This window comes from candidate division WOR-3 bacterium, assembly GCA_039802005.1.
Classification (GTDB): Bacteria; Hydrothermota; Tepidihabitantia; order SM23-42; family JAOAFX01; genus JAOAFX01.
The window spans coordinates 1-57671 of record JBDRVV010000003.1 but is presented as its reverse complement, the minus strand read 5'-3'; the positions used below and the strand labels follow the sequence as shown (position 1 = coordinate 57671).

Sequence of the window (57671 nt, the reverse complement as noted above, 5' to 3'; positions counted from 1 at the left end):
TGCTGTTTCAAGGATTTTTCTACCTTCTGGGCTCAATCCTCTACCAATGTCATCAATACCTCCCAGGGAAGCAGCAACCGAACGAAATTTTAAAAGACCATTCTGAAATAAAAATTTTTCCATATCAAGATAAGTAAATTCAGGAATATTTGCACCCCACATTGAAGAACTTACAGAAGTGATGATAATGGGTTTTAAATTTAAGGTCTGGATTGCAGAAAGAACCGCGAGATTCAAGGCGGGAAAAGAGCCACTGAAAGAAACAGCGACAACTTCTCCATCATTCAAGTGGCATTTTTTGAATAACTCAATAATTACTGCGGAAATGTTGGGATTCGTTGTGGTTAGTTTAGCATTTAGATCACCGGGTTCGCTTGTAATTGGTGAATGCTCTAATCCAATCAATCCGGTTTGATTTGGGTCATTGATTGGATCTATTATCAAACCTTTTTTTAATTTTTCTTGTTTTATTTTTTCAAACAAAGCCTTTGTTAAACGGGCGCTCTCTATTTTTTCCTGGTAATATGGAGCATAATGTTTCGTTTTATAATAAAGTGTTAAGAATATGAATATTAAAGAAATAATTGTGACAGAGATAAGGATATAATTTGGTAATTTACCGCTCCTCAATTTTATGGCAATATTGCACCTCCAGTCAGGATTATCAATATCAGTCTTACAATCACCGCTGCAATTATCATTGTGCTGATTGTTTCTATAATGCCCTGTCTCTGCATCCAGTATGCGATCAGACCCGGAACAACAAATCCAATAGTTGTTATATCAAGTTTCAGCGTCTCAAGTGAAATTGAAGGGTATACTCTTGTCAGGTATCCAAGCAGATAACCGATGATAATGGATACTATTAGTAGTCTTCTGCCATAAAGTAAAATAAAACGGGATAAAAGATATAACAGAAGATAAGTTATTAATGCTATAACTACGGTGCTTATGACCATATCGGGTTTATGTAGATTCAGGGCGATATAGCCGGGAACAACAATACCGCCCGCAGCAAGGCCGATTGTCTCGGTTAGCAGGAGATTTAGCATCATCCCTAAGCCGACAGCGATGACAATCATTTCTGCTCCGCAATTCCGCGGGAGGGCGTGGATGGCAACACGGAATGCCGCGGATTACTTTTTTGAACAAAGTGCGCAATCAATCTTTCACCATATCCAACGATATTCCCAATCGCAAGTATCACTCCGTTATCATTGATAATTTCGCTTACTTTCTCATAAACCGATTCAACATCTCTATTGCCTAGGTCAATTAACTTTTCTCTGTCCATACCATTTTTTATTGCCGAGCGATATAAAATACGGGTCTCACCACCGGTTAAAAAATAATAGTCAGCCTTAATCTTTGTGCTGATAAGTATACCCAATTGGACCGAACGGTCAATACGGTCTGCCCGGCAATTGGCAAGAATATAAAAATTTTTTTCGGGTTTATTAATTCTTTCATATATAAAATAAGTAGAGTCCGGGTCATTTGCAGCAAGGGCATTATAAAGCAAAATATTTTTGCCCCCGATATTTAGTTCATATTTTTTTAATACACCAGAATCCGGGATATAATTATACATTTCAGCAAGGGCTTTTTCTTTTTTAATTCCTAAGTGGCTACACACATTTAAAACCAACGCTATATTTTCGCGATGTTCAAAATAAGGAAAAGGATGCAAGTCTTCATCTGTAACCTCATTCTCGTTACTAAGATAAATCTCAAGTCCGCGTTTTTTAGCCAGTTTCTCTAATAAGGGAAATAAAACTTTTTCACCGGTGAACACCTTTGCTTTTTGTGGTACTGCATTTATAAAATTTTTTGCAATGTCCTCTAAGGTGGGACCCATTACTTCAAGATGGTCAGCCCGCACATTTGTGATCACCACGATCTGAGGGGATATTATCTTACTTTCTTCAACCCATTGCAGGTCAGGTCTTAAAGACATATTTTCAAAAACAATGGCATCTACTTTTTCCTGGACTGCTTTTCTCGTTATGGATAGTTGTTCGTGTATATTGGCTCTACCCGGTCTTATTACTGGTTTTTCAACTTTGTTGTCAATCACAATCCTCGGTTTTGTCCCTGTTGTTTTGGCAAGGGTCTTATAACCTCCTGCCTTTAATGCCGCACCGAGCAGTCTTGTTACTGTGGATTTTCCTCTTGTCCCGTTGACGACAATGCGCAAAGGAATGGCATTTATGTTCCGGGTATGATTTACCCATTCAATTCTGCCGATTACAATAAATAGAATCAAAAGGGAAAATAAAAGAAATATACCGTAATCGAAAACCACACTTAAGTTTAGTCAGAAAAATGACAATGTCAATATTTATTATAGCGAGTAATAGGAAAGTATACTTACTATCCCGGCAAGGGCTGCGGTTTCGCTGCGCAGCCGATTGATACTGAAAGGAATAAACTTTACTTTATTGTTCAAAAATGTTTCTATTTCTTCAGGGGAAAAACCTCCTTCTGGACCGATCACTAAAAGAATATTCTGTACGCCGGGCATAACTTTATCTTTTCCATCTCGGTCGCCGACAACAACGAGGTCATAATTTGAAAATTCTTTTTGTATGTCTTTGACAAAGATTATCTCTGGTAGATAATATTGCTGGGATTGTAACATTGCTGATAGGGCAATCTTTTTGAAATGCTCGATTCTGGGCGGAGTTAAACTTCTAATCACAGAAAATTTTGATATAAAAAATATGAATTTGTTAACACCAAGTTCAGTTCCTTTTTCAATGATAAAATCAGTCCTGCCACTTTTTAATGGAACAATTCCGAGGTCAATATTTATTTTATTGCGTCTCGGTACTGTTCCTTCCTCCATAACTTTTATTACCATCGCATTGTGGAGTATTTGTTCAATAATTGCTTTATAACTTTTTCCTTTTCCATTTGTAAAATAAATTATTTCACCCGTTTTTTTCCTCAGAACATTTTTTATATGATGGAACTCAGGACCGGTAAACAGAATCTGGTTATTTTGAATCTGCTCGTCTCTTATAAAAAAAAGATTATGGGGTACATCATTCATAAGGTTAAATACGTTTTTTAATCAACGGTTCCCCTTCATATTTTTTAAGTTCATCAATAATTTTATTAAGATGGCGGTCTGAAGATTGTAGGGGTTTCAACCCTATTTCAACATAAAGGTCACCATAACCGCCATTTATCTTGGGCATTCCCTTACCTTTTAATTTTATTATTTCAGGTGCTCCACAGCCGCGGGGAATTTTCACAACATCTCGTGTGCCATTTAATCCTGGGATTTCAATTGTCCCGCCATTAATAAGGGTAGAATATGGAACAGATATTTTAATTAAAAGATCATCTCCATGCCGTTCAAAATATTCATGGGGTTTTTCTTCAAATTCTACAATTATATTTCCCTTGCCACCAGGTCCATAATGACCCTCTCCACGTAAGACTATGTATTGTCCGTTGCTCACACCGCGCGGAACTTTTATTTCTACGGTTCTTGAAATTTTTATCTTTCCGCTACCACCACACTTTGCACAAGGTGTCTTTACTATCTCGCCACTTCCCTGGCACCTATGGCAGGTTGAGACATTTGTGAATGTACCGAAAAAACTTCTTGTCTGAGTTCTTATCTGCCCCCTACCACCACACTGGGGGCAGGCAGTAAAATCAAATCCACCCTTTCCTGAACAGGCAGAACAATATTCATAACGATTTACCTTGAACTGTTTTTTGGCTGAATTTGCTATCTCTTCGAGTGAAACCTTTAATACAACCCTTATATCTCCACCCCGCTGTCGTGCTGTACTGGTTCTGGTTGTTGTGCCAAAAAAGTCTTCGAATATTGAACCACCAAATAGATTACCAAGAATATCCTGCAAATCATCAAAATGGGTAAAATCATCCCATGTAAATCCACCACCACGGAATGTTTGTGACACCCCATCGTGACCATAATTATCGTATAACTGTCTTTTTTGTGGATCCATTAAGACTTCATAGGCTTCTGATATCTCTTTGAATCGTTCTTCGGCTTCCTTTTTGTTATTGGGATTCATATCCGGATGCCATTTCTTTGCGAGTTCCCGATATGCCTTTTTTATCTCTTCAGGGCTTGCGTTTCTTGATACCCCGAGGATTTCGTAATAATCCTTTTTCATAATTTAATTAGAATAAATTCTGCCTGCTACCCAGGTGCCCTGATATCCTAATATTCTCTATTTGTTACCCTCGTCGTCAACTACCCGATAGTCCGCACCACCAGGTTGCCCTTCTTCAGGCTTGGGACCCTGTGGCGGGGGTTCAGAAGGACCGGTTTGTTGAGCTTTACTCGCTGCTTCACGATAAACCGCCTCTGAAAGTTTATAAACAGCCTGCTGTAAATCATCAATTGCCTGGTTGATAGCGTTAATATCAGTACCATCCTTTTTCTGTTTCAAAACTTCAAGTTTTTTGCCAATTTCACTCCGCTCTTCAAATGAAATCTTCTCACCGTAATCTTTAAGTGTTTTTTCCACACTGTATATGACTGAATCTGCTTTATTCCTTGCTTCAATCAATTCCCGTTGACGACGGTCCTCAGCCGCATGTTCTTCCGCTTCCTTCATCATTCTATCAATTTCCTCTTTTGACAGACCACTGGATGCGGTGATTCTTATTTTTTGCTCCTTGCCTGTTCCCAGATCCTTTGCCGAGACATGGAGAATGCCATCAGCATCAATATCAAAGGTCACCTCAATCTGCGGAATACCCCTTGGGGCTGGAGGGATGCCGTAAAGATCAAATTTGCCAAGGGTTCGGTTCTGACTTGCCATAGGCCTTTCGCCCTGTAAAACATGGACAGTCACGGCGGTCTGATTGTCTTCAGCAGTTGTAAATATCTGGGATTTTTTTGTAGGTATTGTGGTATTGCGTGGTATTATCGGTGTCATAACACCACCAAGGGTTTCAATACCAAGGGTGAGTGGTGTAACATCAAGTAATAGAATATCTTTTTTCTCACCAGAAAGAACCGCACCTTGAATTGCTGCACCTATTGCAACGACTTCATCAGGGTTGATACCTTTATGGGGTTCTTTACCAAAGAAATCTTTGACAATCTGCTGTATTCTCGGCATTCTTGTCTGGCCACCAACGAGTACGACTTCATTGATATCCTGAATAGTTAAGTTGGCATCAAGGAGTGCCTGTTTTATTGGGGGTATTGAACGCTGGAGCAAGTCTTCTACAAGACTTTCTAACTTTGCACGGGTAAGTTTCATTTCTAAGTGGAGTGGCGTGCGGTCTTTGTCAGAAGCGATGAATGGAAGACTGATGGTTGTTTCCATTACTGTTGATAGTTCACATTTTGCCTTTTCTGCTGCTTCTTTTAAGCGCTGTAATGCAGTAACATCTTTTCTCAAATCAATACCATGTTCGCGCATAAATTCATCAGCGATGTAGTGCATAATTCTTTCGTCAATATCATCCCCACCAAGATGGGTGTCACCATTTGTAGAAAGGACTTCAAATACACCTTCACCAATCTCAAGAATGGAAATATCAAATGTTCCACCACCGAAATCGTATACTGCAATTTTTTCGTGTTTCTTTTTGTCGAGTCCGTAAGCCAACGAAGAGGCAGTGGGTTCGTTGATTATCCTTAGAACTTCAAGCCCCGCAATGCTACCAGCATCCTTTGTTGCCTGTCGCTGCGAATCATTGAAATATGCAGGAACAGTTATTACTGCCTTTGTTACTTTTTCTCCAAGGTATGACTCCGCAGCCTGTTTTAGATATTGCAGTATCATAGCCGAAATCTCGGGTGGTGAATATTGCTTACCCATTACTTCAACCCAGGCATCACCATTGGAATGTTCCACAACTTTGTAGGGAACGCGTGCTATCTCCTGTGGAACCTCGGAATAACGACGGCCCATAAATCTCTTTATTGAATATACCGTATTCTGTGGATTGGTAATTGCCTGTCTTTTTGCGAGTGGTCCTACGAGTCTTTCACCAGTCTTAGTAAATGCAACAACTGATGGTGTAGTCCTACCACCCTCAGGGTTGGGAATCACTACTGGTTGCCCACCCTCTAAAACTGCAACACAAGAATTAGTTGTTCCTAAATCAATCCCGATTATCTTGGACATTTTCTTGACCTCCTTTTTCATCAGGTTTAGAAACCAGGACCTTTGCCGGTTTTATCACCCGGTCTCCAACTTTATAACCCTTGCTAATTTCTTCTATAATTGTATTCTCTGGATGGTCGTTTGTGGCAATCACACCGACCGCTTCATGCAGCGTCGGGTCAAATTGTTCGCCCAATCCAGAGTATTCAATCAAACCCATTGATTTTAAAATTTCTCTTAATTGCCTCTCAATAATTTCAACGCCTTTAAAGAAACTTTCAAAATTTGGATTCAATTCTGCCCCCGCAAGTGCGCGATCAAAATTATCAAGCACCGGTAGAATCTTGGAAAGAAAATCAATTTTAGCATACTTTTTAAATTCCGCAAACTCATTCTCCATTCGCTTACGATAATTATCCCAATCAGCAAGAGCACGCAGGTAGTTGTCACGAAGTTCCTTCACTTCAGCCTCTTTTTTTTCCAGTTCCTCTTTCATTAAACTGACAGGTCCTTTTTTCACCATTTTAAAAATTCTCCTTTTTCCAAAATTTAGACAGCCCCTATTAAAAGAGGTTTAGCAACAGGTACATTATTTTCCGACAAGCAGTCTTTCTGATAAAATCTCTGGTAGTCCGGCTTCTAATATTTTTTGCCCCGCGAGTGGTATATTATATTCTATTCTGACAAATTCAATACTATTTTTATTTCCATCATATATTACATAGCTCGCACGCGGGTCAAGGTCGCGGGGTTGTCCTACACTTCCTACATTAATTATATACCTCCGCTTTTTTATAATCGGGAATGGATTTTCGTGGAGAAAATCCGTGTATCCATTATCATCCTGAAAAACTGCGCTCGGAATATGCGAATGTCCAATAAAACATATCTGTTCAGTAAAGAAATTGAATTGCTTTTCAAATTCATCAAGATTGAAAAGATAGTGCCATTCCTCTGGATTTTCCGGGGTAGAATGCACCAGAAGTAAATTATCAATTTTTTGTGTAAGAGGTAGTTCCCGCAATTTCTTATAGTATTCTGGTTTGATATGTTCTTTAGTCCATTTTACTGCGGTAGCCGCTACTTTATTAAAATTTGATGTATCTGTTTTATCGGTAGTTGCCCAGTCATGATTACCTGCAATTATCACATCAGATTCTTTAAAGCATATATCTGCACATTCATTAGGATTTGCACCATAGCCGACAACATCGCCAAGGCAAAATATATTTTTTATTCTTCTCTTTTTTATGTCTTTGATGACTGCCTGAACGGCTTCCAAGTTTGAATGTATATCACTTATTATTGCTGCTTTCATTTTTATTTTTCTTTACTTTTTTCGCAATGGCATCAAGAATGCCATTTACAAATTTATTTGATTCGTCGGTGCCAAACTTTTTGGCGAGTTCAATCGCTTCATTTATTGATACTTCAAAAGGAATATCATCAAAAAAAAGAAATTCACAGATTCCCATTCTCAATATTAATTTATCAATCGTTCCAATCCTTTCAAATTCCCAGTTCTGCAAAGTACCTCTTATATAATCATCTATTTTACTATTATTCTCTATGGTAAGCATAGCCAGTGCTGTAGCAAATTTTTTGTCCTCATTATGATATTTTTTTTTACCAAAAATTTCATTTATAACCTTTTGTGTTTCATCCCTTCCACTTTCGTGTGCATAAAGAATTTTTAGTGCGAGTTCACGCGCTAACCTGCGGCTCATTATTCCACTTCAGCATAAAGATTTACGAGTTCAAGGCCTGTTAACGCTGCATCCCATCCTTTATTACCCATCTTTGTTCCAGCCCGCTCAATTGCCTGGTCGGTTGAGTCAGCAGTAATTATGCCATACACTACCGGGGGCCCTGATTCAAGATTCAACTGGGCTATTCCTTTGGTCACTTCACTTGCGATATAGTCAAAATGCGGTGTATCGCCTCGTATCACTGCACCAAGGCATATTATGCAATCAATCTTTTTGTTACGCAATCTCTTTACCAATCCAGGGATTTCAAAACTTCCCGGAACCCAGTAGATACTGATATCCTTTTCATTTACATTATGTCTCAACAGGCAGTCAATTGCACCATCAAGAAGTTTGCGCGAGATGAACTCATTAAACCGGGATACGACAATGGCGAATTTTTTACCAGTGCCTATGAGATTTCCTCTAATTTCTTTCATATACTGCCTCCTTTAAGATTGGGAGCATTTATTACAGCATCAGGTATTAAATGCCCAAGCTTTCTTCTTTTTGTTCTCAAATAATTTATATTGCATTTATTTGGTGCAAATATTGGAATCTGTTCTACTACTTTTAGTCCATAGCCTTCAAGCCCTATTATCTTTTTGGGGTTATTGGTTAATAGTTTGACTGTGGAGAGACCGAGGTCGGCAAGTATCTGGGCACCGATACCATAATCCCTTAAATCCGGTGGAAAACCGAGCTTGATATTTGCTTCCACTGTATCCAATCCCTTATCCTGTAAATGATATGCCTTTAATTTATTTACCAGACCAATACCCCTTCCTTCCTGCCTCATATAAAGAAATACCCCCAATTTATTTTGTGCAATCATCTTGAGTGCCTTATCAAGCTGATCTCCACAATCACATCTTAACGAATGGAATACATCACCGGTTAGACACTGTGAATGAACCCTGACAAGGACTTCTTTTTTCCCATACACATTACCCATCACAAGGGCAATATGGTGTTCAAAGTTTATTTTATCTTCATATAACAAAAGTCTGAAATCTCCGTACTTGGTCGGAAATTTTGTCTCAAGTATCTTTTCTATAAGTTTTTCTCTTCTCCGGCGATATTCAATCAGGTCTTTTATTGTGATGATTGCAAGATTAAACCTTTTCGCAATTTTTTTCAGTTTGGGTAATTTTGCCATTCTCCCATCGCTATCCATTATTTCACATAAAACACCGCCCGGATAAAGCCCGGCAAGTTTGGATAGATCTATGCTCGCTTCGGTATGTCCTGCGCGCCTTAATACCCCACCTTCCATTGCCCTTAACGGAAATATATGACCAGGGCGGGCAAGGTCTTCAGGTTTTGTATCTTTGTTAATGAGTGCCTTTATTGTTTTTGCACGATCAAAGGCAGATATTCCGGTTGTGGTTCCTATTTTATAATCAACGCTCACGGCAAAAGGAGTTTGAAATTTTGCGGTATTATTATTTACCATTATTGGGATATCAAGCTGCTCAAGGCGTTCGGCAGGAAGCGCAACACAAATGAGCCCACGCCCATACTGGGCCATAAAATTCACGAGTTTGGGGGTAATTTTTTCTGCGGCAGCAATAAAATCGCCTTCATTTTCACGATTTTCATCATCAACAACGATTACAGGTTTACCTTTTTTTATCTCTCTTATTGCTTTTTCAATCGTATCAAGCATACAAATATTTTATTGAAAATTCTGTAAAAGTCAACAAAAATGTTTATTAGGGGATTATACTCTAATTTGAGCGAGGGAAGAGACATTAGCATTTAAATGTAGTTGTTGAGTTAGCTTAACATTTACAGAGTAGACTCTACGACTATATTTCAAACATTTGTAGTGGTCGAGCTTGCTCGACTTTAAGACCCTACGCAATTTGAAGGTTGTGGCTACCAGAAATTTTTATGGGCACGATATTCCTGTTCCGATGCTTCCGGGTGAGCGCAAGGCTAAAGCCTTGCCCTGCATTTAGTTGTAAACCCAATATAGAAGGGATAAGAGAATTTTTAGTATTTTTAATACCCAGCCGAGGGTTTACCGGTCTTACTTTCTAAGAGTTTGAGGAAGGATTTTTATAATTTTGGATTTTCCTTATACTTCAGGAATGTTATCAATCTGTTTTAGAATGGTCTTCTGACAGATTGATTTTAGGGTGTCAAAGACTCCAATCCCCCTTATGGCGACGGCCTCAAAATAGGTATAACCATCCCTGTTGATATAAATCTGTAGGTCTCCGATGGGCATTATATTGGGCAGGTCCCTTTTATTATACTGGATTACCATTGGTATATCCTTTAAATCCAGACCATAGGACTGTAAGTTATCTTTAAGGTTATTAAAACTCTCTATATTCTCTTCCAATCTTTCCTCTTGAGAATCAACGACAAAAACGAGCCCATCAACACCCCTTAATACGAGTTTCCTTGAGACATTATAATAAACCTGCCCCGGCACCGTAAATAAATGAAATCTTAGTTTCCATCCCTTTACACTCCCCATGTCAAGGGGTAATAAGTCAAAGAACAGGGTCTGGTCAAGTTCTGTTGCCAAACTCATCATCCTTCCTTTTCTTTCCTGGGGGAATGCTGCATATATTGAGCGCAGATTCGTTGTCTTACCGCATAGTCCGGTGCCATAATAGACAATCTTCAGGTTCAACTCTTTTAAGTTATAATTTAGGTTTGCCATAATCCTATCTCAATAATATTCAACCTGTTATCTATTGTATATAAATCAATGCCATCAGTCAATAGTGGAGAGGGATTACCTTCACCAAAAGGCAACAACGGCTCAAGGAGTTTTATTTTAGATTTATCAATGATTGCCTCCGGTTCCATCTTTTTTTTGTTTTCTATTGTGGGCTCCGGTAGCATTTTTGTAGCATAATCAACAAATTTATCAAGAAATTTTTCAAACATTGAAAAACCTGCTGCCCTTCTGTGACCGCCAAAGTCAATAAAAAGTTCCTTTGATCTATTCAGAAATTCAAAAAGATTGATATCGTAAGAGCGCAATTCTGCATAACATTTCCCTTCTTTTATTATCATTGCTACTGCAGTCTTATGGAAATTGTCGCGCAATTTTGAAACCACTGCACCAAGGTTATTTATCTTTGTTTTTTGCTTTTCATTTATTGCTTCATAAGGAATTACCGATATAACAATATTCGGATAGACCTTTGCAACATTTAAAGCAATCTGGAATAGATATTCAATGTTTTCTTTTCTCGCATTTTCTATTGATTTCAACTTTTCAACGACTTTTAAAAAATCAGGTGAAATAAAAAAATCAATGCCCAGTTGCGAATCTTCCAATGCCGCAGATTGTAATAGTGGAATTATCTCATTAAAAATGTATGGAATATTAATTGAGTTATCAGTTAAAAAATGTCTTGCCCAGGGTTTATCTATTTCCCTGAATGCCTTTAGACCTTCATAACAAATAATGCGGTTTTCATCAAGCGGCATAACCCTGTCTGCAAGTGTTCCAATCATTGCTATGGCAGTGAATTCTTTTTTCAGTTTGAAAAAATCCCGGTCATTGATCCCGAATGCAGTTTTATAAATCATCTGACATAATTTAAGTGTTACACCAACACCGGCGAGTTCACGGAATGGATATTTAGAATCTTTTCGTTTTGGATCTACCGCAGGAACAAGAAATTCATTAAAGTCAGTTTCGTGGTGGTCGCATATAACCAGTCTTAATCCCAGTTCACGGGCAACCTCAAAATTTTTTGGATTGCTTATGCCAAAATCAACAGTGACAAGGATTTTCACACCCTTTTCAATATACTCTTTTAATACCTCAGGGTTTAAAACATATCCATCCTTTTCACGATTGATTGGATATATAAATATATAAGGACTTCCTTTGCGCCGTATGTCTAAAAGTGTTTGGTAAAGGAGCGTTGCGGAAGTATATCCATCCGGGTCATCATGGGTGTAGATGAGAATGTTCTCATTATTTTTAATCCCTTCTATTAATATTTCAACTGCCTTTTGTATATCAGGTAATTCTAAGGGATTCTTTAAATGGTCTATTTCAGGATACAAAAATTTTTTTGCTTCATTATAATCAGGAAATCTTTTGCTGATTATACAGGCAAGTTCATAGGGAATGTTGAATGCATTTGCATATCTCTGAATCAGAATATCATCCATTGTCTTCATTAAACTTGCCTTTGATAAAATTTATTATCTCGTTGCGCTCTTCGGGCAATAATAGAAATATCCCACGGAAGTTATTTAAGAATGTTTTATGGGTAAAGGGACTCAAAAGAATTCCGTTTTTTCCAATATAATATTTTTTGAATTCCTTGAGTTTTCTTTTATTGGTGGAGAATATTGTCTTTACGATTACTTCTTCATCAGTGATTTCGTAAGTTGTCGGAAAATAATAAGAATTTAAAGAAGCAATGAGAAAGATTAAACCGAGCAATGCCCAGTACAGGTTATAAAAAATAGCGATGAGGGAGAGAAAAATAATTATAAATGCCGTGCTCAGGATTGTCTTTGTGATATTTTTCTTTGCCGGATGTACTTGCCATTTCATTATTAATTAAAAATGGGCCCGGTAGGACTTGAACCCACGACCCGCTGATTATGAGTCAGCTGCTCTAACCACCTGAGCTACGGGCCCCTTGTTAGTCTAATTTTTCATATAACTGAAATATATTATATATAAAATTCAGGAAGTGTCAATATATCGCATTGTTGAGTTCTTTCCACTTTTGTTTAAAGGATTTTTAGTGCTTAAACGACCGATTGAAATCTAATGGCTAAGCTTACCGGGCTTTTAGATATCTGCAGACCAAGGTCTGCTACTACAATTCTTACGAACGATGACAAAAGGCATTTCGTAAACGTGAAATGAATCATGGTTTTTGAAATTGGGTAAAGAGGTGAGCCTAAATATTGGTAATTAGGGTTTGGTGTTTAAAAAATGTGGCCCCATTAGAATTCCCTGCTGTATCTTTAGCCCGTAGGAGGGAGTACGGGTTTTTTAATAGGATACAGCGGTTCTAACAGAGCCAATATATTATACTCAAAATTTAAAAAAAGTCAAACATTGACAAAACTAAACTTTTGACTATAATAGTAAGTCTAAAGGGCGAATAGCTCAGATGGTGAGAGCGTCTGCCTTACAAGCAGAAGGTCACCCGTTCAAATCGGGTTTCGCCCAGATTAATATTTTTATCAAGGTTAGGGGATTTTTATAATAAAATTGAAAGAAAGGAGGTATGCTTATGACAATAAAACCACTCCATGACCATATCCTTGTGGAAAGGATTGAAGAGGAAGTAAAAAAGGGTGGGATAATAATCCCTGATACGGCTAAGGAAAAGCCCCAGCAGGGCAAGGTGATTGAAGTTGGTGATGGCCGTAGGGATGAAAAAGGAAATCGTATTCCTATGGATGTTAAGAAGGGTGATATCATACTCTTCGGTAAGTATGCGGGCTCTGAGGTGAAGATTGAGGATAAGGAATATTTGATAATTCGTGAAGATGATGTATTAGGTATTATTCAGAAGTAAAGAAAGGAGCGTGAAATATGGCAGGAAAAATTATTAAATTTGATGAAGAGGCAAGAAGGTCTATTTTAAGAGGCGTGCAAATATTAGCCAATGCGGTCAAGGTCACTTTGGGTCCCAAAGGTCGCAATGTTATCCTGGAGAAAAAATTTGGTGCCCCAACGATTACTAAAGATGGTGTGACGGTTGCAAAAGAGATTGACCTTGAAGATAAATTTGAGAATGTTGGTGCCCAGATGGTGAAAGAGGTTGCTTCCAAAACTTCTGATGTTGCAGGAGACGGGACTACGACCGCAACAATACTTGCGGAAATGATTTATCGTGAAGGTTTGAAGACCGTGACTGCGGGTGCCAATGCTATGGAAATTAAAAAGGGTATTGATAAGGCAGTTGAGACCGTGGTTGAATCATTAAAGAAACTTTCAACGCCAATAAAAGGAACAACCGAGATATATCAGGTTGCAACGATTTCTGCTAATAATGACGAGGTGATCGGGAAAAAGATTGCAGAGGCGATGGATAAGGTCGGTAAGGACGGGGTGATAACGGTGGAGGAAGCAAAGGGCCTTGAGACCACCGTGGATATTGTTGAAGGTATGCAGTTTGACCGCGGATATTTATCTCCTTATTTTATAACCAATCCAGAACGTATGGAATGCATATTGGAAGATACATATATATTATTATATGAAAAGAAGATCAGCGCAATGAAAGACCTTCTTCCAATTCTTGAGAAGGTTGCTCAGAAAGGAAGACCGATACTTATTGTTGCCGAAGAGGTTGAGGGTGAAGCACTCGCAACACTCGTTGTAAATAAGATTCGTGGGACTCTGCAGTGCTGTGCCGTTAAAGCACCTGGATATGGTGATAGGAGAAGGGCGATGCTTGAGGATATTGCAATACTGACAGGTGGAAAATTGATTTCTGAGGATATAGGCATAAAACTTGAAAATGTGCAGATCTCTGATTTAGGACAGGCAAAACGTGTTGTCATTGATAAAGAAAATACTACAATTGTTGAAGGTGCTGGTAAAAAATCTGATATCCAGGCACGCATCAATCAGATCAGAAATGAAATTCAGGAGACCAAGAGCGATTATGACCGTGAGAAACTTCAGGAACGACTGGCAAAACTATCGGGTGGTGTTGCAGTACTGAATGTGGGTGCCGCGACCGAAGTTGAAATGAAAGAAAAGAAGGCAAGGGTTGAGGATGCGCTACATGCTACTAAGGCAGCAGCCGAAGAAGGTATCGTCCCGGGTGGTGGTGTTGCTTTAATTCGTTGTATCCCGGAACTTGAGAAATTGAAATTGCCGGGTGATCAGCAGATTGGTGTTGAGATTGTAAAAAGGGCACTTGAGGAACCAGCAAGACAACTTGCCGAGAATGCGGGTAAAGAAGGTTCGGTTATCGTTGAACAGATAAAGAAGGAAAAAGGAAATATCGGGTTTAATTTGCTCAACGAGAAATTTGAGGATCTGGTTGAGGCAGGAATCATTGATCCTACCAAGGTCGTCAGAACTGCATTACAAAATGCGGCAAGCATTGCATCGCTACTCGTCACTACTGAAGCAGTTGTTGTTGAAAAACCTGAGGAAGAGAAGACTCCACCTGCACCGCCCGGCGGATACGGTGAGTATTAAAGAATAGGTTAAGGGTTGGGGTTGGGATGCTGGAAATCGATAAAATGACCAGCATCTAAACCCTAACCCAAAGAGAATCCATAATTATGCCCACCTACGAATACGAATGTAATAACTGCAAATACCTGTTTGAAATATTCCAGGGTATTAATGAACCAAAGATTGAAAAATGTCCAAAATGTGGGGGGTGTGTGAGAAGGTTGATATCCGGTGGTGCAGGTTTGATTTTCAAGGGGAGTGGTTTTTATATAACTGATTATAAAAAGACGAGCCTGCCCAAAGAAGAGAAAAAATCTGAATTGAAAAAACCCGAAGAAAAGCCGGCAATAACCCACAAAAAAGATAAATAAAGATCTGAATATGTTTAGTATCGGAAAGTTTCTTATAATATTAGGCATTATTTTTATTGTTATGGGTTTTTTATTTTTAATTTCTCAAAAGGTTTCCATTTTCAGATTGCCTGGAGATATTGTCATAAAAAAAGACAATTTTATTTTCTATTTTCCGATTGTATCAAGCATTGTTTTATCAATAGTTTTAACCATAATTCTCAACCTGATTTTTCGGAAATAGAATTTTAGAAATTAATGCATTTCTCTCTTGACTTTTTTTAGAAAATAATTATAATAAAAGTCTATGTTTATGAATATAATTTATAGAAAGGGCTTTGAATATAATTTATTGTTAGGAGGCATCGGTGGTTGATCCAATTGCTGATATGTTTTCTATTATCAGGAATGGCTGTCGTGCCAATAAGACAGAAGTTATTGTGCCGTATTCAAAATTGCATGTGGAGCTCTTGCGGATATTGCTTGAAGAAGGGTTTATAAATAACTTTACGGTTGATTCGGAACGGAAACCGCGCAAGATAACGGTAATGTTGAAGTATTCAAAAGAAGGTGAATCTGTGATCCGTGACATCCAGAGGGTATCCCGTTGCTCACGACGGGTATATGTTTCAAAAGATGAGATTCCCACGGTTTTAAACGGATTGGGTATTGCGATTTTGACCACTTCAAAGGGCGTGATGACTGACCGTGAGGCGAGACGCAAAAAAATCGGTGGTGAAGTCATAGGCTATGTTTATTAATTAAAAAGGAGTGATTATGGCTAAACTCAGAACCAAACCAATTGTAATTCCTGATAAGGTACAGATAGAAGTAAATGGGCAGGAAGTAAAGGTAAAGGGACCGCTTGGTGAACTGAAGATGATTGCCTCAGCTCATGTTCAACTTGAATTGAAGGACAAATCAATAAGGGTTATAGCGAAAGATGAATCAAAATTTACCCAGGGTATACAGGGAACAACGCGGACCCTAATTCTTAATATGATAAAAGGTGTGACTGAGGGTTATTCAAAGACGCTTATTATTCAAGGAACGGGATATCGTGCTCAACCAACGAGCGGAGGCATCCAGCTATTTTTGGGTTTTACAAAACCTGTAACTGTTCAACTTCCACCAGAGATAAAGTTTGAGATGCAAACGGTTAAGAGTGCAGACAAAGGAGAACTAACCCATATTACATTGAAGAGTATTGATAAACAATTACTTGGTGATTTTGCCGCAAAGATAAAAAGAATCCGCCCACCAGATCCCTATAAACATAAAGGGATAAGATACGCAGATGAAGTATTGCGCAAGAAGGTGGGCAAACGAGCAGTTGGTCAGACTGCATAGCAGGTGAAAAGGTATGAAATTAACAAGCAGGTTAAGAAGGCATAAGAGAATAAGAAAAAAGATCGTAGGTTCTCAAAACAGGCCGAGGCTTTGCGTTTTCAGGAGCAATAGGCATATATACGCCCAGATAATTGATGATACAAGGGGTATTGTTTTATGTGGGGTGTCATCTGAAGTTGGAGAATTTAAGGGCAAGAAAAAAACAGAGATTGCCCTTGAAATAGGTAAAAAGATAGGTGAGATTGCAAAGTCAAAGGGGATAGAGCTCGTCTGTTTTGACCGTGGAGGTTACAAATATCACGGTCGGGTCAGGGCACTTGCTGAAGGCGCAAGGCAGGCTGGATTAAAGTTTTAGGGGGAATATTAAATGCAGGAAAATAATGTTGAACTAATTGAAAGGCTCGTTGAATTAAAGAGAGTATCAAAGGTGATAAAGGGTGGTAAGCGGTTGAAACTTTATGCCTGTGTTGTTGTGGGGGATGGCGCAGGGAAGGTTGGTATCGGACATGCTAAATCAGCAGAAGTGGCACCGGCAATAAAGAAAGCAACAGAGATAGCAAAGAAGAATATGGTTAAAATTGATGTTGTTGAAGGAACAATTCTGCACCCGGTTTCGGGTAAATTTTCGGCAAGTAAGGTGATATTAAAACCAGCCCTACCGGGTAGTGGTATTATCGCTTCAAATGCGGTAAGGGCTGTTTGTCAGGCCGCAGGGATAAGGGATATTCTTTCCAAGGCAATTGGTTCAAGGAATTCGACTAATCTTGCAATGGCAACAATAAAGGCACTCAAATCCATTAGATCGCTTCAGACGGTTGCTGAATTAAGAAATAAACCAGTTGATTATTTTTTAAGGAAGAGATATGAAAAAGATAAAAGTGATATTGAAAAAGAGTCCAATTGATAAGGTAAAAAAACATAAACTGACCCTCAAAGCACTTGGATTGAGAAGAATTGGACAATCAAGAATTTTGCCCGACAACAAGGCTGTGAGGGGGATGATTGAGAAAATTTCATATATGGTTGAAGTAGAGGAGAATGTCCAATGAAACTCAGTGAAATCAGGCCCAAAATTGGGACTACCCACAAAAAGAAACGAAGAGGATGCGGTCCTGGTTCAGGCCATGGAAAGACTTCTTGCAGGGGGCATAAAGGTCATAAAGCGCGTTCAGGGTATCGGGTGAAGATGGGATTTGAAGGCGGCCAGATGCCGTTGACGAGAAGAATCCCCAAGCGTGGTTTTAAAAATTATACAAAGAAGGAATTTGAAATTATAAATCTATACCAATTAGCCAAATTTGCACCCAATACTGAAATTACACCAGAATTTTTGAAAAGTAAGGGTCTAATAAAAGGTGATTTGAAATTAAAAATCCTGAGTCAGGGGAATGTTGATAAACCTTTATTTGTGAAGGCACACGCAATTTCTAAGAAGGCAGAAGAAAAGATTATTTCCGCTGGTGGTAAGGTGGAGTTGGTTCTATGATTTCCACATTTCAGAATATTTTCAAGGTTCCCGATTTAAAGAAAAAACTTCTTTTCACCCTTGTAGCAGTAATCATATACAGGCTTGGTGCACATATACCACTTCCGGGTATAAATGCACAGGCGCTCGGTTTATTGATGCAACAATTAAAACAACAGGGTTCATTATTTGGAATGTATGATATCTTTGTGGGTGGTGCTTTGTCAAGGGCTGCAATACTTTTTTTGGGCGTTATGCCTTATATTTCAGCATCCATTATATTCCAGTTGCTCGGTTCGGTATTTCCGCAGATTGAAAAAATGCAAAGGGATCAGGCAGGCCGAAGAAAGATAACCCAATATACGAGATACCTGACAGTAGGACTTGCAGCATTTCAGGCATTCGGCATCGCCGCTTATCTCGAGATGCAGAAATTCAACACTGCTACCGGTGTGGTGCCAATTGTTTATGAACCGGGCTGGGTCTTTCGGCTTTCTTCGGTATTGACCCTGACCTGTGGTGCAATATTCGCAATGTGGATTGGCGAACAAATCACAGAAAAGGGGATAGGTAATGGAATTTCATTTTTGATATTTATTGGTTGTCTTGAAGAATATCCAATTTACTTTTTAAGAACCGCTCAGCTCGTGGCAACCCAGGGACTTTCTATCTTTAATCTTCTTATTGTTATTGTAATAATGATTTTGATAGTTGCCGCAGTGATTGTTATGACCCAGGCAACGAGGCGCATTCCGGTGCAATATCCAAAAAGGGTTATTGGAAGAAGGATGTACGGTGGGCAATCAACATTTTTACCATTGCGGGTGAACACTGCCGGTGTTATTCCTATCATTTTTGCCCAGTCGCTTGTAGTATTTCCAAGTACAGTGGCAGCGTATGTTCCGAATTTAAAATATTTAGCCGAAATGTTCAGACCGGGTCATTGGGCATATGATATTATATTTTTTATCTTGATCGTATTTTTTACTTATTTTTATACATCAATAGTATTCAATCCGACAGAACTCGCTGAGAATATGAAACGGTATGGCGGTTTTATTCCGGGTATAAGGCCCGGGCAGAAGACCGCTGATTATGTGGATGGGGTTCTGTCACGGGTTACATTGCCGGGGGCTCTATTCCTTGGTTTCATTGCCCTTGTTCCTTGGTATTTGATAAACTATCTCAAGGTCCCTTTTTATTTTGGCGGAACAACGCTGCTGATTATTGTTGGTGTGGCCCTTGATACGGTCCAGCAGATTGAATCCCAACTGCTGATGTATCATTATGAAGGTTTTATGAAAAAGGGAAGGATAAAGGGACGTCGTTGATGATATTTCTCTTTGGACCTCCAGGGGTTGGTAAAGGAACCCAGGCAGACCTTCTTGTTGAAAGATACAACTTTAAAAAATTCTCCATGGGTGATGTTTTGAGAGAAGAGGTTGCAATTGGTAGTCCCATAGGAAAGAAGGTTGAAGAGTATATGAAGAATGGAGTTCTTGCCCCTGATGATATCGTTTTTGAGATCGTAGAAGATTTTGTGATTGAAAATCTAAACGATAGAATATTATTTGATGGATTTCCAAGAAATCTAAATCAGGCAATTGAGTTAGAGAAACTGCTTGCCCGCCATAACAGAAAAATCGCACTTGCGATTGAACTCCAGGTATCAAAAGAAGAACTGATAAAGAGAATTCTTGGTCGTCTATATTGTCCTAAATGTGGTGCTGTTTATAACGAAGTTACAAATCCACCGAAGATTCCCGGGACTTGCAATGAATGTGGTACCCATCTTGAAAAAAGAAAAGACGATAATCTTGAAGTCATCAATAACCGACTTAAGGTCTATGAAGATTTAACCCGTCCACTCAGTGACTACTACAAATCTCTTGGTGTCCTTGTATCTATTGATGCGTCAGGGACCAAAGAGGATGTTTACAAAAGAATATCTCAGGTTCTTGATGGCTATATTAAATGAAGAAGGGATAAGAAATGTTATTCTTGCGGGAGAGATCATCAACAAAATCTTTAGGAGAATTGAAAAGATGGATTTAAGGGGTATGAAGACGAAAGAATTAGATGATTTGATACACAATTTAATAATTGAACATAATGGATATCCTGCCTTTTTAAATTATCGTGGATTTCCCAGGAGTTCCTGTATATCTTTGAATGATGAGGTTGTCCATGGCATCCCTGATGATAGGGTGATTAAAGATGGTGACCTGGTGAAGATTGATATTGGGGTAGTTTACGGTGGATATATCGCGGATGCGGCAAGGACATATGTATCAGGAACGGTTTCAGAAGATGTTTTAAAATTTGTTAAATTGACCAAAGAGGCATTGAAAAAAGGTATTGAAAAGGCAAAACCGGGTAATCATGTCTCAGATATATCACAGGCGATACAGGAACTTGTTGAAGATAATGGATACAGCGTGGTGAGGGAACTTACTGGACATGGTGTTGGCAAGACGCTACATGAAGAGCCGATGATACCGAATTTTGTTTCCAGTGGACCGGATCCGGAACTTATTCCGGGTATGGCACTGGCGATTGAGCCGATGACAAATATGGGCAGATATGAAGTAAAGACTTTAACTAATGGCTGGACTGTGTCAACAAGGGATGGTTCGTTATCGTGCCATTTTGAGGATACAATAATAATCTTAAAAAAAGGTAGTTTAAATGCAACGAGGGTAGTGGAGAACTGAGATGGCAAGAAAGGATTTGATACAGACCGAGGGAACGATAATTGAGACATTACCGAATGCAATGTTTCGTGTTGAACTTGATAACGGACATAAAGTTCTGGCGCATGTTTCTGGAAAGATGAGAATGAGCTACATAAAGATTCTTCCAGGGGATAGGGTTTTGCTTGAATTGTCACCCTATGACCTATCAAGGGGTAGGATTGTCTGGCGCTATAAATAAAAAAATATTGACTTTTTTAAAAAATTTGATAAACTATCTGTTTAAGGAGTAAAATTGAAAGTGAAATCATCAATAAAGAAGAGATGCATAAAGTGTCGGGTCATTAAAAGAAAGGGTGTGGTCAGGATTATCTGTAAGGATCCCCGGCACAAACAAAGACAGGGTTAATATTTTAGATAAGGAGGTTTATGCCGAGAATTGCTGGTGTTGATTTGCCTTTGAACAAAAAAGTGGAGTATGGTTTGACGGCGATTTATGGGATTGGTATCCCAACCGCCCAGCAGATTGTTCTGCAATGTGGTATTGATCGTTCAAAAAAGATAAAGGATCTTACTGAAGAAGAAGTTACAAAGATCAGAAAGATGATTGAATCTGAATATAAGGTTGAAGGTGCGCTGAGAGCAGATATTGCAGCAAATATAAAGAGGTTGATTGATATTGGTTGCTATCGTGGAACGAGACATAAGATTGGACTTCCAGTTAGAGGACAGAGGACACGGACGAATGCCCGAACGCGTAAAGGTAAGAGAAAGACTGTTGCAGTTAGTAAAGGTGTAGGAGAGAAGAAATGAAAAAGAAACCAGTTAGGAAAAAGAAGACGCAAAAGGCAGAGTTAACTGGTATTGCTAATATCTTTGCCAGTTTCAATAATACAATTGTTACGATTTGTGATAATCAAGGTAATACTTTATGCTGGTCGAGTGCCGGAAGGGTTGGTTTTAAAGGAACTAAAAAGGGTACTGCCTACGCCGCACAGCAATGTGCTACTGCAGTCGCAAAGGATGCACTGGCAATGGGCATAAAAAAGATTGAAGTACGAATCAAAGGTCCGGGACCGGGTCGTGAGGCAGCGGTGAGAACTTTACAGACAGTTGGTCTGACGATAACGGCAATCAAGGATGTGACACCGTTACCTCATAATGGCTGCCGTCCACCAAGAAGAAGGAGGGTATAAGTGGCAAGATATATTGGGGCGAAATGCAAGATTTGCAGACGTGAAGGTGAAAAGTTGTTTTTGAGAGGAAGCAGATGTTATACTGATAAATGTTCATTTACCAGAAGAGGGTATCCACCTGGACAACATGGAAAGGCAGGAAGAAGGAAATTGACATCTTATGCTACACAATTAAGGGAAAAACAAAAAGTAAAGTCTATTTATGGGATACTGGAGGCACAATTCAGAAGATTTTTCCAGGAGGCGGTAAGGATGCCTGGTGCTACCGGTGAAAATCTTCTGATACTTCTTGAAAGAAGGCTTGACAATGTTATATATCAACTTGGTTTTGCTTCATCAAGAACTCAGGCAAGACAACTTGTTAAACATGGTCATATTTTGATTGATGGTAAAAAAGTTGATATTCCAAGTTATCTTGTAAAACCAAATCAGGTGATTTCCCTGAGTGAACAAATGCGAAAAAATCCATTTGTTAAAAGGGCATTGGAAGAAAGGGATCCTGAGAAAATAACGGGCTGGCTAAAACTTAACAAGGAAAATATGACCGGTACGATCCTCAGATTACCAAAAAGAGAAGATATCACAATACCTTTACAGGAAAATCTAATAGTTGAGTTATATTCTAAATAAGGAGTAATATGGTATTGAAACCAATTGTAATGCCCAAAGGCATTGAAATTGATAAAGAGACAGTATCCGAAGTGTTTACGAGGTTTACAATTTCACCTCTGGAGAGGGGGTATGGTGTAACGCTGGGGAATGCAATGCGTCGTGTGCTTTTGTCTTCAATACAGGGTGCCGCTATTACAAATATCAGGATATCAAATGTTACCCAAGAATTTTCAACCATCCCCGGTGTATATGAAGATGTTGTTGAAATAATCTTGAATCTAAAGAAAATACGGGTAAAATTGTTCGGTAGCGAGCCCGCAACACTTGTTTTAAAGGTAAAAGGAAAGAAAGATTATTTTGCTGAGGATATTGAAAAAAATCCACTTGTTCTGATCGTCAATCCAAAACAGAAAATATTGTCTGTGACCGATGCAAAGGTAAATTTTACAATGGAAATGACAGTTGAGTCAGGCAGAGGATTTGTCCCCGCAGAGTTATTGAAAAAGGCAGATATGCCTGTTGGTACAATTTATATTGATGCGATATTCTCGCCAGTTTTGTCGGTAGATTTTGATGTGCGCAACACAAGGGTTGGTACCAAAACTGACTATGACCATCTCGTTCTTGAGGTAAAGACCGATGGCACAAAGACACCTATTGAATGTGTGGCTGAGGCAGCAAGCATTCTGAGGCATCATTTTAAATTTTTTGTTGATATAGCTGAAACCCAACCTTCTATGCTACTTGATGATGTAACCCAGAAGATGATTGATGAGATAAGGAATACGATTAACAAGAAGGGACTTCAGTTATATATTGAGCCCCTTTTAACATCCCGTGAACAGCTTGATGCAGAACATAGAAGGATCAGGGAAATTTTGAAAAGGAGTATCGACGAACTTGAAATTTCAGTCAGGACATCAAATTGTCTTAAGAATAAGAATATAAAAACGATTGGGGACCTTGTGCGTAAGAGTGGCAAAGAGCTGCTTACCTATGATAATTTCGGTAGAAAATCTCTCAAAGAATTGGAAAAGATACTTCACAATATGGGTTTACACCTTGAGATGGATGTTGATAGGTATTTGAAAGAAGATGTATAGTAAATAAGATATGGAGTTGAGATGAGACACGGGAAGAAGGTAAAAAAATTGGGTAGGAAAAAGGCACATCGTTTGGCACTTTTGAAGAATTTATGTCGTGCCCTTTTTATTTTTGAAAAAATTAAAACCACATTGCCTAAAGCCAAGGAAGCAAGGCGGCTCGCAGAACACCTGATTGAGTATGCTAAAAAGAATACGGTTGCTGCAAAGAGATTTATTTATCGGTTTATTCCTGACCATAAACTTGTAAAAATTGTCTGTGAGGAGATTGCACCAAAGTTTTCCAACCGTCAGGGTGGATATACACGGATTTACCGACTCGGTCCGCGACTGGGTGATGGTGCAGAAATGGCAATATTAGAATTGACTGAGAAGAGCGAGCCAGAGAAAATTGACCAGCGTAGAAAATTGATTGAACACCGCTGGTTGCCCGAAAAAGAGAAGAAGGTAGAAAAACCCAAAAAAGAAAAACCGAAGAAGGAAGAAAAGAAGGAAAAGGAATTGCCCAAAAAAGAAGCAAAGCCAAAAGTCGAAAAAAAGACCAAGAAAGAGAAAAAGCAGATTGCAAAGAAGGAAAAGAAAGAGAAGAAACAGAAAAAGGGCAAGAAGAAAAAATAGATACACTTAACGATTTGTTTGAAATTTTCGTCCATTTTTAATGGACAACCGCAAATATGATTACCCTCGGCATAGAAAGCTCCTGTGATGAAACTTCAATAGGAATCATAAAAGACAATAAGGTTCTTGCAAACATTGTATCTTCCCAGATTGCACACACAAAATATGGGGGTGTTGTTCCTGAACTTGCAGCACGAAATCATATTAGAGTGCTATTGCCATTGATCAGAATTGCGTTTGAAACTGCTGGCATTGGATTGAACCAGATTGATTTAGTCGCAGCAACCCGTGGTCCAGGATTACTGGGCTCACTATTAACCGGACTTTCTTTTGCAAAGTCTTTATCAATTGGTTTGAAAAAACCCTTTATTGGTGTAAATCACCTTGAAGGACATATCTATGGATTATTTTTCAATCAAAAGGTGCCCAAATATCCTTATCTTGTACTACTCGTTTCTGGAGGTCATACCGAACTTATCTTTGTTGAAAAGGAATTCAGTTATAAAACACTGGGTAGAACACTTGATGACGCCTGTGGAGAGGCGTTTGATAAAGTTGCAAAAATGATAGATTTACCATACCCGGGCGGTCCTTATATTGAAAAGACAGCAAAGAATGGCAATCCATTAAAAATCAAATTTCCTGTACCAAGACCAAAGGGTTTTAATTTTAGTTATGCAGGTTTAAAGACTGCAGTTTTGTATTATGTCCGTGATAACAAGAGATATAAGAAAGATGATGTATCTGCTTCTTTTCAGGAAGCAGCCATAGAGCACTTGGTACAGGTGTCAAAACGGGCAATAGAGTATACAAAAGTCAAATATTTTGGAATCGTTGGAGGTGTTTCAGTTAATAAAAGACTCCGAGAAAAATTTCTAAACCTTGCGAAATTAATGGGTTTTGGATTGTATATCCCGGATACACAATTTTGCACAGACAACGGGGCAATGATTGCACTGGCAGGGCAGAATAGATATAAAAAATTTGGACCTTCTGATATTGGAATTGATGCAATTGCCCGCGAGCCTCTGGAGCAGATTTCAATATAACTAATTTAATACTACTTAACGGAAACAAAAAGCAACAATTATATAATTTCTAAAGCTATTAAACATATCAACATTTTTCTTGACTTTATCAAGAGATTTTGTATAATTAACGCAGTATGAAAGAGCTATATGATGTAATAATAATAGGTGGGGGACCTGTAGGCTCTTACACAGCGCGAAGGCTCTGTAGAAAGGGTTTCAAAGTATGTGTTTTTGACCAGAAGCAGAAGATTGGGGAGGGCGTGATCTGTACCGGTGTCATAAGTACAAACTCCTTTGAAAGATATGATCTTCCTACCGAGTCTATTTTAACCGAAATAAAATCTTTCACTTTTATTTCACCTGAGAATCAGAGACTTGAATATATTGCACCAAAACCATTCGCCTATGTTGTTGATAGAGAATTATTTGACTACCGACTTTTTGAAATTGCGAAGATGGATGGTGTAGAATTTAACCTTGGTGTGAATGTGAGTGCAATAGAAGAAGACATTAAATATTATAAAATAAGTGCCAATGGTATAAGGCGTTTTGGCAAATTTATCGTTATTGCCACCGGGGTAAATTATCAACTCCAGAAAAAAATCGGTCTTGGTACACCACCTCAATTTCTTTATGGTTCACAGATAGAATTGCCCAAAAAAGTGGAGCCTCATAATATTGAGATATACATTAGCCAAAAATATGTTCCTGATTCATTTGCCTGGGTGGTGCCAATCAGTGAAAAAGAAGCACGGATAGGAATGATTCTTGAAAAAAATGGTAAGATCTTTCTGAGAAGGTTTTTAAAAAACAGAATGAACTTTGGAGATAAAATATTAAACCAGAATGGAATATTTTTAAAACCGATTGCACATGGTCCAGTTAAAAATAGTGTCTCGGGAAGAATCCTCGCGGTTGGTGAGGCTGCGGGTCAGGTTAAAACGACGACCGGTGGTGGTATTTTTACAGGACTTCTGTGTGCAGAGATTGCGGTTGATTATCTCTTTAAGGCTTTAAAATATAATAAATCATTATATGAATATGACATAACCTGGCGCTCTGCATTATCATCAGAACTTGACATCGGTAAAAAAGTTCGCAAAGTTGCCACGAAAATAAGTGACCGAACGATTGAACAGTTGTTCACCTTTGTTAAACGGAATCGTTTTTGGGTTGATTTATTGATTCCTAAGATAAATTTTGATTTCCATTCTGATCTATTTTATTTTTGCTTAAAGAGTTTCTCCCATTTGCTAAAAATCACTTGACATTAAGATATTTTTAAATATAATGATATATTATGAGGAAACTCTCAAGAGATAAGGACTTTATCCTGAGAATACAGGAAATAAGTCAGCAGAATATAGCTGATTGTTATCAGTGTGGACGGTGCACGGCAGGTTGCCCATTTGCTGAGTTTATGGATGAACCACCCAATCGTATAATAAGATATATTCAACTCGGGTATAAAGAAGATGTTCTGAAGGCACATAGTCCATGGTTCTGTGCTGCCTGTCTGGTGTGTGAATCACGATGCCCACGGGGTGTTGATATACCAAGAATAATGGAAGCGGTACGGACAATACACCTGCGCGCCAAGGAACAGTTGATTGATATTGATAAGATTGATAAAGAGTTACTTAAAGATGCCCATCCCCTTGTATTGATGAGTGCATTATATAAATATTCATACTGATCATGCAGGTATCGTATTATCCTGGTTGCGATTTGTATACAAAGGCAAAGGTTCTTAATGATTCTATCAAGGCAGCATTCAATGCCGTAGGTATTGAATTGAAAGAACTGGCAAATTGGTACTGCTGTGGGACTACATTTACCCTTGCCCGGGACAACAAAATGTCTTTGATTGCTCCCTTGCGGATTCTCAGCAGGGCTCAGAAAGAAGATGGATATTTGCTTGTTCCTTGTTCAATTTGCTACAATACCTTAAAAAGGGCAAACTACATTTTCAAAAATGACCCGGACACCCTGAAAATTATAAACGAGCATCTTGGTGAAAATTACAATGGTGGAGAGAAAATAATCCACCCATTTGAATTTATCAAAGAGCATAAAGATGAGTTCAAAAAAGGTGTGAAAAAGAGTCTTGAAAATTTAAAATTGGGTTCTTATTATGGATGTTATCTGCTGAGGCCTAAAAACGAAGTTGAATTTGACGATCCTGAGTCACCAACGATTATGGAAGAATTTGTTCAATTAATGGGTGCACAGCCTGTTACTTTTCCGCTGAAGGTTGAATGCTGCGGTTCATACCTCATAGTTAATTCGCCTGAAGCAGCCCTTGAAGCTTCTTATAAAATTTTGAAGAATGCAAGGGAAAGAGGGGCAGAGGCAATTGTTACTTCTTGCCCTGTCTGCCATTATAATCTTGATAATTTCCAATCTAAGATTGCAGGTATGCATTCTGACCATCAGTTTATCCCGGTATTCTATTTTAGCCAGATAATGGCTATGGCATTTGGATTGCCAGTTGAAGTATGGGGTCTTGAATATAATAAAGTTAACCCCACAAATTTATTAAAGGAACATAAAATATTATGAGAAACTACGAGGCAATGTTCATATTTCATCCTGGACTAAAGGATGAACAATTAGAAAAAGAAGCCGGTACTGTTGAAGATATTATAAAAACAAGCGGTGCTGGCAGTGTTAGATATCAATTACTGGGAAAAAAGGTTCTTGCTTATCCAGTTGAAAAGCAGAAAGAGGGTTATTATGTGAATTACGAATTTTCTATTTCTCCTGATAAGATTGAAAGCATCAAGGATAAGTTGAAACATCGTTCTAATGTGTTGAGGTTTATGATAATTTCCAGGGAGAAGAGGAAATGAATCAACTAAGGCTGGGCTATCTTAATTCAGTTCATCTCATCGGTCGTCTTGTTGCTGATCCTGAACTGCGTTATACCCAGAAAGGAGCACCGGTTTGTTCATTTAGAATTGCTACTACACGTAGATTTAAAAATCGGGAATCCGGTGAGACCCATGAAGAGACACTTTTTGTAACAATTGTTGCCTGGAGAAGACAGGCTGAATTGGTTAATGATTTTCTTAAAAAAGGAAGTGCAGTTCTCATTGAAGGTAGATTAAGGTCGCGGCAGTGGGAGACAGACAGCAAAGAGAAGAGATCGGTCATTGAAGTAGTTGCACACAGGATACAATTCCTTGATATGCCTGAATCTAATGCTGAAACCGGTGGCAATGCCCCGATTGAGGCAGAGGAAGAAATAAAGGAAGAAGATAATATAGACACCCCATTTTAATCAAAAAGGAGAGAAACAGTGGCAAAAAAATGTCGGTTGTGTGAGACCAATGTAAAGGTAATAGATTATAAAGATATTGCGCTTTTAAAAGGCTATATAAACGAACGCGGCAAGATACTTGCAGCGAGATTGACTGGTTTATGCGCCAAACATCAAAGAAAACTTGCCCAGGCAATCAAACGTGCCCGTGAGATTGCCCTTTTGCCATATGAAATAAAATAGTTATGAAAGTAATACTTACTAAGGATGTTGCAAAATTAGGTAAAAAGAATGAAGTTGTTGAAGTCAAGGATGGGTACGCAAGAAATTATCTCATTCCTAATAAACTTGCGATACCGGCTACTGCAGGCAATATAAGGGGTCTTGAAAAGTCGAAACGACATTTTTCTCAAGGTATAGAAAAGGTGAGAAAAATGAGTGAGCAGATTGCGGAAAAAATAAACAATTTAAGTATAAAGACGACTATCAAAACGGGTATAGATGGTAAATCATTCGGTTCCATTGGTCCCAAAGATATTGTAGAATTATTGAAGGCAGAGAAGATTGAAATAGATAAAAAACAGATTGAACTTGATGAACCAATAAAACATCCCGGTATTTATGATATTACAATTCGTTTACCACAACAGGTAACCGCCGTATTTAAACTGGTTGTCGTGGAGGAGGAGAAATCTTAGAGGTATTTGTCAGCGGCGTTGTTGAAGACCAGCAGTTTCACAATTATGTAGTTTTATTGAAAGAAAGATATGGTGAAAGGACATTACCGATATGGATAGGTGATAATGAGGCAATGGCGATTGCAATGTGTCTGGAGGGTATAAAACCGGTAAGACCCCTTACCCACGATCTAATAAAAATATTACTGGATGCACTTGAAAGCAAGATTATAAAAATAGTTATCAATGATTTAAAAAACGAGACCTATTATGCACGAATTTATCTTGAAGTTGATGGTAAAATGATTTCTGTTGATGCCCGTCCTTCTGATTCTATTGCCCTTGCCCTTCGTTCCAATGCTGCAATCTTTGTTGAAGATAATATAATGGAAAGAAATGGAATAGTATTCAAGGGTGATAGTGTTGAAGAAGAACTTAAAAACAAATTGCGTGGAACCAAACCCGAAGAATTTGGTAAATACGAAATAAAGTAAGTTACACAATCCTATTCATAAAAAACAATGGAAAAATGTATAAAGGTTCTGCGTAAAAACTGGGAGGAATTTGCTAAAAAAGACCCATTATGGTCTATCCTTCCTTTTCCTGAGAAAAAGGATAACCGCTGGCAAATAGATGAACTGTATCAAACAGGCCGCGATGAGATAGATGCGGTTATAAAATATATGGAAGGTCTCCAATTAAATTTAGAATATCACCGTGCACTTGATTTTGGTTGCGGGGTTGGACGTCTGACACAGGCATTGTGTAAATATTTTGAAGAATGTATAGGTATTGATGTTTCATTTGGTATGTTACGTATCGCCCGTGATCATAATCAATATAAAGAAAAATGTTCATATATACTAAATTGCAGTTCAGATTTAAAGATCTTTAAGAATGATGTTTTTGATTTTATCTACTCCAATATCGTTTTTCAGCATTTACCACCTGAATTAACACTAAGTTATATCAAGGAATTTCTGAGAATTATTAAAAAAAACGGAGTTATTATCTTCCAAATCACTACCGATATCATTGGATTTAAAAACAGGGTAAGAAGGTTTGTAAATTTTATTATACCTGCACCAGTAAGGTTTTTATATAAAAAATTAAGATATAAGACCTGGGGAATAAAAGATATGTACTGGATAAAAGAGAGTGTATTAAATGATTTTATTAAAGCAAATGGAGGGGTGATAATAGATTGTGTTGATGATTATTCCTCAATGCCCCGTTATAAAGGCAAAAGATATTGTATTACCAAGTAGAAAATAATAAAAATATTGACTATTAAAATAATTTGAATATAATGGATTGTGATTATTGATCCGATTGATTTAAAGATTTTACGCCATCTTGAATCCCAGGGTTATGTGCCGATTGATGAGATAGTCAGCAAATTCCACATCAAACAGGATGAAATTTTCTTGCGCATTCAGAATTTTGAAGAACATGGGTTGATAAGAGGGTACGGAATAAAATTATTCATTCCCGGGATTGCTGGTGGTAAATGGTACCGTGGCTGTGCGTTTGTTGATGCTGACTTTGAGCCAGAGATAGCAAAGACGTATCCGCTTACCGAAGAAATGATTGTTAATACAACAATTCCGCATGGCATACTTCCTTCATATTCATATTTTTTCTACGCAAGGGATTTGAAACACTGCTACCGGTTATTGAATAAAACCCTCGGTGTAAAGTATGTAGAAATCTATAAGATTGCCGAATATAACATATCTGTGCCTTATGAATTGACCAAAGAGGAATGGCAATTGATTTATCAAGTATTGCGTTCAAAGATAAATTTTGCAAGAATTTATGAAATAACGGAAAATCCTGCAAATGATGCGGATGTTCAACTGGCAAGATTAATGCAAAACCGCAAAAATCGGCATGGTGTATTTTCAATTTTTCCCAACATAAACTGGGGTCTGATAAAGAATTTTGCCCATATCCACCTGGCAATTACAACGCGTATGCGACCCAACGAATTAAAGAAATTCTTAAAACAATATGTTATTCCGGCAGATATTTTTAGTAAATTCAAAAAGAAATATCTCCAGTTAGAGTTTGATTTGTGGGGTTTCTCCGATATGATTAAAATATTGGAGCAGATAAAAAGAGAAAGGCGAATTACAATTCATGGTATTTCTATCGCAAATCATAATGAGATCTGTGATGATTGGATCAAGAGTTTTTTAAAAGAAAAGGCACTTTGAACTATGAAGAAATATATTTTTATCATTATCTTCTTTTTAATTGTATTTAATATTGGATGTCGGAAGGAAAAGAAAGAAATTGAAGAAAAGGTTGAACCGGTCTTGACTGAAGTTAAAAAGACCCTTAAAAAAAACGAAGTCTTACAGCGTGCGCTTGTTGATCTTCTCAAAGATCAGAAACTTGCCGATGATATTATAAAACTTTTAAAAAAATGTGATTTTTCATTCCGCCGATGCTTACCCGGTGATTCGTTGATTGTTTTGAAAGAAAATAATGTACTCAAGAAATTTACATATTTTCAAAATCCGATGAATGTTTACTATGTAATAAACAATGGTAAGTTTATGTGTTTGGCGATGAAGTTCCCCTATATAACGCGTGTAAAACAATCCTTGAAGGGTTGTATAAATTCTACACTTTATGAATCAATGCTAAAAAGGGGGGAGACGCCAATGCTTGTTTATAAATTCGCTGATATCTTTGCCTGGGAAATTGATTTTACGACCGAGACCCAGAATGGTGATTCATTTATGATTGTATTTGACAAGGTATTTTGTGATTCTCAATTTGTAGATTATTCAAACATTACTTTTGTTAAATATAAGGGGAAGGTTGGTGAATTCTACGGTATTTACTATAATGACCCCACTGGTTATGATGATTATTACAACTTAAAAGGCGAATCCTTGCGTAAAGCATTGCTCAAATCCCCTTTAAAATATAGTTGTATTAGTTCATATTTTTCAAAAAGTAGATATCATCCAATCTTAAAAGTCTGGCGTCCACACCACGGGCTTGATTATTCAGCACCGATTGGGACCCCGGTTTCTTCAATCGGGGATGGTTATGTAAGTTTTAAAGGATGGAAGGGTGGTTATGGTAATCTTGTGGAGATAAAACACAAGAATAATTTCAAATCACGGTACGGGCATCTATCACGATTTGCAAAGGGAATCTTTCAGGGGAAACATGTAAAAATGGGTGAACTCATTGGTTATGTTGGTTCAACCGGTCTTTCTACAGGACCACATTTACATTTTGAACTGCATAAAGACGGTGTACCGATAAATCCTTTGACTGTTAAACTACCGAGGGCTCCTTCGGTTAAAAAAGAATATCTAAAGGATTTTGAACGCCTGCGCGATTCTTTACTCGCAGTGGTCATTGATACTGCTGCCGTAAACACAAAATAGGAATGATTGGTTAAATGTTTTTTAACCAGTTACCAATTACCATTTGTAGTTTTATTAAAGGAGGTTAAATGCCAATACATTTAAGGGCAAAAAAAGGTGATTACGCAGAGACGGTATTAGTCGTTGGAGACCCGGGAAGGGCAGAGGTTATCAGCCAGAAATTGAGCGATGCTCGGTTGGTGAACAAAAATCGGGGTCTGCTTGGTTATACAGGATTTTATAAAGGCAAAAGGATTTCGGTCCAGACAACAGGGATGGGTTGTCCCTCTGCCGCAATTGTGGTGGAAGAATTGATACAACTGGATACAAAAAGAATTATTCGTATTGGAACCTGTGGTGGTATTGCCAAACACATAAACTCACTTGATATGATATGTGCATTGACTTCTGCACCTTATGATGGAACAACGAATTCATACCTCAATGGAGAGCCCGTTGCCCCTTATGCAACATTTAAGATATTAAAGACAGCGGATGATATTGCGGGAAAAATGGGATTGAATCTATATTTTGGTGGTATTGCAAGTGTTGATGTATTTTATAGCCCGGACCCGGATTATGTTCCCAAACTCCAGGGGAAAGGAATCCTTGCTGTGGAAATGGAGACGAGTTTGATTTATTACCTCTGTAATAGAAGTAATCTTGAGACTGCATCATTCCTGCTTGTTTCCGATGTGGTGGGAAGGGGTGAGGAGTTTACAAAGTTTGTGACCGATGAAGAACTCAAACAGGGTATGGAAAAGTTAATCAATCTTGTGCTTGAAGTTTGTTGTGTGATTGACTAATTTAAACAGGAGGTAGAAATGGAAAAATGGCGTTGTGCAGTTTGTGGATATATTTACAATCCAGAAATTGGTGACCCGGAAAGCGGGATTGCCCCGGGTGTCTTTTTTGAAGAATTGCCGGATTCCTGGGGATGCCCGGAGTGCGGCGCGGAAAAGGAATTGTTTGAACCCTGCGGTGAGGAAGGAGATGATTTCGGTATTTATTAAAGGTATTATAAATGAAGCGTAGCATAGATTTATTATTGTTGATTATCTGGATTGTTGTGATATTCTTTCTTACCGGTTATCCCAGTCTTGAGGCGCCGAAAATAAAAGAAGTTCCTATAGATAAATTCTATCACTTTTTGCTATTTTTTATATATGGATTATTTGGATTGAGAGTTCTTGATGCAGGAGTCTATTTTTTATCAGGATTGATTCTTGTAATAACTGCGGAGGTCCAGCAGATTTTCGTCCCGGGAAGGGATTTTGAGGTACTCGATATGGTAGCAGGGGTAATCGGTCTATTATGTTTTTATTTAATCAAGAGAAGGAATAAATGACAAAATACCAGAAGCCCAAAGGAACAAGGGACATTTATGGACAGGAGTTGGAACGGATTGAACTTATAAATCAGCAGGCGCGAAAATTTTTTAAACTCAATGGTTTCTTAGAGATAAAGACGCCGACTTTTGAATCAATTGAACTCTTTGTGCGTTCCATTGGTGAACATACCGATATTGTAGAAAAGGAAATGTATACCTTTGAGCACGACGAAAAGTTGTATGTGCTCAGACCTGAAGGAACTGCTTCGGTCTTGCGCGCAGTTCTGGAAAATAAAATAAATCCACCCTGCAGATTTCTTTATATCGGTCAGATGTTTCGTAAGGAAAAGCCCCAGAAGGGCAGATATCGTGAATTTCTTCAGATTGGTATTGAATTGATTGGTGAATCGGCACCGTTCTATGATGCGGAATGTATAAATCTGGCAAAGAGATTTTTAAATTCAATTGGTGCGACAAATTTTTTGATTGAGTTGAATTCTATTGGTTGCCCAAATTGCAGACAGGAATATAAAAAGATTCTCAGTGATTTTTTAAAATCAAAGAAAGATTCCCTTTGTGCTGATTGCCAGCGACGGTTTGAAAAGAATTTTTTGCGGATATTTGATTGCAAAAATAACAACTGTCAGAACATTTATAATGAGGCACCCAAGATTACGGATAATTTGTGCAGTGATTGTCAGATTCATTATTTAAAGACAAAGGAATTTCTTGAGAAATTAAATATTGAATTTACTGAGAATAAAAAACTTGTGCGTGGCCTTGATTATTATACAAGGACTGTTTTTGAATTAAAATTACAAGGATTGGGCGCCCAGGATACCATTGTCGCCGGTGGGAGATATGATTTATTGATGAAGGAACTTGGTGGTAATGATACACCCTGTATCGGCTGGGCAATGGGGGTGGAGAGGATGTTGCTTGCATTACCAGAAAATCTACCCGAAATAAAAAAGAATAAGAGATTTTTTGTTGCGATAATGGGTGAAAATTTACTTTATGAAGGTATTAAATTGAGGGATATAATTATAAATAAAGACGGACTTTGCCTCGTAGGCAATCCCCTTGATAAGATTAAGGCGCAATTAAAGGAGGCAAATCATTATCAGGCAGATTATGTAATTATTTATGGTGAAGATGAGGCAAAGAAAGGTGTATATACAGTAAAGAATATGTCAACTGGAGAACAAAAAGAGGTTAGCAAAGTTGATTTAGAAAATTATCTCAATGCTATTATGTAGGAGAAAGTTTATTGAAAGATTCTAATAAAAAGGGGCACCGGTGGTGCCCCTTTTTCATTTATTCCATTAGATTAATGAATCGTCACAACCTTGCTGAATTGTTTTGAATTGTCAGTTTTCAGTTCTACAAAATAGACACCATTTGGTAGATTGAGTCTGTGATTGATCTGGTGTTCGCCAGGATTCAATCTTTGATTCAGAACCTGTTCAACCATTCTGCCAGTCAGGTCATAGACCTGAATCGTCACTAATTTCTGGGTATTGAGTGTGAATTTTACATTTAGTAATCTATTTATGACAGTATTGCAGATGAAGTTTTCTTTAATTGCGGTTTTGCTTGTCCTTTCTTCAATGCCGATTGTTCCAATGCCACCGGTAATGGCATAGGCAAATCCCATAGGTGCATTTGGCACATTCTGACCTGCAACAGTCAGTCTCCAGACCCCGGTAACCGGGTTATTAACCCTGAAACATTCTTCAACATTCCGGTTATCCCAGGTCGTGGGATTGGCAGATGATTGCCCGCTTGTATACTGATTTCCGCGATAGTATGTTCCGTTTGGTGCGGTGAGGGTAACATTCAAATCGTTTACAAGTGTCGGATTGGCATTCGCTGCTGCAGCAGTATCGGTCCAGGCAACGGCAACCCTTAATGGTATCGCTGAATTAGTTACAATAAATGAATCGGTTTTTGACTGGCCGGTTCCAACACCAATCGTATCATCTTTTATTATCAGTTTTCTTGTATCACCGGTTAAGAAAAGGACACTGTCCACATCAATCCTGCCCCAGCCGATATCAAAACTCGGAATTACATAAGAACCGACATTAGGGTCACAGGAAACCATTGCCATCGCCCGTAAAAGCGCCGCACTCTGGTATTTTATTGAATCTGCAGGATTCGCAGCACCTGATGGATAATAACCAGCGAGTAAATAATGTCGGATAAGACCAACTGAGCCATTCGTTGCTGGTGTTGCCATGCTTGTACCGGACATTGACCAGTATGCATTTGTTGTACCACCCTGGGCAGAATAAATAACATCTCCCGGTGCTACGAGGTTGGGTTTTATTCGGTTGTCCTGGGTTGGACCGCGGCTGGAGAATGAGGCAATCTGATTAGCTGCAGTACCATTCTGTGTTGCACCAACCGTTATCACATTCTTGGCAATACCTGGATTACGAATTCTTGTTGCATAATATTCGTTGCCCGCAGCGTACAGATTTAAAAAATTAGGATAGGCATAGATATACGCATCAGTTGAGGCATCCTGGGTGAGATAAGTCCCACTGGAGTTAGCCCAGCCCCAGGAACCTGAGTGCTGGAGGATGTTATAGGTAAGTCCGCGTCCAAGATAAATCGTATCATACATTGGGGTTAGATTAGTGGAGACAACGAGTCCACCTGATGAACTGCCGATATCACAGAAATAGATCTTCGCCTCTTTTGCCATACCATCATAGGCGCTTGTTCCTAATAATGTATCATTTCCTGCGACTGTTCCGTTGACATGTGTGCCGTGCCAGTAGCCACCTCCTCCAACATCACCGAATGCTGCACCTGAATAGACCTTGTAGCCAACTACCTTCCGATGGTTGGGAAATACTCCAGGTGCTGTGATAGGATATGCGGAATCATAAAATTGCTGGTGTGATGTGTGTATACCTGTATCAGATGAACTGAGGACAACACCTGCTCCCCTTATGCCAGCATACCAGACCCTTCTTGCCGCCGGGTCAGACGGAACCGTGCTTTGCCATCCAGTTTGTGTCACCCACTGACAATTATTATTGGCAAGGGTCGGTTCAGACCATATTTGGATCCACTGGACACCAGTGATCTTAGCAATCTTATCAATTCTTTCAAGATCTACGACGGCATCAATCGTCTTGCATAGTTTATGGTCAATGACTTCTACGACATCAAAGCCGAGGGATTGGATTATGCTGGCGATAGAATTGGTATTTTCATCAGGGAATAATTGTATCGTCACGCGTGCGGTTCCTCTCCCTTCCATTACCTCCTTCTGGAGTTTATATGCAGGCTGGAATATGCCGGTCCAGCGGACAAAAGGCTTTAAGTTCGCAAGGGCAATCTGTTCTTCAGTTGCGTAAGAGATTAGCGCATAATTTGGAATATAGCCAACGACATTAATCCCGAGTTCTTTTATCTGGTCAAGATAGTGAGAATATACCGGACCATCAACCTGTATGAGATAGTATCCAGGACCGCGGTAAGAATCAATCTTTAGATTTGCGGGTAATTCAGGCTCACCAGTCCGTGTATCAAAGACAATGCCGTTGGAGAAAGAGATAAGCGTGGGATTCTCATCGGGTAGAGGGAGGTATGGTTCTACTGGAGAGGGGGTATGGATATCAACCGCATAAGCCATAACGGCTATTATTGTAAGAGTCAAAAACCTCATTGAACCTCCTTTCAAGAGTTTGACTCTCTTATTTTTCTATTATATTCGTTTCTATCACCAAGTCAAGACTTAAGTCACCTGAATCCTCATTGCAGAGTAAACTCTACCACTGCAATCTTTATTGCGACCAAGGACCGCTACATCTTTTAGAGCAGAACAACGGTAAGGGCAGGTTAATTCGCAATGGCTTTTGTTATTGACTTTCACCCTCTTATGCATATAATTTAGGCCTATGGAGAAACTAAAGAGAGAGATTTATTCTTGGGTAATTGTGATACTCGTTGTTTTAATTCTCAGGGCAGTATTTGTTGAGGCGTATGTTATACCCACAGGTTCAATGGAGAAGACCCTTCTTATCGGCGATGCACTACTTGTTAATCGTTTTATCTACGGAGTAAAATTTCCATATACTCAATTTCAGATCATACCGGGTAGAATGCCGAACAGGGGAGAGATAATAGTTTTTAAATACCCGTTTGAGAATCGTGATTTTGTAAAAAGATGTGTGGCAGTAGAAGGGGATACAGTAAAAATTGTCAATAAAGTTCTTTATGTAAATGGCAAACCCGTTGATGAGCCATACAAAATACATCGTGATCCACGTATCCTACCGGGCTACACCAATGATGGTCCAAATTATCAAAAAAACTGGGAGAGTGCAAAGTTTGCTGATCTTTATGGAATTTATATAAGGGATAATTTTGGTCCGGTCGTTGTGCCTAAGGATTGTGTTTTTGCAATGGGAGATAATCGGGATATCTCAATGGATTCCAGATTCTGGGGACCATTACACAAAAAATACTTGAAGGGCAAGCCATTATTCATTTATTTTTCTTTTAATCCGGGTCGTGAGGCATCAAGCCTTTTAGATATATTACAATTCTGGAGATGGAAGGAAGTAAGGTGTAATCGCATAGGTAGAATAATTTAAGAATCCAGAATTTTCCACAGGATTTTATGCCACATAATATAAAAGAACTTTCGCTTGAAGAACTTGAAAATTTATTTAAGGATATGGGTCTTGAATCATATCGTGGACGTCAGATCTTTCAATGGATATGGCAGAAGGGAGTCAATGATTTCGATATGATGTCAAATCTTTCACTCGCTCTGAGAAAAACATTATCGGAAAAATTTATTATTGAAGATATAAAATTGATTAAAAATTTAAAGGCAACGGATGGTGCAGAAAAATTTTTATGGGAATTGAGTGACAAAAATTTGATTGAATCAGTCTTTATTCCTGAATTACCGAGGAGGACTGTCTGCATATCAACCCAGGTAGGTTGCCCCTTAGGATGCTTATTCTGTGCAACCGGAATTATGGGTTTCAAAAGAAATTTGAAAGGGTTTGAAATCGCCAATCAGGTTCAACTCGTCCAGAAATCAGTAATCGATAAATTGACCAATATCGTTTTTATGGGCATGGGTGAGCCGCTTTTGAATTTAGAAAATGTCTTTATTGCGCTTGAATTCATCACATCATCAATAGGGCTTGGTATGAGTCAGCGTCATATCACAATCTCAACTGCCGGAATAATTGAAGGGATAGAGAAACTTTTGAACTCAAAGTGGAAGGTTAAACTTGCAATTTCCTTAAATTTTGCCGACCAAGCAATGCGTGAAAGATATATGCCCGTGGCAAAAAAAAATCCTTTAAAAGAAATTTTGAAACTGGCAAGATTATATTCTGAAAAAAAGGAGCTCGTTACATTTGAATATGTATTGATTAAAAATTTGAATGACTCTCAAAAAGATGCCCAGCAGCTTTTGAAACTATTAAAAGGAATCCCTTCGAAGATAAATTTAATTCCTTATAATCCCTATCCAGAATTGCCTTATGAATCTTCTCCTCCTGACACAGTTGCAAAATTCCAGGAGATATTATTTAATTCTGACCATCCTGTGACCCTGCGCAAGTCAAAGGGAAAAGATATTCTTGCTGGTTGTGGTCAACTGGCAGGAAATCTTAAAAATTCCTAAAGGCCTTTCTTTATTGTATAAACTCCCCCTTTCTAATTCATCCTTTAATTCCGCTTTTTTAATACATGCCTTAATCCCCTTTCTAATGCAACACTTAATTTCCCCTTTCTAATTCATCCTTTAGCTCTCCTTTTCTAATTTATCCTTTAACTCCCCCTTTTCTAATTCATTCTTTAACTTCCCCTTTCCTAATTCATTCATTAACTCCCCCTTTCTTAAATCCTCTGTTAATTCCCCCTTTCCTAAAGGGGGAAACAGGGGGATTAGAATTACAAGAAAAGAAATAAGTTGATTAACCGGTCTTTAAGCCAATAGACGATGCCGTATAACGAAACGGGCAGCGAAACTATACAACGATAACCGATCTTTAATAATTCTCCGCAAGAAGTTCGTAGTACGATTGTGGATGTTTGCACGCCGGGCATTCTTTAGGTGCCTCAATCCCTTCGTGGATATATCCACAATTTCGGCAATGCCATTTTACGACTGTCGGCTTTTTAAAGACTGTACCGTTTTTCACATTCTCAATCAGTTTTCTGTACCGTGATTCATGGAATTGTTCAACCTCAGCGATCTCTCTGAATGATGTGGCAATCTCAGGGAATCCCTCTTCATCAGCAATCTTCGCAAAGTCAGAATACAATTTTGACCATTCAAATCTTTCGCCATCTGCCGCAGATTGGAGATTTGTCAAAGTATCCTTTATCATACCCGCAGGATACGCCGCGGTGATTTCAAGTTCTCCACCCTCAAGATACTTGAAAAAGACCTTGGCATGTTCTTTTTCGTTATCCGCGGTCTCAAGAAATATTGCAGAAATCTGTTCATATCCTTCTTTTTTTGCCACTGATGCAAAATATGTATAACGATTTCTTGCCTGACTTTCACCTGCGAAAGAAATCAACAAATTTTTTTCAGTCTTTGTCCCTTTTAATGACTTTCCCATATATTCTCCTTTCGCCTTACATTGCCTTCAATTGCCTTAATTTGCCTTTATTTTAATGTTGATTTTATCAACTCTGCTACCTGTGCCGGTGTCTCGCCAACTTTCACCCCCGCTGATTCAAATGCCTTTACCTTTTCTGCAGCAGTGCCAGCAGTCCCGGAAATTATTGCACCGGCATGCCCCATTCTTTTATCCGGTGGTGCGGTTTTGCCTGCGATAAAACCAAAGACCGGCTTTTTGAAATATTTTTTGATATATTCTGCTGCATCCTGTTCATCCCTGCCGCCAATCTCACCTACAATAACAACAGCTTCGGTCTCAGGATCATTTGCAAATAATTCAAGACAATCAATGAATTTTGTTCCGATTATCGGGTCGCCACCAATACCAATACAGGTTGATTGTCCAAGTCCGATTTTTGTAATATGGTCGACGATTTCGTAAGTCAGGGTGCCACTGCGCGAAACCACGCCGATCCTCCCCTTCTTAAATATATGCCCGGGTAAAATACCCACTTTTGCCTCGCCTGCGGACACGAGCCCTGGTGAATTCGGTCCGATGAGTCTACATTTTTTATCTTTCAAATACGCCATAATCTTTACCATTTCAATTGTAGGAATTCCTTCGGAGATACAGACAACCAATTCTATACCCGCATCAATTGCCTCATACATTGCAGCCGGGGCAAACTTCGCCGGCACAAATATCACCGATGTATTCGCACCGGTCTTTTTTACTGCCTCAGCAACTGAATTGAATACCGGTACACCTTCAACTACTGTTCCACCTTTACCCGGTGTTACACCAGCAACGACATTCGTTCCGTAATTTAGCATCTGGCGTGTATGGAAACTCCCATCACGACCGGTGATACCCTGCACTACAAGTCTTGTATTTTTATTTATTAAAATGCTCATTTAGACTCCTTTCTATTTTAATAGTTCAATTGCCTTTTTCGCACCTTCATCCATTGTCTTGGCAAATATCAATCCTGCCTCTTTGAGAATCTCCATTGCCTTGTCTTCGTTTGTTCCGGTGAGCCTTGCAACGATTGGTTGTTTAATATTCAAAGATTTTTTTGCCTCAAGGATTCCTAATGCAACATCATCGCATCTTGTGATACCACCGAAAATGTTGAAGAATATCACCTTCACATTTTTGTCGCGCAAAAGGATCTCCAGTGCATTTTTTACTTTTTCCGGGGAGGATGAACCGCCTATATCAAGAAAGTTTGCCGGTTCACCACCAAAGTGTTTGACCAAATCCATTGTTGCCATTGCCAATCCTGCACCATTTACAACACAACCTATGTTGCCATTGAGTTTGACATATGATAAATCCCTTTCCCTTGCAAGCAATTCGTTTTCGTCTTCACTTTCCCTGTCCCTTATCGCCTCAATCTCGGGGTGGCGATATAGTCCATTATCATCAAAATTTATCTTGGCATCAAGTGCTATTAAATTTCCTTTATTATCAACGACGAGTGGATTTATTTCAGCCAGTGATGCATCATTTTCAACGAAAAGTCTATAGAGTTTATCGGCGATTGCAGCACAATCAAAGGCGGTCTTGGAACTGCCATATAAAAATAAGCCGATCTCCCTTGCCTTGTGTTCAAGCAAACCGAGCAAAGGGTCAGCATAAACCTTATATATTGCCTCGGGTTTCTGTCGGGCAACCTCTTCAATCTCCACACCGCCTTCTTTACATGCCATCAAGACGGTCTTTTTTTCATTGCGGTCAATGATAATACCGAGGTAGGCTTCTGAGGCAATTCCTATTGCTTCTGAAACCAGAACCTTCTTTACTGGTATGCCTTTTATCTCCATACCAAGTATCTGGGTACCATAGGTCTTAACCTCTTCCTCGGTCTTTGCAACCTTTATCCCACCTGCCTTACCTCTGCCACCGACCATTACCTGCGCCTTTATAACACAGGGGAGCCCTATTTCTTTTGAGGCCTGGATTACCTCGTTTATATTGAAACAGACCTTTTCTTTTGGCACGGGAATGCCGTATTTTTTGAAAAATTCCTTTGCTTGATATTCATGGATTTTCAAATTACCTCCTTAAGTTCGCTATTTATTATACTGATTTTAGAATAGAAGTCAAGGAGACCCTTCTCGTTTATTGCTAATGGTTTATTCTACGGTTTTCTTTAGATATGTTGCATCAATTTCAATTTGCTCAAGTTTATATGCATTTTTACTAAATTCACAGCATAATTTAACGAGCACTTCAAAAGGAATGATATCAAATCCCAAGATGTTAACCTTAGGTTGATATATATAACAATTGATTATATATCCACTGTCTATTTTTATAACCTCAGGGTTTTTAACCTGTGCAAAATTTAGCTGGCTTGATTTTATAATTTTCTGGAAGGAATTTGAATTAATATCGTCGATTAAACTCCCATATTCATATAGCCATTCAGCAATGACTTTGGTGGCGGTAAGTGCTTCTTCAGAAGAAGATGGTAAAAAAGCAATTTCAGAAAGAATCATTTTTATATCTTCTCCGGACAGTGGGATTCTGAATTTTTTCATTGAAGGGGTCACAACCCATTTTGTTGGTATGAGCGGGTCTTCAACGAGTTGGCTATAATCATATACACGCAGATACTTAAGATTTTGAAAACAATAAGGTAAATTTATTAAATTAACAACTGGATTATCATATTTGTCTTTGAAGAGGTTTTTTATCGTATCCTCAACTATTTCATCACTTTTTTCCATTTTCTCCTGTCCTGTTGCAAAACTAAAAATAAATAAAAATGTTAAAATAATATCAAATCTTCCCATACTATTTTTTCTGGACATCAATCATTTTTAAGATCCTATCAAGTAGTTATCGGTTTAAAGTTGGTTGTCCTTTCAATCCAGGGTATAGCATCAATGGATTTAAAAATTTCTAATGCTTTTTCCTGATGTTTTTTTGCCTTGTCAGTGTTTGATAGTAGAAGTTCTAATTGGGCAATTCTGTAATTAGTTATTCCTATATTCAGCGGTGATTCTATTTTTTCCATCAGGGACAGTGCATTATAAAGATGGTTTTCAGCATTTGGGTAATCCTTGTTGAGGATACAACAATTTGCTTCCATTATTTCTATTTCGGCATCAATTTTAGGAGATTTTGCATTTTGGGCTTTTTTCTTCAGCATATCCTTGATTTGACATAGCTTTATTGGATCACCGATTACAAAATACCACTGCGAAAGGTCTATTATTGTTCCTATTCCTGTCGTGCCAGTTTCAATAACATTCTCAATTTTTTTGAAATGAGCACTCGCTTTATCAATTTCATTTAAATAAATCAGACATCTGCCAATCAAACTATGCAGATTGACATTAAAAAGATTTATTGATTCTGCCATTTTTAATGCGGTTTCAAGGGTTTCCATTGCTTTTGAACAATCGCCGTATTCCATTTGCACTGATGACAGACATATCCGTGATAGAATTTCATCATAAGGATTGCCGGTATCAATTGCAATTTTTAGACCGTGTTGGGCAAAATCAAAGGCATTTTTACGATTACCAATCTCTACATTAACATTTGCAAGGTTCAATGAATTTAGACATTCGTCATGACGGCTGCCGGTTTCCTGGGATATTTTTAATGCCTGTTCATAAGATTTACGGGCATTTTTATAATCCCCGAGTTCTTCGTAGAGGTTTCCGATATTATTCAGGGCACGGCCTTCACTTAATTTGTTTTTCATCTCCTGATGGAACTTTAATGCTGTTTCATACTTTTCAAGTGCTTCATTATATCTTAAATCATCCAGCATAATATTCCCAATATTGAACATAGCACGGACTGCACTAACTCTATCTCCAATATCTTCTGCAATTTTGCAGGCTTCCTGATATGCTTTTAAGGCCTCTTCATTGTTGTTATGAAGACGATGGGCATTCCCTAAAGACACAAGGGCATAAACTTGAGATGCATAGTCTTTTTCTTCGCGTGCAAGTGTAATACTTTCATTCAGGGCTTCAATTGCCGATGAATAATTTCCTAAATACATAATATGCTCACCCATTTCTTTTTTTAGTTTGATTAGCGATTTCCTGTCGTCCATATCCTTTGCATATTTCTCCGCTTTCTCAAGGAGTTCCTGCGCCTGAGGATGTTTTCCTGTTCTATAAAGAATATTGCTCATTTTAATTATCGTATCAATAAATACCCTTTTAGTATCATCATCAGAAGGTTCTCCGAGCAATTCAAGTGCCCAAAAATAATATCGGAGCGCATTGCTATTGGCGTATTTATTACTGGCGATTTGTGCAGCTTTAAGGCAATATTTTATCCCGCGTTCTATATCACGGGAAATGTAAAAGTGGAAGGCGAGATCTTCAGAGATTTCGTCTATTTTGTCCCGACTGAGTTTCTCCATTGCCATACCAACCGCGTGGTGTAGCATCTGGGAACGAGGTCCGTCACTAAAATTTTGATATATGGCATTTCTTGTTACAGCTTCGTTAAATGTATATTTGTTTCGCACATAACGGACAACTCCGAGTCGGCTTATATCATTAATCAAACCAAGGATATGCCCTTCATTGTATCCGGTTATTTCTTTAATAATGCTTATATCAAAGCTACCGATTACGCAGGCGAGTTCAAGTACTTCATTTGCTTCACGGTTCAACCCACTGCATTTTTGAAGTATGATTTCGGTCAGGGTTTTAGGTACAATTCCTTTTTCTGGCTTTTCAAATATCCATTTCTCACCTTCAGTGAATAGGTTGCGAGAACGCAAAAGTTCACGAATTATCTCTTCAATATAGAAAGGTACACCACCGCTTTCAGTCTGTATGTAAATGACCAAATCTTGAGGTGGCTCATCACCCAATACTGCTTTGAGCATTTCTCTAACATCTTTATCGCCGAAAGTTTTTAATTCCATTTCTTGAATCTGAAATTCACGATTTAGATAAGAATAAAATGCCTGTAAACTCTCATTTTTCTCTTCTAATCTACGAATAAATATAAAAGTGATGGGACGAGATTTGAGACTGCGCATAAGATATTTGAAAACCTCAATTGATTCTGTATCAATCCATTGCATATTATCAACAATAAAGATTTTGTCTCTTTCACCAAATTCAAGGATTCGTTTCACTGATTCATAAAGTCTATATTTATCAGTCAAGGCGACTGTTCCTTCGGGTAACTGGTCTTTATCTGAAGCATATTCAGGCAGAAGTTTAAAGATTTCAACCTTATAAGCGGGAGGTATTGATTCAAAAATTGTCATTCCATATCGTTCAATTCTATATCTGATTAGTTCCCGAATAGGGTAGTATGCAATATTCTCAATCAACGGAATACAGTCCGCCCATGAAATTTCTTTTCCTTGAATGGTGGATAAAACCTCACGGGTCAATCTTGTTTTACCGATACCGAGGGGTCCGGAAACAACTATTATTTTTAATTCCCCCTTATCAAAAATTGTTCTCTGTATGAGGTCTTTTTCTTCAAACCTGTCTATAAACGTCCTTACTGGTAACTCGGCACGACGCCCACCCTGCACGCTCACGCGATTCCGCCCACTCCTTTTGGCGTCGTAAAGCGCACTATCCGCAAACTTTATAATTGTTTCTAAGTTATCTGCATCATCGGGAAATCCGGCAATGCCTGCGCTGACGGTTAATTTCAGTCCTGCAAAGTTTTGTTCAGATAATTGTTTGACGAGCCGCTGGTAAACCTTTTCACTATCGTGCTTACTGGTGCGGGGCATAATACAAATAAACTCATCCCCACCGTAGCGTATGACAAAGTCGGTTCCCCGCATCGCTTTTTTTATAAAATTTGCAAACTCTTTGATTACGGAATCACCTTGCAGGTGCCCATGGATATCGTTTATTTCTTTAAAATGGTCTATATCAACAATCACAACAGAAAAGGGTGATTGGTTAGCAATCCAATCTTTGACGCGGGGTTCTAATTGTTCGCGTAAAAAGCGACGGTTGAGAACACCGGTCAGATCATCCAGATAATGACTAGATTCTTGCATTTCGTATTATGGTAATAAAAAATCACCATTTGTCAATAGCCTTTTTCCAGTAACTTACTGCATTTCTCAGACCAAATCTTTGCATCACATTTGATAAAAATCTCTTTTGCCTTTTGTAAATATTTATCTGCCTTTTCTATTTCACTTTTTATCTTGTTTTTGTTAAAAATTTTCAACATCTCACCATAATAGTAGTATGCCATTGCCATATCAAAAATTCTATTTTGCTTTTCAAATAATGAAATTGCAATCTTATATTTTCCATCGGCATTTTTTAAATTGCCAAGTAATGTCTCTACCCGTGCCTGCATAAGAACTGCCTGTGCCTTAGTCTTCTCTAAATGGAGTTCTTCGGCAAGACTTAATGATTTTTCCACATAATTTAATGCCTCTGACAATTTAGTCTTTCTGACACCAGTTTTATTTTCTAAAATATTACATTCTGCAATCAGAATCTCACTGAAAATTAAATATATGATTGGGAATAATCGCTGTAGCCCCTTTTTTTGGGCAATTTCCTCGCTTTTACTAAGATATTCCCTTGCTTTATTTAATAGGGTAGATTTAAGATCAAGATTATTTTTGACATCAAGCAAGAGATTTTCCAAAGCAAATCTTGTCTTTAATTCATCATATTGTAAATAAGCGAGATTTATATATAGTTTACCGATATCATATAGACTGATTACCTGACCAGCTATATCATTTACTTCTTCGCGAATTTTTAATGATTTTATAAAGTATTCAAGCGCTTTTTGGTAATCACCCATATTTCCATAAATTACACCAATATTACATAAACTTGTTGCCTGCCCGTCTTTGTCACCTATTTCAATACGGATTTTCAGGGATTCCATGTAATATTCAAGTGCTTTTTTATAATCACCAATAAGGGAGAACAGATAGCCAATGTTGTTCAAACTCGTTCCCTTGCCATCCATATCGTTTATTTCTTCCTGTATCTTAAAGGACTTTTTATAATATTCAAGCGCCTTTGCATATTCACCGAGGTCATCATAAACCGCGCCGATATTGTTAAGGCTTGTTGCCTGTCCTGCCAAATGGCACATTTCATCACGAATATTTAAAGATTTCACAAGAAAATCAAGTGCCTTATCGTATTCACCGAAGTATTCATAAATATTACCGATATTATTCAAACTTAATGCCTGTCCATCTCTGTCGTCTATCTTTTCTTGAATCTCTAAAGATTTATTATAATATTCAAGTGCCTTATTGTATTCGCCAAAGTGTTCATACGCATATCCCATATTATTGAGACTCTCAGCCTCACCCCTTTTATCATTGATTGTTTTATAAATTGAAAGTGCTTTTGACGCTGAATCAAGCATATCTTCGTACCTACTGAGATTGGCATAGATATCAGAAATTGCTATCAGACAGTCAGCCTCCGATTTTTTATCCATTATATTTCTGGAAAGTTCAATCCCTTTGCCAATCTCATCAAGTGCACTTTTAGTTTCACCAATCAGATTTAGTATCTCACTTTTTTCTTTAATACAATAAATTTTTTTTACAGTGTTATTTATCATTTCCGCACATTCTTCAGCTCGCTCGTATAATTCAATTGCTTGCTTATTGAGATATAATCTTTTCGCTTTTTCCGCAGACTTTATTGAATATGTAAGTGTCTTTTCCCAGTTTTCCGCAAGATAAAATTGTTGGGAAAGCAAATCGCAGAAGTCATTGATTCTTTCCGCAAATAATTTTTCAATACATTCTGCCACACTATTGTGCAGTTCTTTCCGTTTTTTCCTTAATATGTTGTTATAAATAACCTCCTGGAGAAGCGGATGACGAAATATATATGAAATCTCATCTTCTGTTTTAGATTCTTTGATGTATTCCAATTCTTCAAGTGTTGCCAAATGGAGGGTTAGTAGTAAATCGTCGATTTTAGAGACAGGTTGTAGTACCTGTCTATAAAAAATTCTGCCTATGACCGAAGCAATTTGTAGTATCTGCTTCAACTCTGGTTCTAATCTGTCAATTCTGGAGATGATTACTGCTTGGACCGTGTCCGGGATTTCAATGTCATTAACATCGGAACTAAGACGCCAGACACCGGCGTCCAATTTTAGACATCCTGTATCTATCAATGCTCGAATTATTTCTTCAAGATAGAATGGATTCCCTTCAGCCTTTTTTAAAATCTTGTCTTTAAATTCTTCAGGGATATTAAGGATATTTAAAATATTGTGCGTAAGTTTTGCGCTCGATTCGTAATCAAGCGGATTTAATACAATTTCAAGAAATCTATCGCCAATTTTATTCTTTAGCCGTTCTTTCGTCAGCCAACATTCTTTCTCTTTCTCAATTCTGGAAATGCCGATCAATAGTAATCGCGGTTCACTTTCCCAGTCACCGAAAATGAATTCAAATAACTCCAATGATGAAGGATCAATCCAGTGATAGTCTTCTACGACGAGAATTATTGGTTGGTTTTCTGCAATTTTGCATAACAACCTCCGGATAGCCAAAAATATCTGGCGTTTTAATGACTGGGGGTCAAGATATTCTATTTTTTTCTTGAATTCGTCTGTTAAATCAATAGAAAATAACAGGAGTAGATAAGGCACAACATCATTAAATCCATCAGGAAATACCTCTTTAATTTTATTGATAATTTTATGCTCGATTGTTGCCTTGCGATCTTCGGTGATACAAAAGATTTCTTTTAAAATCTGAAGGATTATTGAATAAGAAAGTTCCTGGTCATATAATGAACATCGACTTTCAAAGAAATAAACAGGGAAGGTTATGGGTTGTTTTTTCATTTCCTCATAGAGCCTTGTTTTCCCAAGTCCTGCATCGCCAAGGATGAAGACTGCACCACCTTTTCCTTTCTGTAATTCATCAATCTTTTTTTTGAGTGTTTGAAGTTCTTTGTCTCTGCCCACGAGCGGTGAATATAAACCTTGAATTCCCCTTTTTGGTTCAGGTTTTTCCTTTATCCTCAATGGTTTGAAAATCTTCACTGGTTTTTCTATACCCTTGATAGGCACTGGGGTCAGTATTTCATAGTCAAATAGGTACCTTGAAGCCCTGAAGACCGGCTCAGAGACAATTATTTCACTTCTTTTTGCGATATCTTTTAACCGTGAAGCAAGATTCACAGCATCACCCATTACTGTCCATTCCTTTTTTTCTTCTGACCCAACCTCACCCGCAACTACAATTCCGGAATTTATGCCAATATGCAGACCTAAATCTGTCTTTTTCTTTAATTTTTTCGATAGTTTATCATTTACTTCAGGAATAAGTTCCATCATTTTAAATCCAGCCTTTATTGCCCTTTCCGGGTCATCTTCATGGGCAGTGGGTAGACCAAATAAGGCAATGACCAGGTCTCCTTCATACTTGTGAATCAATCCGCCTTGTTCAATGATTGGTTTATTCAATATCTCAAAGGTTGTATTGGCAACTTCCTGGACATCTTCGGGGTCGAGTTCAGAAGATAACCTGGTAAATCCAGAAAGGTCTGCGAAGATTATGGTTATCAGTCGTCTTTCCTGTGGTTTCTGTAGCATTTTTTACCCTGTTTTTAGTAAAATTTATCAACAAAAATAGATTTTAAAAAAAGTCCCGCAATTTTAACCATTATCAGAGATATTCTATTTATATTTTGCAATTGGTCAAGAGAGAAAATTCTTGACTTTAGGCATACCCTCAATAAAATATGTCGTGCCGAAGATTAGATTACTTTCAGAAGAAGTCCGTTCCAAGATTGCAGCGGGCGAAGTCATAATCAGACCTGCCTCAGTCATAAAAGAACTCATTGAAAACTCCCTTGATGCCGGTGCAAAGAGGATAGAGATTGAGATTGAATCCGGGGGCAAATCCAAATGTTTGGTGAACGATGATGGTATTGGAATGTCCCGTGCCGATGCCCTTTTATCAATTGAAAGATACGCAACGAGTAAGATTGAGCGTATTGAAGATATAGAAAATATAAAGACCTTTGGGTTCCGTGGTGAGGCACTTGCGAGCATTGCCCAGGTATCCCATTTTGAACTTGAAACCTTTGATGGGAACGAAGGGACAAAGATAATTGTTGAGGAAGGCAAGGTAAAACAGGTCATTGATACCTTCAGAGAAAGAGGAACCAGGGTAAGAGTATCTGACCTTTTTTACAACCTGCCGGCGCGAAGAAAATTTTTGAAATCAGATGAATATGAGCGTCGTCTCATAATTGATTTGGTAAAGACATACGCGATCATTTCTCCAGAAGTTCATATTATTTTAGGCGAGGAAAGAAGAAATATTCTGAACCTGCCATCGGCTAAAGATTTAAAATCCAGATTATTGCAATTATATCCTGTTCGGCTGGTAGAAAAATTAATACCATTTGAGTTGGATGTAGGCGAGATAAATTTTTATGGATTTTTATCACCATTTAATCTGAATGAAAAACAAAATTTAAATCTGCTCTATGTGAACTCAAGACCGGTTAGGTATCCACGTATTACAAGGGTGATTTCTGAGGTCTATCAGAACCCCAAAGAACCACCCCTTTATGTATTAAATATAAAAATTCCGCCACAGATGCTGGATGTCAATATCCATCCCACAAAGAACGAAGTAAAGATAAAAGAAGAGAGATATGTGATGGACCTGCTTACTCAAGGTATAAAGAGTAAAATATTTCCGGCGATCCCAGTAAAGGAATATCCACACGAGGTTGGTTCTGTTTCTCCAGCAGATGCCCGATTGGTCCAGGAGTCGCTTATACCATATAGTGAAATTCAGACGCGAACTACGGCAACGGGTGAGACCGGGGATTTCTGGCAGCTCCACAATACCTATATCTTTGCCCAGACCAGCACCGGTCTCATAATCATTGACCAGCATGTAGCACACGAAAGGATATTATACGAATCCCTTATGAACAATCGAGGTTCTTCCCAGCATCTATTATTTCCAATTACCATAGAACTCACACCTGAAGAATACCGGGTATATCAGGCTACAAAAGAAAATTTAAAAGAACTGGGTATTGTATTCAAAGAATTTTCCGCCCGTACCCTTGTCATAGATACACTCCCTTCGGATACAAAGGTAACAAGGGAAGACCTCCAGGGATTTTTCAGTGAGATTGGGAGTCTTGGTAAGTTGATGAATCAGAAAGGCGAACTGGCAAAGGTAATTGCCTGCAGGATGGCGATAAAGGCAGGACAGAAACTTTCGGTTGCAGAAATGCAGAGTCTCATTGACCGTTTATTTGCCTGTGAGAATCCATTTATCTGCCCCCATGGAAGACCGGTTGTGATCAAGATAAGTCTTGATGACTTAGACCAGAGATTCGGCAGATAGAATTTATGTTCCTGCTGCTGACATTCCTTTTTAGTTTCCAAAAAGGTCTCTGGGTCAGGGCATTATCAATTGCTGATACCAATTCTATTCCAAAGATTATAAATCTTGCGGAAAAAATGGATATAACCGATCTGTATGTGCAGGTTGTGATAAGTGGTTCAGCATACTACAAATCCGAGATATTACCAAGGAGTCAGTATCTTTCAAAAAATGCCCCCCCTGATTATTCCCCACTTGATTCCATAATCAAATATGCAAAAAAGAAGGATATCAAAGTCCATGCCTGGATAAATACATTCCTGATATGGTCTCTGGATAGTCTTCCTGATTCCACGAGGCATATTTATTATACACATCCTGATTGGTTATTGAAGGATATAAAGGGCAGGAGTATGATCGATTATTCACCCGAAGAACAAAAGGATTTTGGTCTTGAAGGAACCTTTATAGACCCTTTTAATCAGGAAGTAAAGGAATTTTTGAAAAAGATATGTGAAGAAATTCTAAAAAAATATAAAGTCGATGGTATCCATTTTGATTTTATTAGATTTCCGGGTGTCTTCTGGGGCATAGAAGATACGCTGATATCAAGTTTGCTCTCGGGATTGAACAATCGTGATATGCGCTGGCTCACACTATTGAGATATCCAAAATTAGAATATTTCAATCGCTGGATTGCATATAATTTTTTTCTTGAGAATAAAAAACGGCAGAGAACAATTTATAATTTTCTGGAGCAGGTCAGACCTGTGATCAAAAATGTTAATAAAGATTGTATAATTTCCTGCGCAGTATTTTCAAGCCCATCAAGGGCATCATATCAGTATGCCCAGAGCTGGTGGGAATGGCAGGATCTGATAGATTATCCAGTGGTGATGTCCTATACTACCGATACAAAACTTTTCAAAGATTTTCTCAATTTTTCTCTTTATTATTTCCCATCAGCAATAATGGGGATAGGATTTCTGTGGAAGGGAATGGAATTGCAGGCAAATACTGAAATCAATTATGTTCGTCAGGCAAAAGGTAGAGGGATATCATATTTTGATTTCGCCGCCCTTGATACAATGGCTGATTTGAATATGCTTTTAGATAGCACAATGATTTTGCAAGATTCAGCGCAGACGGTTGTCCAAACTCAGGATACGAATGGGTTCTTTAAAGAACTGGCAAATCAGGAATGGATTGAGAAGGGGATGGAATATATAAAATACGGCGAAGATCTTGAATTCAGTCGGTTTCTTTTGTCCTTATCATTAAACCCTGAAAAAGACCTATCAAAAATGGGCATTGACCGGAATAATTTTATACAAAAAATTAGGGCGGATGTTGCGGGATTTGAATATCTGAATAGAACGATTTTGAATATCCCTGATAAACTATATGAACCTCCACACCGCTTGATTGAATATGCCTTTCTAAGATGGAATAAGGATAGTACAGCGGTTAGAAATTCTGTGAAGAAGATAAAAAAATTCAGTTTGAAAAAAGAAATATATCCGGATGGAATGGACCCGCTATCAAAACCTGTTTTTGAAGCAAAAAAGGACGAAAGAAAAATTTTTGAGGCAAGGTCAGGAATATATGTGTTTAAAGTGAGAGAAATAAGAGAAGGGGGGAATTGGATAAAAAAGAATAAGGCAAAACCCGAACTATTGCCCATTTATATTTATTACACCATTAAAAAAAGATTTGATGACTTATATAAAGAATGAAAGGAAGGCAAAGTTATGAAGGAAATAAATAAATACATTGACCAGACAATTTTAAAACCAGATGCTACAAAAAATGATATTTTGAAATTTATAGAAGGAGTTAAAAAATACAGATTTTATTCAGCAGTTGTCAACCCTTCCTGGGTTGAATTTATAAAAAAGGAGTTGCCCGAAGATATAAAGGTCTGCAGTGTGGTTGGTTTTCCCCTCGGTGCATCAACGACAAAGGCAAAGGTCTTTGCCACTGAGGAATTGATACAACTTGGCTGTGATGAGATAGATATGGTGCTCAATATCGGACGTTTGAAATCAAAAGACTTTAAATATGTAGGAAAGGAGATAAAGGCAGTCGTTGATTCGGCGCAGGGAAGGATTGTAAAGGTGATAATTGAGACCTGTCTTCTGACTGAAGAAGAGAAGATTGCGTCAGCAAACATCATAAAAGAGAGTGGCGCCCATTTTGTTAAAACATCTACTGGTTTTTCAAAAGAAGGTGCAAAACTTGAGGATATAAAATTGTTGAGGAAGGTCGTGGGTCCGAAATTCGGCATAAAGGCTTCGGGCGGTATAAGGGATTATGAGACTGCGGTTGCCTTTATAAAGGCTGGTGCAACACGCATCGGCACATCTTCAGGTGAAAAGATAATGGAAGAGGCGACCGTATTAAAATGCTAAAAGTCCAAAATACCTGAATGACTAAAGTTATTAATTTTTGGTTTTAGGTTGTCACCGCCCGTATCGTCTATTGTTAGATGGTCATTTTCGCAAGCGTAGCGATACTGCGAATGAAATGATCCTGCAAGTCCGTTAGTACGATCCTGCGAGCGAAGCGATCATTCATTATATCCCCCTTAGTCCCCCTATTTTAATCCATCCCTTAATTCCCCTTTTTAAGTCCTCCTTTAATTCCCCCTTTTTAAAGGGGGAAATAGGGGGATTAGAATGACAAGAAAATAAATAGTAGGGATTAATAAGTCTTTTAGCCGATTAAAGGTTTGGGTTGGGAAACGGGATTGGGTTTTGTCTATAGGTTTGGGGAAATTGTTAATGTAAACAAAACCTTTAAACCAAATCCTAACTCATTTCCAATCCTAAACCCAATACCATACCGTACAACGATAGCCGAATTAAATAAGGGTGAAGAAGGGAAGAAGAAGGGCAAAGAGGGGTAAAAAGGGTTGGACAGAGTATCGGAGCACCGGTCGAACGGGGAATTGGAGTGCATCAGCTTGCTGATGCGTCGTTCCCAAACGGGCATTGTTATGTGTTTAAAAATTGTAGCCGCACCCTTTAGGGTGCGAAATCCTTTGAGATTTAGACATATTTATCCGCAGGCTAAAGCCTGCGCCTACTGGTGGTTATTGGTTTGAGTATATTGTTATTGCGAGCCCCGTAGGGGCGAAGCAATCTCATTCGTTTAATTCGCAATGTCATTTTCGCAAGCGCAGCGCTCCTGCATCTTAATTTTCCGAAATTCGCAATCCGAAATCCGAAATGTCGTTTTCGCAATCCGAAATCCGAAATGCCGTTCTTGACACCTCTAAAAAATTCCTTATAATATCTCAATGAAACTTGAGGATGCAAAAAAGGAGATAGAAAAACTTCGTAAAGAGATAAATTACCACAACTATCGCTATTATGTATTAAACCAGCCAGTCATTTCAGATTATGAATACGATCAGTTATACAAAAGACTTGTAGAACTTGAAAAAAAATTTCCTGAACTCATAACCCCGGATTCACCCACCCAGCGTGTTGGTGGAGAACCATTAAAAGAATTCAAAACCGTTGAACACAAAATCAAGATGCTCAGCCTTGATAATACCTATTCAGAAGAAGAATTACTTGAATTTGATAAACGAGTAAAAAAAGGTCTGGGCAGACAGGTAAAATACGAAGTAACACTAAAGATAGATGGTGTCGCAGTCGCACTCCATTACAAAAATGGTAAACTTATACTCGGTGCTACAAGGGGAGATGGGATAAAAGGTGATGATATCACACAGAATATAAAGACAATAAAATCTGTGCCTCTTGAACTAATGACCGATGACAATGAATTGAAGAACATAGAAGTTCGTGGTGAGGTATATCTTTCAAAAAAGAATTTTGAGAAGATAAATAAAGAAAGAGAAGAACAGGGTGAGCCAATCTTTGCCAATCCCCGTAATGCAACTGCCGGCACACTCAAACTCCTTGATCCCAAAGAAGTAGCAAAGAGAAATCTTGACCTTTTTATCCACACAATACCGGTCCAACCCGGTCCGCACCACAGTTCTCATTACGAAACCTTAAAGAAACTTGGCTCTGCTGGATTCAAGGTGGTTCCGCATATTGAACTCTGCAATGATATTGGTGAAGTAATAAAATATATGAAGAAATGGGAGAATAAGCGTGATGATCTTGAATATGAAGTAGATGGACTGGTTATAAAGGTGGATAATTTTGCTGACCGCGAATTACTCGGTTATACAATAAAGAGCCCACGTTGGGCAATTGCATACAAGTATCCTGCGCGCCAGGCAATAACAAAATTAAAGGATATACAATTACAGGTTGGCAGGACCGGAAGGGTCACACCCGTAGCGATACTTGAACCTGTCCCACTCTCAGGAACAACGATTTCAAGGGCGACATTGCATAACGAAGATGAAATAAAAAGAAAGGATATAAGGATTGGTGATTATGTGGTTATTGAAAAGGGTGGTGAGGTCATTCCCAAGGTTGTGGGTGTGGTAAAGGACCGTAGAACCGGGAAAGAAAAGGTTTTTAAATTTCCGGATAAATGTCCGGTCTGTGGAGAAAAGATATATCGGCTTGAAGGAGAGGCGGACTGGAGGTGTGTGAATTCTTCCTGCCCGGCACAGATAAAGGCGGCGATTTTGCATTTTGCATCAAGGCAGGCAATGGATATAGAAGGGCTTGGCTGGGTTCTGGTGAATAAACTTGTTGACCTCGGTATTGTAAAAAGTTTTGATGATATTTATAAACTTGATGTGAAGACTATCGCAGATTTAGAAAGGATGGGGGAGAAGTCTGCACAGAATTTGATAAATGCTATTGAGAAGAGCAAGGAAAGAGATTTTGTCAATGTCCTTTATGCCCTTGGAATTCCGAATGTAGGTATAAATGCATCAAATTTGTTGGTCAATGAATTTAAGAATATTGATAACCTTATGAATGCAGATATAGAAAGACTTACTGCAATATCTGGAATAGGCGAAGTCGTTGCAGAGGGCATCATTAATTATTTTAAAAGTCCCAAGAATCGGCGCCTCATTGAGCATTTGAAAAAGGCAGGATTAAAATTTGAGACTGAAAAGGTTGTCTCTGAAGGGCCACTAAAGAATAAGACATTCGTCTTCACCGGTGAGCTTTCTTCAATGACCCGTGAAGAGGCACAGGCGATTGTGCGGAAACTCGGTGGTCATCCTTCAAGTTCAGTGTCAAAAAATACCGACTATGTTGTTGTCGGCACTGAGCCCGGTTCAAAGTATGAAAAGGCAAAGAAACTCGGAGTGAAGATAATTGATGAGCAGGAATTCCTAAAGATGATTAAGGGATTTAAAACAGATGGGCATTAGTTATTGAGCATGGATGCTGGTATGGGAATTGGTTTGAAGTATGTTGCTATTGTAAAATCCCCCTCAATCCCCCTTTCTTAATTCTTCCGTTAATTCCCCCTTTCCTAAAGGGGGAAATAGGGGGATTAGAATGACAAGAATGGGAAAAAAATTATTAGTTGACCTTTTAGCCGATAGACGATGCCGTATAACGAAACGGGCGGCGAAACCGTATAACGATAGCCGAATTAAATAAGGGTGAAGAAGGGAAGAAGAAGGGCAAAGAGGGGTAAAAAGGGTTGGACAGAGTATCGGAGCACCGGTCGAACGGGGAAT

The 57671-nt window shown here is 38.4% G+C and carries 63 protein-coding genes and 2 tRNA genes (1 of these 65 running past the window's edge); 43 read left to right on the top strand and 22 right to left on the bottom strand.

What is annotated here, in order from left to right; all coding sequences use genetic code 11:
- From pgsW to ABIL69_01550, 15 genes are all read right to left on the bottom strand, one after another.
- On the bottom strand, positions 1–630 hold the 5' portion of the coding sequence (pgsW, locus tag ABIL69_01620) for a poly-gamma-glutamate system protein (protein MEO0122689.1). It extends 450 nt beyond the left edge of the window; only the first 630 of its 1080 coding nucleotides appear in the window; the start codon lies at positions 628–630; its stop codon lies beyond the left edge, outside the window.
- Between the two features lie 2 nt (positions 631–632).
- Positions 633–1082: a poly-gamma-glutamate biosynthesis protein PgsC gene (gene pgsC / locus ABIL69_01615; protein ID MEO0122688.1), complete on the bottom strand. Its 450-nt coding sequence runs from the start codon at positions 1080–1082 to the stop codon at positions 633–635.
- Positions 1079–2305: a poly-gamma-glutamate synthase PgsB gene (gene pgsB / locus ABIL69_01610; GenBank protein ID MEO0122687.1), complete on the bottom strand. Its 1227-nt coding sequence runs from the start codon at positions 2303–2305 to the stop codon at positions 1079–1081. Before pgsB ends, pgsC begins: the two co-directional genes overlap by 4 nt.
- 39 nt (positions 2306–2344) lie before the next feature.
- Positions 2345–3055: an RsmE family RNA methyltransferase gene (locus ABIL69_01605; protein MEO0122686.1), complete on the bottom strand. Its 711-nt coding sequence runs from the start codon at positions 3053–3055 to the stop codon at positions 2345–2347.
- A gap of 4 nt (positions 3056–3059) precedes the next feature.
- Complete coding sequence (locus ABIL69_01600; protein MEO0122685.1) at positions 3060–4160, bottom strand: DnaJ C-terminal domain-containing protein; 1101 nt, start codon at positions 4158–4160, stop codon at positions 3060–3062.
- A gap of 57 nt (positions 4161–4217) precedes the next feature.
- Complete coding sequence (gene dnaK, locus ABIL69_01595; GenBank protein MEO0122684.1) at positions 4218–6134, bottom strand: molecular chaperone DnaK; 1917 nt, start codon at positions 6132–6134, stop codon at positions 4218–4220.
- Entirely contained in the window at positions 6112–6636 is a 525-nt protein-coding gene (locus tag ABIL69_01590) for a nucleotide exchange factor GrpE (GenBank protein ID MEO0122683.1), read from the bottom strand. Before ABIL69_01590 ends, dnaK begins: the two co-directional genes overlap by 23 nt.
- 66 nt (positions 6637–6702) lie before the next feature.
- Positions 6703–7431, bottom strand: a complete 729-nt coding sequence (locus tag ABIL69_01585) for a metallophosphoesterase family protein (protein ID MEO0122682.1) — start codon at positions 7429–7431, stop codon at positions 6703–6705.
- Positions 7409–7840 (bottom strand): transcription antitermination factor NusB, encoded by a 432-nt coding sequence (gene nusB / locus ABIL69_01580; GenBank protein MEO0122681.1) that lies wholly within the window; start codon positions 7838–7840, stop codon positions 7409–7411. The genes ABIL69_01585 and nusB overlap by 23 nt, the downstream gene beginning before the upstream one ends.
- Positions 7840–8301 carry a 6,7-dimethyl-8-ribityllumazine synthase gene (gene ribH / locus ABIL69_01575; GenBank protein MEO0122680.1) on the bottom strand — a complete coding sequence of 154 codons (462 nt, stop codon included), beginning with the start codon at positions 8299–8301 and terminating at the stop codon, positions 7840–7842. The genes nusB and ribH overlap by 1 nt, the downstream gene beginning before the upstream one ends.
- Positions 8298–9530, bottom strand: a complete 1233-nt coding sequence (locus tag ABIL69_01570; protein ID MEO0122679.1) for a bifunctional 3,4-dihydroxy-2-butanone-4-phosphate synthase/GTP cyclohydrolase II — start codon at positions 9528–9530, stop codon at positions 8298–8300. The genes ribH and ABIL69_01570 overlap by 4 nt, the downstream gene beginning before the upstream one ends.
- A 414-nt stretch (positions 9531–9944) precedes the next feature.
- Positions 9945–10541, bottom strand: coding sequence for a GTPase domain-containing protein (locus ABIL69_01565; GenBank protein ID MEO0122678.1), 597 nt, complete (start codon positions 10539–10541; stop codon positions 9945–9947).
- Positions 10529–12025 carry a DHH family phosphoesterase gene (locus ABIL69_01560; protein MEO0122677.1) on the bottom strand — a complete coding sequence of 499 codons (1497 nt, stop codon included), beginning with the start codon at positions 12023–12025 and terminating at the stop codon, positions 10529–10531. Before ABIL69_01560 ends, ABIL69_01565 begins: the two co-directional genes overlap by 13 nt.
- Positions 12009–12407, bottom strand: a complete 399-nt coding sequence (locus ABIL69_01555; GenBank protein ID MEO0122676.1) for a hypothetical protein — start codon at positions 12405–12407, stop codon at positions 12009–12011. Before ABIL69_01555 ends, ABIL69_01560 begins: the two co-directional genes overlap by 17 nt.
- A 13-nt stretch (positions 12408–12420) precedes the next feature.
- Positions 12421–12494: transfer RNA gene (locus tag ABIL69_01550), tRNA-Ile, on the bottom strand.
- Between the two features lie 469 nt (positions 12495–12963).
- Here ABIL69_01550 and ABIL69_01545 point away from each other — a divergent pair.
- From ABIL69_01545 to hisS, 37 genes are all read left to right on the top strand, one after another.
- Positions 12964–13037, top strand: a tRNA-Val gene (locus ABIL69_01545).
- 64 nt (positions 13038–13101) lie between these two features.
- A complete protein-coding gene (locus ABIL69_01540) occupies positions 13102–13389 on the top strand; it encodes a co-chaperone GroES (protein ID MEO0122675.1) in 288 nt (95 codons plus the stop codon).
- A 17-nt stretch (positions 13390–13406) separates the two neighbouring features.
- On the top strand, positions 13407–15029 hold the full coding sequence (gene groL / locus ABIL69_01535; GenBank protein ID MEO0122674.1) for a chaperonin GroEL: 1623 nt from the start codon (positions 13407–13409) through the stop codon (positions 15027–15029).
- Between the two features lie 86 nt (positions 15030–15115).
- On the top strand, positions 15116–15379 hold the full coding sequence (locus tag ABIL69_01530) for an FmdB family zinc ribbon protein (GenBank protein MEO0122673.1): 264 nt from the start codon (positions 15116–15118) through the stop codon (positions 15377–15379).
- A 10-nt stretch (positions 15380–15389) separates the two neighbouring features.
- Positions 15390–15602: a DUF2905 domain-containing protein gene (locus ABIL69_01525; GenBank protein MEO0122672.1), complete on the top strand. Its 213-nt coding sequence runs from the start codon at positions 15390–15392 to the stop codon at positions 15600–15602.
- 124 nt (positions 15603–15726) lie between these two features.
- A complete protein-coding gene (rpsH, locus tag ABIL69_01520; GenBank protein MEO0122671.1) occupies positions 15727–16119 on the top strand; it encodes a 30S ribosomal protein S8 in 393 nt (130 codons plus the stop codon).
- Between the two features lie 16 nt (positions 16120–16135).
- Positions 16136–16708 (top strand): 50S ribosomal protein L6, encoded by a 573-nt coding sequence (gene rplF / locus ABIL69_01515; protein MEO0122670.1) that lies wholly within the window; start codon positions 16136–16138, stop codon positions 16706–16708.
- Between the two features lie 13 nt (positions 16709–16721).
- Positions 16722–17063 carry a 50S ribosomal protein L18 gene (gene rplR, locus ABIL69_01510; GenBank protein MEO0122669.1) on the top strand — a complete coding sequence of 114 codons (342 nt, stop codon included), beginning with the start codon at positions 16722–16724 and terminating at the stop codon, positions 17061–17063.
- A 12-nt stretch (positions 17064–17075) separates the two neighbouring features.
- Positions 17076–17612, top strand: a complete 537-nt coding sequence (gene rpsE, locus ABIL69_01505) for a 30S ribosomal protein S5 (GenBank protein MEO0122668.1) — start codon at positions 17076–17078, stop codon at positions 17610–17612.
- Positions 17572–17757, top strand: coding sequence for a 50S ribosomal protein L30 (rpmD, locus tag ABIL69_01500; GenBank protein ID MEO0122667.1), 186 nt, complete (start codon positions 17572–17574; stop codon positions 17755–17757). Before rpsE ends, rpmD begins: the two co-directional genes overlap by 41 nt.
- Positions 17754–18194, top strand: coding sequence for a 50S ribosomal protein L15 (rplO, locus tag ABIL69_01495; protein ID MEO0122666.1), 441 nt, complete (start codon positions 17754–17756; stop codon positions 18192–18194). The genes rpmD and rplO overlap by 4 nt, the downstream gene beginning before the upstream one ends.
- Positions 18191–19504 (top strand): preprotein translocase subunit SecY, encoded by a 1314-nt coding sequence (secY, locus tag ABIL69_01490; protein MEO0122665.1) that lies wholly within the window; start codon positions 18191–18193, stop codon positions 19502–19504. The genes rplO and secY overlap by 4 nt, the downstream gene beginning before the upstream one ends.
- Positions 19504–20151: an adenylate kinase gene (locus tag ABIL69_01485; protein MEO0122664.1), complete on the top strand. Its 648-nt coding sequence runs from the start codon at positions 19504–19506 to the stop codon at positions 20149–20151. The genes secY and ABIL69_01485 overlap by 1 nt, the downstream gene beginning before the upstream one ends.
- Positions 20105–20887, top strand: coding sequence for a type I methionyl aminopeptidase (gene map, locus ABIL69_01480; protein ID MEO0122663.1), 783 nt, complete (start codon positions 20105–20107; stop codon positions 20885–20887). The genes ABIL69_01485 and map overlap by 47 nt, the downstream gene beginning before the upstream one ends.
- A gap of 1 nt (position 20888) precedes the next feature.
- Complete coding sequence (gene infA / locus ABIL69_01475; protein ID MEO0122662.1) at positions 20889–21107, top strand: translation initiation factor IF-1; 219 nt, start codon at positions 20889–20891, stop codon at positions 21105–21107.
- A 54-nt stretch (positions 21108–21161) separates the two neighbouring features.
- Positions 21162–21275, top strand: coding sequence for a 50S ribosomal protein L36 (rpmJ, locus tag ABIL69_01470; protein ID MEO0122661.1), 114 nt, complete (start codon positions 21162–21164; stop codon positions 21273–21275).
- Between the two features lie 20 nt (positions 21276–21295).
- Positions 21296–21679 (top strand): 30S ribosomal protein S13, encoded by a 384-nt coding sequence (gene rpsM / locus ABIL69_01465; GenBank protein ID MEO0122660.1) that lies wholly within the window; start codon positions 21296–21298, stop codon positions 21677–21679.
- On the top strand, positions 21676–22062 hold the full coding sequence (rpsK, locus tag ABIL69_01460) for a 30S ribosomal protein S11 (protein ID MEO0122659.1): 387 nt from the start codon (positions 21676–21678) through the stop codon (positions 22060–22062). Before rpsM ends, rpsK begins: the two co-directional genes overlap by 4 nt.
- Positions 22063–22692 (top strand): 30S ribosomal protein S4, encoded by a 630-nt coding sequence (rpsD, locus tag ABIL69_01455; GenBank protein ID MEO0122658.1) that lies wholly within the window; start codon positions 22063–22065, stop codon positions 22690–22692. It begins immediately after the preceding gene.
- 8 nt (positions 22693–22700) lie between these two features.
- Positions 22701–23777, top strand: coding sequence for a DNA-directed RNA polymerase subunit alpha (locus tag ABIL69_01450; GenBank protein MEO0122657.1), 1077 nt, complete (start codon positions 22701–22703; stop codon positions 23775–23777).
- A 21-nt stretch (positions 23778–23798) separates the two neighbouring features.
- A complete protein-coding gene (gene rplQ, locus ABIL69_01445) occupies positions 23799–24395 on the top strand; it encodes a 50S ribosomal protein L17 (GenBank protein MEO0122656.1) in 597 nt (198 codons plus the stop codon).
- A gap of 56 nt (positions 24396–24451) precedes the next feature.
- Positions 24452–25444 carry a tRNA (adenosine(37)-N6)-threonylcarbamoyltransferase complex transferase subunit TsaD gene (gene tsaD, locus ABIL69_01440; GenBank protein ID MEO0122655.1) on the top strand — a complete coding sequence of 331 codons (993 nt, stop codon included), beginning with the start codon at positions 24452–24454 and terminating at the stop codon, positions 25442–25444.
- 116 nt (positions 25445–25560) lie between these two features.
- On the top strand, positions 25561–26694 hold the full coding sequence (locus ABIL69_01435) for an NAD(P)/FAD-dependent oxidoreductase (protein MEO0122654.1): 1134 nt from the start codon (positions 25561–25563) through the stop codon (positions 26692–26694).
- 32 nt (positions 26695–26726) lie between these two features.
- Positions 26727–27122 (top strand): 4Fe-4S dicluster domain-containing protein, encoded by a 396-nt coding sequence (locus ABIL69_01430; protein ID MEO0122653.1) that lies wholly within the window; start codon positions 26727–26729, stop codon positions 27120–27122.
- A gap of 2 nt (positions 27123–27124) precedes the next feature.
- Positions 27125–27988, top strand: coding sequence for a CoB--CoM heterodisulfide reductase iron-sulfur subunit B family protein (locus ABIL69_01425; GenBank protein ID MEO0122652.1), 864 nt, complete (start codon positions 27125–27127; stop codon positions 27986–27988).
- Entirely contained in the window at positions 27985–28278 is a 294-nt protein-coding gene (gene rpsF / locus ABIL69_01420) for a 30S ribosomal protein S6 (protein ID MEO0122651.1), read from the top strand. The genes ABIL69_01425 and rpsF overlap by 4 nt, the downstream gene beginning before the upstream one ends.
- A complete protein-coding gene (ssb, locus tag ABIL69_01415; GenBank protein ID MEO0122650.1) occupies positions 28275–28709 on the top strand; it encodes a single-stranded DNA-binding protein in 435 nt (144 codons plus the stop codon). The genes rpsF and ssb overlap by 4 nt, the downstream gene beginning before the upstream one ends.
- A gap of 18 nt (positions 28710–28727) precedes the next feature.
- A complete protein-coding gene (gene rpsR, locus ABIL69_01410; GenBank protein ID MEO0122649.1) occupies positions 28728–28931 on the top strand; it encodes a 30S ribosomal protein S18 in 204 nt (67 codons plus the stop codon).
- Positions 28932–28933: 2 nt separating this feature from the next.
- Positions 28934–29386 (top strand): 50S ribosomal protein L9, encoded by a 453-nt coding sequence (gene rplI, locus ABIL69_01405; GenBank protein MEO0122648.1) that lies wholly within the window; start codon positions 28934–28936, stop codon positions 29384–29386.
- A gap of 56 nt (positions 29387–29442) precedes the next feature.
- Entirely contained in the window at positions 29443–29859 is a 417-nt protein-coding gene (locus ABIL69_01400) for a bifunctional nuclease family protein (GenBank protein ID MEO0122647.1), read from the top strand.
- A 27-nt stretch (positions 29860–29886) separates the two neighbouring features.
- The gene (locus ABIL69_01395) at positions 29887–30633 is read left to right on the top strand and encodes a class I SAM-dependent methyltransferase (protein ID MEO0122646.1); all 747 of its coding nucleotides are present in this window, start codon (positions 29887–29889) and stop codon (positions 30631–30633) included.
- Between the two features lie 48 nt (positions 30634–30681).
- Entirely contained in the window at positions 30682–31584 is a 903-nt protein-coding gene (locus ABIL69_01390; GenBank protein ID MEO0122645.1) for an Lrp/AsnC family transcriptional regulator, read from the top strand.
- A gap of 3 nt (positions 31585–31587) precedes the next feature.
- Complete coding sequence (locus ABIL69_01385; protein ID MEO0122644.1) at positions 31588–32778, top strand: peptidoglycan DD-metalloendopeptidase family protein; 1191 nt, start codon at positions 31588–31590, stop codon at positions 32776–32778.
- A 68-nt stretch (positions 32779–32846) separates the two neighbouring features.
- Positions 32847–33563: a purine-nucleoside phosphorylase gene (locus tag ABIL69_01380; protein MEO0122643.1), complete on the top strand. Its 717-nt coding sequence runs from the start codon at positions 32847–32849 to the stop codon at positions 33561–33563.
- 18 nt (positions 33564–33581) lie between these two features.
- Positions 33582–33770 carry a rubredoxin gene (locus ABIL69_01375; GenBank protein MEO0122642.1) on the top strand — a complete coding sequence of 63 codons (189 nt, stop codon included), beginning with the start codon at positions 33582–33584 and terminating at the stop codon, positions 33768–33770.
- Positions 33771–33781: 11 nt separating this feature from the next.
- A complete protein-coding gene (locus ABIL69_01370) occupies positions 33782–34105 on the top strand; it encodes a VanZ family protein (protein ID MEO0122641.1) in 324 nt (107 codons plus the stop codon).
- Complete coding sequence (hisS, locus tag ABIL69_01365; GenBank protein MEO0122640.1) at positions 34102–35346, top strand: histidine--tRNA ligase; 1245 nt, start codon at positions 34102–34104, stop codon at positions 35344–35346. The genes ABIL69_01370 and hisS overlap by 4 nt, the downstream gene beginning before the upstream one ends.
- A 71-nt stretch (positions 35347–35417) precedes the next feature.
- On the opposite strand, the gene ABIL69_01360 is transcribed toward hisS, so the two are convergent.
- Positions 35418–37772, bottom strand: a complete 2355-nt coding sequence (locus tag ABIL69_01360) for a S8 family serine peptidase (protein ID MEO0122639.1) — start codon at positions 37770–37772, stop codon at positions 35418–35420.
- Between the two features lie 232 nt (positions 37773–38004).
- Here ABIL69_01360 and lepB point away from each other — a divergent pair, with 232 nt between their 5' ends.
- Positions 38005–38703 carry a signal peptidase I gene (gene lepB, locus ABIL69_01355; protein ID MEO0122638.1) on the top strand — a complete coding sequence of 233 codons (699 nt, stop codon included), beginning with the start codon at positions 38005–38007 and terminating at the stop codon, positions 38701–38703.
- A gap of 26 nt (positions 38704–38729) precedes the next feature.
- Positions 38730–39755, top strand: coding sequence for a 23S rRNA (adenine(2503)-C(2))-methyltransferase RlmN (gene rlmN / locus ABIL69_01350; GenBank protein MEO0122637.1), 1026 nt, complete (start codon positions 38730–38732; stop codon positions 39753–39755).
- Between the two features lie 367 nt (positions 39756–40122).
- On the opposite strand, the gene rbr is transcribed toward rlmN, so the two are convergent.
- The 6 genes from rbr to ABIL69_01320 all read right to left on the bottom strand — a co-directional run bounded on the left by rbr (position 40123) and on the right by ABIL69_01320 (position 50274).
- Positions 40123–40701, bottom strand: a complete 579-nt coding sequence (gene rbr / locus ABIL69_01345) for a rubrerythrin (GenBank protein MEO0122636.1) — start codon at positions 40699–40701, stop codon at positions 40123–40125.
- Between the two features lie 47 nt (positions 40702–40748).
- Positions 40749–41618 (bottom strand): succinate--CoA ligase subunit alpha, encoded by an 870-nt coding sequence (gene sucD, locus ABIL69_01340; protein ID MEO0122635.1) that lies wholly within the window; start codon positions 41616–41618, stop codon positions 40749–40751.
- A gap of 12 nt (positions 41619–41630) precedes the next feature.
- Positions 41631–42761: an ADP-forming succinate--CoA ligase subunit beta gene (gene sucC / locus ABIL69_01335; GenBank protein MEO0122634.1), complete on the bottom strand. Its 1131-nt coding sequence runs from the start codon at positions 42759–42761 to the stop codon at positions 41631–41633.
- Between the two features lie 81 nt (positions 42762–42842).
- Positions 42843–43523: a hypothetical protein gene (locus ABIL69_01330; GenBank protein MEO0122633.1), complete on the bottom strand. Its 681-nt coding sequence runs from the start codon at positions 43521–43523 to the stop codon at positions 42843–42845.
- Positions 43524–43543: 20 nt separating this feature from the next.
- On the bottom strand, positions 43544–46723 hold the full coding sequence (locus ABIL69_01325) for a diguanylate cyclase (GenBank protein MEO0122632.1): 3180 nt from the start codon (positions 46721–46723) through the stop codon (positions 43544–43546).
- 32 nt (positions 46724–46755) lie between these two features.
- Positions 46756–50274 carry a tetratricopeptide repeat protein gene (locus ABIL69_01320; GenBank protein MEO0122631.1) on the bottom strand — a complete coding sequence of 1173 codons (3519 nt, stop codon included), beginning with the start codon at positions 50272–50274 and terminating at the stop codon, positions 46756–46758.
- Positions 50275–50428: 154 nt separating this feature from the next.
- On the opposite strand from ABIL69_01320, the gene mutL reads away from it, so the two are divergent.
- The 4 genes from mutL to ligA all read left to right on the top strand — a co-directional run bounded on the left by mutL (position 50429) and on the right by ligA (position 57356).
- A complete protein-coding gene (gene mutL, locus ABIL69_01315) occupies positions 50429–52057 on the top strand; it encodes a DNA mismatch repair endonuclease MutL (GenBank protein MEO0122630.1) in 1629 nt (542 codons plus the stop codon).
- 5 nt (positions 52058–52062) lie between these two features.
- Positions 52063–53772: a family 10 glycosylhydrolase gene (locus tag ABIL69_01310; GenBank protein ID MEO0122629.1), complete on the top strand. Its 1710-nt coding sequence runs from the start codon at positions 52063–52065 to the stop codon at positions 53770–53772.
- A 15-nt stretch (positions 53773–53787) separates the two neighbouring features.
- On the top strand, positions 53788–54447 hold the full coding sequence (gene deoC, locus ABIL69_01305) for a deoxyribose-phosphate aldolase (GenBank protein ID MEO0122628.1): 660 nt from the start codon (positions 53788–53790) through the stop codon (positions 54445–54447).
- Between the two features lie 890 nt (positions 54448–55337).
- A complete protein-coding gene (ligA, locus tag ABIL69_01300; protein MEO0122627.1) occupies positions 55338–57356 on the top strand; it encodes an NAD-dependent DNA ligase LigA in 2019 nt (672 codons plus the stop codon).
- Positions 57357–57671 lie beyond the last annotated feature (315 nt).

What these genes read in the sequence shown, in the direction of transcription:
- pgsC (MEO0122688.1), bottom strand. Translation starts at nt 1,082, where the DNA reads ATGATTGTCATCGCTGTCGGCTTAGGGATGATGCTAAATCTCCTGCTA.
- ABIL69_01605 (MEO0122686.1), bottom strand. Translation starts at nt 3,055, where the DNA reads ATGAATGATGTACCCCATAATCTTTTTTTTATAAGAGACGAGCAGATT.
- ABIL69_01600 (MEO0122685.1), bottom strand. Translation starts at nt 4,160, where the DNA reads ATGAAAAAGGATTATTACGAAATCCTCGGGGTATCAAGAAACGCAAGC.
- dnaK (MEO0122684.1), bottom strand. Translation starts at nt 6,134, where the DNA reads ATGTCCAAGATAATCGGGATTGATTTAGGAACAACTAATTCTTGTGTT.
- ABIL69_01590 (MEO0122683.1), bottom strand. Translation starts at nt 6,636, where the DNA reads ATGGTGAAAAAAGGACCTGTCAGTTTAATGAAAGAGGAACTGGAAAAA.
- ABIL69_01585 (MEO0122682.1), bottom strand. Translation starts at nt 7,431, where the DNA reads ATGAAAGCAGCAATAATAAGTGATATACATTCAAACTTGGAAGCCGTT.
- nusB (MEO0122681.1), bottom strand. Translation starts at nt 7,840, where the DNA reads ATGAGCCGCAGGTTAGCGCGTGAACTCGCACTAAAAATTCTTTATGCA.
- ribH (MEO0122680.1), bottom strand. Translation starts at nt 8,301, where the DNA reads ATGAAAGAAATTAGAGGAAATCTCATAGGCACTGGTAAAAAATTCGCC.
- ABIL69_01570 (MEO0122679.1), bottom strand. Translation starts at nt 9,530, where the DNA reads ATGCTTGATACGATTGAAAAAGCAATAAGAGAGATAAAAAAAGGTAAA.
- ABIL69_01565 (MEO0122678.1), bottom strand. Translation starts at nt 10,541, where the DNA reads ATGGCAAACCTAAATTATAACTTAAAAGAGTTGAACCTGAAGATTGTC.
- ABIL69_01560 (MEO0122677.1), bottom strand. Translation starts at nt 12,025, where the DNA reads ATGAAGACAATGGATGATATTCTGATTCAGAGATATGCAAATGCATTC.
- ABIL69_01555 (MEO0122676.1), bottom strand. Translation starts at nt 12,407, where the DNA reads ATGAAATGGCAAGTACATCCGGCAAAGAAAAATATCACAAAGACAATC.
- ABIL69_01540 (MEO0122675.1), top strand. Translation starts at nt 13,102, where the DNA reads ATGACAATAAAACCACTCCATGACCATATCCTTGTGGAAAGGATTGAA.
- groL (MEO0122674.1), top strand. Translation starts at nt 13,407, where the DNA reads ATGGCAGGAAAAATTATTAAATTTGATGAAGAGGCAAGAAGGTCTATT.
- ABIL69_01530 (MEO0122673.1), top strand. Translation starts at nt 15,116, where the DNA reads ATGCCCACCTACGAATACGAATGTAATAACTGCAAATACCTGTTTGAA.
- ABIL69_01525 (MEO0122672.1), top strand. Translation starts at nt 15,390, where the DNA reads ATGTTTAGTATCGGAAAGTTTCTTATAATATTAGGCATTATTTTTATT.
- rplF (MEO0122670.1), top strand. Translation starts at nt 16,136, where the DNA reads ATGGCTAAACTCAGAACCAAACCAATTGTAATTCCTGATAAGGTACAG.
- rplR (MEO0122669.1), top strand. Translation starts at nt 16,722, where the DNA reads ATGAAATTAACAAGCAGGTTAAGAAGGCATAAGAGAATAAGAAAAAAG.
- rpsE (MEO0122668.1), top strand. Translation starts at nt 17,076, where the DNA reads ATGCAGGAAAATAATGTTGAACTAATTGAAAGGCTCGTTGAATTAAAG.
- rpmD (MEO0122667.1), top strand. Translation starts at nt 17,572, where the DNA reads ATGAAAAAGATAAAAGTGATATTGAAAAAGAGTCCAATTGATAAGGTA.
- rplO (MEO0122666.1), top strand. Translation starts at nt 17,754, where the DNA reads ATGAAACTCAGTGAAATCAGGCCCAAAATTGGGACTACCCACAAAAAG.
- secY (MEO0122665.1), top strand. Translation starts at nt 18,191, where the DNA reads ATGATTTCCACATTTCAGAATATTTTCAAGGTTCCCGATTTAAAGAAA.
- ABIL69_01485 (MEO0122664.1), top strand. Translation starts at nt 19,504, where the DNA reads ATGATATTTCTCTTTGGACCTCCAGGGGTTGGTAAAGGAACCCAGGCA.
- map (MEO0122663.1), top strand. Translation starts at nt 20,105, where the DNA reads ATGTTTACAAAAGAATATCTCAGGTTCTTGATGGCTATATTAAATGAA.
- infA (MEO0122662.1), top strand. Translation starts at nt 20,889, where the DNA reads ATGGCAAGAAAGGATTTGATACAGACCGAGGGAACGATAATTGAGACA.
- rpsM (MEO0122660.1), top strand. Translation starts at nt 21,296, where the DNA reads ATGCCGAGAATTGCTGGTGTTGATTTGCCTTTGAACAAAAAAGTGGAG.
- rpsK (MEO0122659.1), top strand. Translation starts at nt 21,676, where the DNA reads ATGAAAAAGAAACCAGTTAGGAAAAAGAAGACGCAAAAGGCAGAGTTA.
- ABIL69_01450 (MEO0122657.1), top strand. Translation starts at nt 22,701, where the DNA reads ATGGTATTGAAACCAATTGTAATGCCCAAAGGCATTGAAATTGATAAA.
- rplQ (MEO0122656.1), top strand. Translation starts at nt 23,799, where the DNA reads ATGAGACACGGGAAGAAGGTAAAAAAATTGGGTAGGAAAAAGGCACAT.
- tsaD (MEO0122655.1), top strand. Translation starts at nt 24,452, where the DNA reads ATGATTACCCTCGGCATAGAAAGCTCCTGTGATGAAACTTCAATAGGA.
- ABIL69_01435 (MEO0122654.1), top strand. Translation starts at nt 25,561, where the DNA reads ATGAAAGAGCTATATGATGTAATAATAATAGGTGGGGGACCTGTAGGC.
- ABIL69_01430 (MEO0122653.1), top strand. Translation starts at nt 26,727, where the DNA reads ATGAGGAAACTCTCAAGAGATAAGGACTTTATCCTGAGAATACAGGAA.
- ABIL69_01425 (MEO0122652.1), top strand. Translation starts at nt 27,125, where the DNA reads ATGCAGGTATCGTATTATCCTGGTTGCGATTTGTATACAAAGGCAAAG.
- rpsF (MEO0122651.1), top strand. Translation starts at nt 27,985, where the DNA reads ATGAGAAACTACGAGGCAATGTTCATATTTCATCCTGGACTAAAGGAT.
- ssb (MEO0122650.1), top strand. Translation starts at nt 28,275, where the DNA reads ATGAATCAACTAAGGCTGGGCTATCTTAATTCAGTTCATCTCATCGGT.
- rplI (MEO0122648.1), top strand. Translation starts at nt 28,934, where the DNA reads ATGAAAGTAATACTTACTAAGGATGTTGCAAAATTAGGTAAAAAGAAT.
- ABIL69_01395 (MEO0122646.1), top strand. Translation starts at nt 29,887, where the DNA reads ATGGAAAAATGTATAAAGGTTCTGCGTAAAAACTGGGAGGAATTTGCT.
- ABIL69_01385 (MEO0122644.1), top strand. Translation starts at nt 31,588, where the DNA reads ATGAAGAAATATATTTTTATCATTATCTTCTTTTTAATTGTATTTAAT.
- ABIL69_01380 (MEO0122643.1), top strand. Translation starts at nt 32,847, where the DNA reads ATGCCAATACATTTAAGGGCAAAAAAAGGTGATTACGCAGAGACGGTA.
- ABIL69_01375 (MEO0122642.1), top strand. Translation starts at nt 33,582, where the DNA reads ATGGAAAAATGGCGTTGTGCAGTTTGTGGATATATTTACAATCCAGAA.
- ABIL69_01370 (MEO0122641.1), top strand. Translation starts at nt 33,782, where the DNA reads ATGAAGCGTAGCATAGATTTATTATTGTTGATTATCTGGATTGTTGTG.
- hisS (MEO0122640.1), top strand. Translation starts at nt 34,102, where the DNA reads ATGACAAAATACCAGAAGCCCAAAGGAACAAGGGACATTTATGGACAG.
- ABIL69_01360 (MEO0122639.1), bottom strand. Translation starts at nt 37,772, where the DNA reads ATGAGGTTTTTGACTCTTACAATAATAGCCGTTATGGCTTATGCGGTT.
- lepB (MEO0122638.1), top strand. Translation starts at nt 38,005, where the DNA reads ATGGAGAAACTAAAGAGAGAGATTTATTCTTGGGTAATTGTGATACTC.
- rlmN (MEO0122637.1), top strand. Translation starts at nt 38,730, where the DNA reads ATGCCACATAATATAAAAGAACTTTCGCTTGAAGAACTTGAAAATTTA.
- rbr (MEO0122636.1), bottom strand. Translation starts at nt 40,701, where the DNA reads ATGGGAAAGTCATTAAAAGGGACAAAGACTGAAAAAAATTTGTTGATT.
- sucD (MEO0122635.1), bottom strand. Translation starts at nt 41,618, where the DNA reads ATGAGCATTTTAATAAATAAAAATACAAGACTTGTAGTGCAGGGTATC.
- ABIL69_01330 (MEO0122633.1), bottom strand. Translation starts at nt 43,523, where the DNA reads ATGTCCAGAAAAAATAGTATGGGAAGATTTGATATTATTTTAACATTT.
- ABIL69_01325 (MEO0122632.1), bottom strand. Translation starts at nt 46,723, where the DNA reads ATGCAAGAATCTAGTCATTATCTGGATGATCTGACCGGTGTTCTCAAC.
- ABIL69_01320 (MEO0122631.1), bottom strand. Translation starts at nt 50,274, where the DNA reads ATGCTACAGAAACCACAGGAAAGACGACTGATAACCATAATCTTCGCA.
- ABIL69_01310 (MEO0122629.1), top strand. Translation starts at nt 52,063, where the DNA reads ATGTTCCTGCTGCTGACATTCCTTTTTAGTTTCCAAAAAGGTCTCTGG.
- deoC (MEO0122628.1), top strand. Translation starts at nt 53,788, where the DNA reads ATGAAGGAAATAAATAAATACATTGACCAGACAATTTTAAAACCAGAT.
- ligA (MEO0122627.1), top strand. Translation starts at nt 55,338, where the DNA reads ATGAAACTTGAGGATGCAAAAAAGGAGATAGAAAAACTTCGTAAAGAG.